General features: G+C 37.5%; 55 protein-coding genes (2 of these 55 only partly in view). 13 read left to right on the top strand and 42 right to left on the bottom strand.

Annotation, left to right across the window (positions count from 1 at the left end; translation table 11 throughout):
- On the bottom strand, positions 1–1,541 hold the 5' portion of the coding sequence (locus ACFX4G_RS05655; protein WP_377573241.1) for an N-acetylmuramoyl-L-alanine amidase. Its footprint begins 319 nt before the window's first position; 1,541 of the gene's 1,860 nt are visible here — the first part of the coding sequence; the start codon lies at positions 1,539–1,541; its stop codon lies off the left edge, out of view.
- Positions 1,542–2,013: 472 nt separating this feature from the next.
- Here ACFX4G_RS05655 and ACFX4G_RS05650 point away from each other — a divergent pair, with 472 nt between their 5' ends.
- Positions 2,014–2,394, top strand: coding sequence for a plasmid mobilization protein (locus ACFX4G_RS05650; protein ID WP_013056777.1), 381 nt, complete (start codon positions 2,014–2,016; stop codon positions 2,392–2,394).
- Between the two features lie 56 nt (positions 2,395–2,450).
- Here the strand turns inward: ACFX4G_RS05650 and ACFX4G_RS05645 are convergent, their stop codons facing one another.
- The 12 genes from ACFX4G_RS05645 to ACFX4G_RS05590 all read right to left on the bottom strand — a co-directional run bounded on the left by ACFX4G_RS05645 (position 2,451) and on the right by ACFX4G_RS05590 (position 11,239).
- Positions 2,451–2,645, bottom strand: a complete 195-nt coding sequence (locus tag ACFX4G_RS05645) for a DUF8096 family protein (RefSeq protein ID WP_043982100.1) — start codon at positions 2,643–2,645, stop codon at positions 2,451–2,453.
- 84 nt (positions 2,646–2,729) lie between these two features.
- On the bottom strand, positions 2,730–3,728 hold the full coding sequence (locus ACFX4G_RS05640) for an N-acetylmuramoyl-L-alanine amidase family protein (RefSeq protein ID WP_043982098.1): 999 nt from the start codon (positions 3,726–3,728) through the stop codon (positions 2,730–2,732).
- A 96-nt stretch (positions 3,729–3,824) separates the two neighbouring features.
- Positions 3,825–4,328, bottom strand: coding sequence for a hypothetical protein (locus ACFX4G_RS05635; RefSeq protein WP_280559529.1), 504 nt, complete (start codon positions 4,326–4,328; stop codon positions 3,825–3,827).
- 168 nt (positions 4,329–4,496) lie between these two features.
- Positions 4,497–5,819, bottom strand: a complete 1,323-nt coding sequence (locus ACFX4G_RS05630; RefSeq protein ID WP_377573237.1) for an LLM class flavin-dependent oxidoreductase — start codon at positions 5,817–5,819, stop codon at positions 4,497–4,499.
- Position 5,820: 1 nt separating this feature from the next.
- Positions 5,821–6,543, bottom strand: a complete 723-nt coding sequence (locus tag ACFX4G_RS05625) for a riboflavin kinase (RefSeq protein WP_043982631.1) — start codon at positions 6,541–6,543, stop codon at positions 5,821–5,823.
- Between the two features lie 165 nt (positions 6,544–6,708).
- Positions 6,709–7,482, bottom strand: a complete 774-nt coding sequence (locus ACFX4G_RS05620) for an amino acid ABC transporter ATP-binding protein (protein WP_340447547.1) — start codon at positions 7,480–7,482, stop codon at positions 6,709–6,711.
- Positions 7,479–8,189 carry an amino acid ABC transporter permease gene (locus ACFX4G_RS05615; RefSeq protein ID WP_025752085.1) on the bottom strand — a complete coding sequence of 237 codons (711 nt, stop codon included), beginning with the start codon at positions 8,187–8,189 and terminating at the stop codon, positions 7,479–7,481. Before ACFX4G_RS05615 ends, ACFX4G_RS05620 begins: the two co-directional genes overlap by 4 nt.
- A 27-nt stretch (positions 8,190–8,216) precedes the next feature.
- Entirely contained in the window at positions 8,217–8,915 is a 699-nt protein-coding gene (locus ACFX4G_RS05610; RefSeq protein WP_043982091.1) for an amino acid ABC transporter permease, read from the bottom strand.
- Between the two features lie 74 nt (positions 8,916–8,989).
- Positions 8,990–9,811 (bottom strand): amino acid ABC transporter substrate-binding protein, encoded by an 822-nt coding sequence (locus tag ACFX4G_RS05605; protein WP_377573231.1) that lies wholly within the window; start codon positions 9,809–9,811, stop codon positions 8,990–8,992.
- Positions 9,812–9,880: 69 nt separating this feature from the next.
- On the bottom strand, positions 9,881–10,147 hold the full coding sequence (locus tag ACFX4G_RS05600) for a glutaredoxin family protein (RefSeq protein ID WP_043982088.1): 267 nt from the start codon (positions 10,145–10,147) through the stop codon (positions 9,881–9,883).
- A 26-nt stretch (positions 10,148–10,173) separates the two neighbouring features.
- The gene (locus ACFX4G_RS05595) at positions 10,174–10,698 is read right to left on the bottom strand and encodes a GNAT family N-acetyltransferase (RefSeq protein WP_013056766.1); all 525 of its coding nucleotides are present in this window, start codon (positions 10,696–10,698) and stop codon (positions 10,174–10,176) included.
- A gap of 10 nt (positions 10,699–10,708) precedes the next feature.
- Positions 10,709–11,239 (bottom strand): hypothetical protein, encoded by a 531-nt coding sequence (locus ACFX4G_RS05590; protein WP_162214117.1) that lies wholly within the window; start codon positions 11,237–11,239, stop codon positions 10,709–10,711.
- Between the two features lie 330 nt (positions 11,240–11,569).
- Here ACFX4G_RS05590 and ACFX4G_RS05585 point away from each other — a divergent pair, with 330 nt between their 5' ends.
- Together ACFX4G_RS05585 and ACFX4G_RS05580 are read left to right on the top strand one after the other, a co-directional pair.
- Positions 11,570–12,595: an LLM class flavin-dependent oxidoreductase gene (locus tag ACFX4G_RS05585; protein WP_377573227.1), complete on the top strand. Its 1,026-nt coding sequence runs from the start codon at positions 11,570–11,572 to the stop codon at positions 12,593–12,595.
- A 226-nt stretch (positions 12,596–12,821) separates the two neighbouring features.
- Entirely contained in the window at positions 12,822–13,643 is an 822-nt protein-coding gene (locus ACFX4G_RS05580) for a Cof-type HAD-IIB family hydrolase (RefSeq protein WP_013082899.1), read from the top strand.
- Between the two features lie 47 nt (positions 13,644–13,690).
- Here the strand turns inward: ACFX4G_RS05580 and ACFX4G_RS05575 are convergent, their stop codons facing one another.
- A complete protein-coding gene (locus ACFX4G_RS05575; RefSeq protein WP_377573223.1) occupies positions 13,691–15,034 on the bottom strand; it encodes a 2-hydroxycarboxylate transporter family protein in 1,344 nt (447 codons plus the stop codon).
- 143 nt (positions 15,035–15,177) lie between these two features.
- Complete coding sequence (locus ACFX4G_RS05570; RefSeq protein ID WP_377573220.1) at positions 15,178–16,887, bottom strand: NAD-dependent malic enzyme; 1,710 nt, start codon at positions 16,885–16,887, stop codon at positions 15,178–15,180.
- A 494-nt stretch (positions 16,888–17,381) separates the two neighbouring features.
- On the opposite strand from ACFX4G_RS05570, the gene ACFX4G_RS05565 reads away from it, so the two are divergent.
- A complete protein-coding gene (locus tag ACFX4G_RS05565; RefSeq protein ID WP_013056760.1) occupies positions 17,382–17,786 on the top strand; it encodes a hypothetical protein in 405 nt (134 codons plus the stop codon).
- Between the two features lie 27 nt (positions 17,787–17,813).
- On the opposite strand, the gene ACFX4G_RS05560 is transcribed toward ACFX4G_RS05565, so the two are convergent.
- From ACFX4G_RS05560 to ACFX4G_RS05530, 7 genes are all read right to left on the bottom strand, one after another.
- Positions 17,814–19,304 carry a peptide MFS transporter gene (locus tag ACFX4G_RS05560; RefSeq protein WP_016763874.1) on the bottom strand — a complete coding sequence of 497 codons (1,491 nt, stop codon included), beginning with the start codon at positions 19,302–19,304 and terminating at the stop codon, positions 17,814–17,816.
- A gap of 528 nt (positions 19,305–19,832) precedes the next feature.
- On the bottom strand, positions 19,833–21,197 hold the full coding sequence (locus tag ACFX4G_RS05555; RefSeq protein ID WP_377573217.1) for an allantoinase: 1,365 nt from the start codon (positions 21,195–21,197) through the stop codon (positions 19,833–19,835).
- 522 nt (positions 21,198–21,719) lie between these two features.
- Positions 21,720–23,147 (bottom strand): sensor histidine kinase, encoded by a 1,428-nt coding sequence (locus ACFX4G_RS05550; protein WP_043982080.1) that lies wholly within the window; start codon positions 23,145–23,147, stop codon positions 21,720–21,722.
- Positions 23,137–23,811, bottom strand: coding sequence for a response regulator transcription factor (locus tag ACFX4G_RS05545; protein WP_013056756.1), 675 nt, complete (start codon positions 23,809–23,811; stop codon positions 23,137–23,139). The genes ACFX4G_RS05550 and ACFX4G_RS05545 overlap by 11 nt, the downstream gene beginning before the upstream one ends.
- Positions 23,812–24,175: 364 nt before the next feature.
- Complete coding sequence (locus tag ACFX4G_RS05540) at positions 24,176–25,051, bottom strand: peptidylprolyl isomerase (protein ID WP_043982079.1); 876 nt, start codon at positions 25,049–25,051, stop codon at positions 24,176–24,178.
- Positions 25,052–25,076: 25 nt separating this feature from the next.
- Positions 25,077–26,078: an acyltransferase family protein gene (locus ACFX4G_RS05535; protein ID WP_043982078.1), complete on the bottom strand. Its 1,002-nt coding sequence runs from the start codon at positions 26,076–26,078 to the stop codon at positions 25,077–25,079.
- Between the two features lie 296 nt (positions 26,079–26,374).
- Entirely contained in the window at positions 26,375–27,787 is a 1,413-nt protein-coding gene (locus ACFX4G_RS05530; protein ID WP_377573214.1) for an amino acid permease, read from the bottom strand.
- Between the two features lie 362 nt (positions 27,788–28,149).
- On the opposite strand from ACFX4G_RS05530, the gene ACFX4G_RS05525 reads away from it, so the two are divergent.
- Positions 28,150–28,803, top strand: coding sequence for a GntR family transcriptional regulator (locus ACFX4G_RS05525; RefSeq protein ID WP_034275912.1), 654 nt, complete (start codon positions 28,150–28,152; stop codon positions 28,801–28,803).
- 179 nt (positions 28,804–28,982) lie between these two features.
- Here the strand turns inward: ACFX4G_RS05525 and nhaC are convergent, their stop codons facing one another.
- The gene (gene nhaC / locus ACFX4G_RS05520; protein WP_043982077.1) at positions 28,983–30,389 is read right to left on the bottom strand and encodes a Na+/H+ antiporter NhaC; all 1,407 of its coding nucleotides are present in this window, start codon (positions 30,387–30,389) and stop codon (positions 28,983–28,985) included.
- A 277-nt stretch (positions 30,390–30,666) separates the two neighbouring features.
- Between nhaC and msrA the strand changes: the two genes are divergently transcribed.
- Positions 30,667–31,623, top strand: a complete 957-nt coding sequence (gene msrA / locus ACFX4G_RS05515; protein ID WP_377573211.1) for a peptide-methionine (S)-S-oxide reductase MsrA — start codon at positions 30,667–30,669, stop codon at positions 31,621–31,623.
- Positions 31,624–31,626: 3 nt separating this feature from the next.
- Here the strand turns inward: msrA and ACFX4G_RS05510 are convergent, their stop codons facing one another.
- Both ACFX4G_RS05510 and ACFX4G_RS05505 read right to left on the bottom strand, forming a co-directional pair.
- The gene (locus ACFX4G_RS05510; protein WP_230183961.1) at positions 31,627–32,322 is read right to left on the bottom strand and encodes a YqjF family protein; all 696 of its coding nucleotides are present in this window, start codon (positions 32,320–32,322) and stop codon (positions 31,627–31,629) included.
- A 19-nt stretch (positions 32,323–32,341) separates the two neighbouring features.
- Positions 32,342–33,295 (bottom strand): NAD(P)/FAD-dependent oxidoreductase, encoded by a 954-nt coding sequence (locus ACFX4G_RS05505; RefSeq protein WP_377573208.1) that lies wholly within the window; start codon positions 33,293–33,295, stop codon positions 32,342–32,344.
- Positions 33,296–33,494: 199 nt separating this feature from the next.
- On the opposite strand from ACFX4G_RS05505, the gene ACFX4G_RS05500 reads away from it, so the two are divergent.
- Complete coding sequence (locus tag ACFX4G_RS05500) at positions 33,495–33,827, top strand: hypothetical protein (protein ID WP_377573205.1); 333 nt, start codon at positions 33,495–33,497, stop codon at positions 33,825–33,827.
- Positions 33,828–33,862: 35 nt separating this feature from the next.
- On the opposite strand, the gene ACFX4G_RS05495 is transcribed toward ACFX4G_RS05500, so the two are convergent.
- The 3 genes from ACFX4G_RS05495 to ACFX4G_RS05485 all read right to left on the bottom strand — a co-directional run bounded on the left by ACFX4G_RS05495 (position 33,863) and on the right by ACFX4G_RS05485 (position 35,756).
- On the bottom strand, positions 33,863–34,696 hold the full coding sequence (locus tag ACFX4G_RS05495; RefSeq protein ID WP_028408764.1) for a flagellar motor protein MotB: 834 nt from the start codon (positions 34,694–34,696) through the stop codon (positions 33,863–33,865).
- Positions 34,689–35,483: a flagellar motor stator protein MotA gene (motA, locus tag ACFX4G_RS05490; protein ID WP_377573202.1), complete on the bottom strand. Its 795-nt coding sequence runs from the start codon at positions 35,481–35,483 to the stop codon at positions 34,689–34,691. The genes ACFX4G_RS05495 and motA overlap by 8 nt, the downstream gene beginning before the upstream one ends.
- A 129-nt stretch (positions 35,484–35,612) precedes the next feature.
- The gene (locus ACFX4G_RS05485; RefSeq protein ID WP_014460421.1) at positions 35,613–35,756 is read right to left on the bottom strand and encodes a hypothetical protein; all 144 of its coding nucleotides are present in this window, start codon (positions 35,754–35,756) and stop codon (positions 35,613–35,615) included.
- A 140-nt stretch (positions 35,757–35,896) separates the two neighbouring features.
- Here ACFX4G_RS05485 and ACFX4G_RS05480 point away from each other — a divergent pair, with 140 nt between their 5' ends.
- The gene (locus ACFX4G_RS05480; RefSeq protein ID WP_013082883.1) at positions 35,897–36,175 is read left to right on the top strand and encodes a hypothetical protein; all 279 of its coding nucleotides are present in this window, start codon (positions 35,897–35,899) and stop codon (positions 36,173–36,175) included.
- A gap of 13 nt (positions 36,176–36,188) precedes the next feature.
- On the opposite strand, the gene ACFX4G_RS05475 is transcribed toward ACFX4G_RS05480, so the two are convergent.
- From ACFX4G_RS05475 to ACFX4G_RS05445, 7 genes are all read right to left on the bottom strand, one after another.
- Positions 36,189–36,848 carry a serine/threonine-protein kinase gene (locus ACFX4G_RS05475; RefSeq protein ID WP_097823613.1) on the bottom strand — a complete coding sequence of 220 codons (660 nt, stop codon included), beginning with the start codon at positions 36,846–36,848 and terminating at the stop codon, positions 36,189–36,191.
- A 119-nt stretch (positions 36,849–36,967) separates the two neighbouring features.
- The gene (locus tag ACFX4G_RS05470; protein ID WP_377573806.1) at positions 36,968–38,254 is read right to left on the bottom strand and encodes a cytochrome P450; all 1,287 of its coding nucleotides are present in this window, start codon (positions 38,252–38,254) and stop codon (positions 36,968–36,970) included.
- Positions 38,255–38,361: 107 nt separating this feature from the next.
- On the bottom strand, positions 38,362–39,855 hold the full coding sequence (locus tag ACFX4G_RS05465; protein ID WP_013082880.1) for an aldehyde dehydrogenase family protein: 1,494 nt from the start codon (positions 39,853–39,855) through the stop codon (positions 38,362–38,364).
- A gap of 128 nt (positions 39,856–39,983) precedes the next feature.
- A complete protein-coding gene (gene pulA / locus ACFX4G_RS05460; RefSeq protein WP_377573197.1) occupies positions 39,984–42,965 on the bottom strand; it encodes a type I pullulanase in 2,982 nt (993 codons plus the stop codon).
- A gap of 79 nt (positions 42,966–43,044) precedes the next feature.
- Entirely contained in the window at positions 43,045–44,439 is a 1,395-nt protein-coding gene (locus ACFX4G_RS05455; protein WP_097823615.1) for an L-cystine transporter, read from the bottom strand.
- Between the two features lie 253 nt (positions 44,440–44,692).
- Complete coding sequence (locus ACFX4G_RS05450) at positions 44,693–45,061, bottom strand: hypothetical protein (RefSeq protein ID WP_013082877.1); 369 nt, start codon at positions 45,059–45,061, stop codon at positions 44,693–44,695.
- A gap of 104 nt (positions 45,062–45,165) precedes the next feature.
- On the bottom strand, positions 45,166–46,452 hold the full coding sequence (locus ACFX4G_RS05445; RefSeq protein WP_377573194.1) for an ATP-binding protein: 1,287 nt from the start codon (positions 46,450–46,452) through the stop codon (positions 45,166–45,168).
- Positions 46,453–46,774: 322 nt separating this feature from the next.
- Between ACFX4G_RS05445 and ACFX4G_RS05440 the strand changes: the two genes are divergently transcribed.
- The gene (locus ACFX4G_RS05440; RefSeq protein ID WP_097823617.1) at positions 46,775–48,151 is read left to right on the top strand and encodes a M28 family peptidase; all 1,377 of its coding nucleotides are present in this window, start codon (positions 46,775–46,777) and stop codon (positions 48,149–48,151) included.
- 165 nt (positions 48,152–48,316) lie between these two features.
- Positions 48,317–49,795 (top strand): potassium/proton antiporter, encoded by a 1,479-nt coding sequence (locus ACFX4G_RS05435; RefSeq protein WP_043982063.1) that lies wholly within the window; start codon positions 48,317–48,319, stop codon positions 49,793–49,795.
- A gap of 39 nt (positions 49,796–49,834) precedes the next feature.
- Here the strand turns inward: ACFX4G_RS05435 and ACFX4G_RS05430 are convergent, their stop codons facing one another.
- Together ACFX4G_RS05430 and ACFX4G_RS05425 are read right to left on the bottom strand one after the other, a co-directional pair.
- The gene (locus ACFX4G_RS05430) at positions 49,835–50,602 is read right to left on the bottom strand and encodes a polysaccharide deacetylase family protein (RefSeq protein ID WP_377573190.1); all 768 of its coding nucleotides are present in this window, start codon (positions 50,600–50,602) and stop codon (positions 49,835–49,837) included.
- The gene (locus tag ACFX4G_RS05425; RefSeq protein ID WP_165575249.1) at positions 50,603–50,746 is read right to left on the bottom strand and encodes a hypothetical protein; all 144 of its coding nucleotides are present in this window, start codon (positions 50,744–50,746) and stop codon (positions 50,603–50,605) included. It lies immediately after the preceding gene.
- Between the two features lie 139 nt (positions 50,747–50,885).
- On the opposite strand from ACFX4G_RS05425, the gene ACFX4G_RS05420 reads away from it, so the two are divergent.
- Both ACFX4G_RS05420 and ACFX4G_RS05415 read left to right on the top strand, forming a co-directional pair.
- Complete coding sequence (locus tag ACFX4G_RS05420) at positions 50,886–51,395, top strand: hypothetical protein (protein WP_377573187.1); 510 nt, start codon at positions 50,886–50,888, stop codon at positions 51,393–51,395.
- A gap of 21 nt (positions 51,396–51,416) precedes the next feature.
- Positions 51,417–51,992: a hypothetical protein gene (locus tag ACFX4G_RS05415; RefSeq protein ID WP_377573184.1), complete on the top strand. Its 576-nt coding sequence runs from the start codon at positions 51,417–51,419 to the stop codon at positions 51,990–51,992.
- Between the two features lie 45 nt (positions 51,993–52,037).
- Here ACFX4G_RS05415 and ACFX4G_RS05410 read toward each other — a convergent pair whose 3' ends face one another.
- From ACFX4G_RS05410 to ltaS, 3 genes are all read right to left on the bottom strand, one after another.
- Positions 52,038–53,183, bottom strand: a complete 1,146-nt coding sequence (locus ACFX4G_RS05410; RefSeq protein WP_013056731.1) for a toxic anion resistance protein — start codon at positions 53,181–53,183, stop codon at positions 52,038–52,040.
- A 24-nt stretch (positions 53,184–53,207) separates the two neighbouring features.
- On the bottom strand, positions 53,208–53,852 hold the full coding sequence (locus ACFX4G_RS05405; protein ID WP_043982059.1) for a 5-bromo-4-chloroindolyl phosphate hydrolysis family protein: 645 nt from the start codon (positions 53,850–53,852) through the stop codon (positions 53,208–53,210).
- A 166-nt stretch (positions 53,853–54,018) separates the two neighbouring features.
- A complete protein-coding gene (gene ltaS / locus ACFX4G_RS05400) occupies positions 54,019–55,956 on the bottom strand; it encodes a lipoteichoic acid synthase (RefSeq protein ID WP_377573181.1) in 1,938 nt (645 codons plus the stop codon).
- Positions 55,957–56,626: 670 nt separating this feature from the next.
- Between ltaS and ACFX4G_RS05395 the strand changes: the two genes are divergently transcribed.
- Positions 56,627–57,079: a hypothetical protein gene (locus tag ACFX4G_RS05395; protein ID WP_013082868.1), complete on the top strand. Its 453-nt coding sequence runs from the start codon at positions 56,627–56,629 to the stop codon at positions 57,077–57,079.
- Positions 57,080–57,081: 2 nt separating this feature from the next.
- Here the strand turns inward: ACFX4G_RS05395 and ACFX4G_RS05390 are convergent, their stop codons facing one another.
- Positions 57,082–57,540: a glycosyl-4,4'-diaponeurosporenoate acyltransferase CrtO family protein gene (locus ACFX4G_RS05390; RefSeq protein ID WP_026106557.1), complete on the bottom strand. Its 459-nt coding sequence runs from the start codon at positions 57,538–57,540 to the stop codon at positions 57,082–57,084.
- A protein-coding gene (locus tag ACFX4G_RS05385; protein ID WP_377573178.1) for a glycosyltransferase family 2 protein crosses the window boundary here: on the bottom strand, positions 57,537–57,671 show its final stretch. The gene runs 969 nt beyond the window's last position; the window shows 135 of its 1,104 coding nt (coding positions 970–1,104); the start codon falls outside the window, past its right edge; the stop codon is at positions 57,537–57,539. The genes ACFX4G_RS05390 and ACFX4G_RS05385 overlap by 4 nt, the downstream gene beginning before the upstream one ends.

Genomic DNA, 57,671 nt, shown 5'->3' with positions numbered 1-57,671 from the left:
CTTGTATTTTTATTATGCGGATTGTAAAACCAGGCTTTTTGCCCTCCGTACCAAATCGCTGTCCATTCTCCTTTTGTCTCAGCTACTGCATACGTTTGTCCAGTTACTGCTTTGCTTCCCCAGTCTAACGTTTGTTTCGTTCCAGGCCCTGAAGCTGCAGGCTCATTCAGCAGCGGTGAATCATTGCTGGGAGCTTGATGCAAATACACAAAGTTGGCCGGCTGCTTTGGTGCATCTGATACTTCTGGCTGATTGTTTTGAAAGACTGGATTAATCGTAACGGCTAGTTTGTTTGTATGCTGGCGCTCGACTGGGCTTCCTACTAAATCCATGTAGTGCCCCCAATCCCAAAACGGCCCGGGATCTGAATGCATACCTGATTGAGCCTTAGGAGACAAACCCGGCACCTCATCATGACCAATAATATGAGCTCGGTCTAATGGAATATTATATTCTTTGGCAAGGTGGCGTACGAGTCTTGCCGAAGAACGATACATTTCTTCCGTAAACCAAGTAGATCCTTCAAGGGCGAATCCTTCATGTTCAATTCCAATACTGTGTGTATTAAAATACCAGTTTCCTGCATGCCATGCTACGTCTTTGTTATGGATCATCTGTGCGATGTGACCATCACTTGAACGGATTACATAGTTTGCAGCGGCTCTATTAGGGTTAGCAAACAAATCAATCGTTCCATCATAACTTACTTCTGTATCATGAATAACAATATAGCGAACATCTGATTTTTGACGGTTTGCAATATCATAGTTTCCGTAATCTGAAGCACTTTCGCTGAATTTCCCGTAAAATGCAGGGATGTATTCACATTTTAAAGATACCGGACAATCCGCTTTATTCGTATTGGAATTTTCAGCACGAGGAATCGACATATCTATATTTTGAGGGGAAATTTTAAGATGCTGTCCGTCTGATGTTGTATGCTCTGCTCCTTTTTCCAACGTTTCATATACATCATCGGCAAATACTTGAGCGTTTTCCTTATCCTGAGAAGCACTGTAAGCGGCGACTGCATCGTACCATTTTTGATCAGTGGACGGTATGTTTCCATTTTTGTCTTTTGCGATAAAAGCCAGCACAGCAGCGCCACCGCGAATATTTTGCACAGGATCTTTTTTTAATCTTTCTTTATCTGAGTTAAGCAGCTTAGCAGCTAAGGAGAGAGTTTGCTGTTTATCATATGCTGGTTTTGAAGGCACAGCTCCGTTTCCTTTTCCATCTTCTAAAGAAGGGATGTCTGTTAAATGCATAAGACCGTATCCCCCGGCTGCACTAGGTTTTCCATTATGACTTTCCCAGCGCGACTTGTTGTAGGAAATTGCTTTTAAAAGCGAAGCTGGCACACCAAATTCTTTAGATGCTTGTGCAAATGCTCGCTCTAAAGAATCTGACTGATTCTCTGCCGCCAAAGCGACTACAGGCTTTTGCAGCGTATGAAGGGGCATATAAGCTGTACATATGACACCAGCCGTAAGCATGGCTACCCCTATCTTATTTAGTTTTAATCTTTTTTTTAGTTTCAAACGTATTCCTCCCCCGTAAAGTATGTAAATGAGGTCAATAAAGACATAATATGACTTTACCTCGTTCTCAACCATTTCGTCTTCTTTCTTTCTATTCCCTTGAGACAATAGTCTAGAAGATTCGACAGAGTTACTAGGAGGAAAGATGTGGTATGAGGAAAAAATCATAAAAATCATCCCTCTTCTTTAAAGCTGCGCTCTCAAAAATGGTTGAGTACAACAGCGGTCCATTCATCCCTTTTGCTGCCTTTTTAATAAAGCAGCAATATTGTAGATAATGACATTCCTTCTATAATTCAACTATTACTAAACCAAATTTCTTAATTTACCAGTTTTTTAACAGACTGTACGTTCGACATTTTAGTAACTTTTCACCATAGTTAACCATGGAAAAGGTTGCTATTATTAAAGACAAGAGAATGTTTACATATGATTGAACGCAGCAAGAACTGCTCTTGAAAGGAGATACCTTATGAGAGGACACAGCATTCCAGCAATTAAGTTGAATGAAGAAGAAAAAGAAAAATTAGAGGAACTTATTGAACACTATAATTTAAAACGAACGTCTCTCATTCGAAAATTTATTATGGATGGAAAAGTTAAGCCTCCTTTAATCGGCAAAGAAGCAGGTGTGGAACTATTGGTTAACCTGCGAAAGATTGAGTCTGAACTAAGCCGGCTAAGCAATAATATGCATCAAATTGCAAAGTACTTACATAAACCAAAAGATAAGCAAAACCATTCACAGAATCTTGAAGAAATCCTACTAGAAATGATGAAAAAACAAAAACATGTACAAGAAGATGTAGAGACTATTTCAGAGCAGCTTAGCGATCATTTATACGTTAAATAGAGAAAAAACGCTCTTTTCATTTCAGAAAAGAGCGTTTTTTATAAAGAAGTAGGGATTTAAATGCTTTTTTTCATGCCGCACTTTGCGCATGTACGGATAAAAATAAAGTCTTTTACTAAGCTTTTAAATTTCACATGTCCACAGTTATCGCATCTGCCTGCAACTTTATCCGGAAACTCCTCATATACATATATTTTTGTTAAATCAATCGCTTCTTGTTGCTCTTCCATTTCCATCACACCTTTATGCATCTTTACGATTCAGCTCTTTATATTCTATCAAAAATAAGTAAAATTACTAGGGTGAAAGCTTCAAAAAACAAGCAGGTTTTTTCACTATTTTTTTATCCGTTCAGCTTTGTACCACCAATTTTCTCTATCTAAAAATGCTTTTACATTCAGTATTTTTTTATCGCGAAGGGTAATGATGGCTGCCGCGGCTCCTTCTTTGGAAAAGGTTACGGCTGTTTCTAATTTCTCTTTTGTCACAAACACTTTTAATGTTTCCATATTCTCTTTTGTTAATTCCGCAGTTGTGATGGTTTCTCCTTCAATGATTGTATCTTTTTTTTCAATAAAATGTTGTCCATCCATCACCCAAGCTGCACGTGTTTCACCATAAACTTGAAAGAAGGTATTCTTTTTTAAATAACCTGTTCTCTCTGACATATTTGCATCCTTATACGTCTCCGTATCCTCGGTTGTTTTTATCCATAAAGGTTTATATAAAAAAGTAGGCTTTAGAAAACCTTCCTCGTCAGAATCTCCCACAGAATTTGTAGATTTAGACTCCAAGTTTAAAAACTGCGCAATCCCTTGTGCATATGCCACCCCCATATCTTTTAGAAATTGAGGATTTTTTAAGAGCTTTGCATCGTGTTCTGTATCAATAAACCCGATTTCAGTTAGTACAGACGGCATATAGGAACGTCTTAACACACTATGATTAGCCAATTTCCTGCCTCGGTTAAAGTGATTGTATTTAGTGAGAACAAATTTCACATGATCGTGAATATCGTTTCGTAACACAATGGTTTGGTTATTTATATTTTTGCTATAAATAAAATCTTCATATCCCGTTTCGCCGCCTAAATTTATATGAATAGATAAGTATACATCAGCACCCCACGCATTGGCTTTGTTGACCCGTTCATTTAATGACAAAAACACATCGGTTGTACGCGTTGTACAAAGAGAAAATCCTTCATAGTGAGTAGAAAGAAAAGAGATGATGTACTGTTGAACAGCTAACACTAAGTCTTTTTCATATAACCCGCTGGCGACAGCCCCTAGATCTGCCCCTCCGTGACCTGCATCTAAATAAATTTTTTTCATATAACCTGTCTCCTCCTTATCCGTAGCATATGCATGAATAAGCGAAGACGTTTGTTATATAAAACTACTTTTATGTATAAAGCTTTTTACTATGACTCATTTAGAAGTCTTTACAACTGATTTACCATAGCTGGTAACATCAAAATATGTATTTGATCCATCGTCTTCATTGATCACAACATCTAAGTCATGAAAATAACGATGAAGCTTTTTTAACAGTGCTTGATCTTTCGTCTGCTCTAGCTGTCCAGCGAGCTTCTCCATATGCTGAAAGTCTTTCTTTAAAACAGAATCTTTTACTTCAATCGTGCCAATTGTATTATTAATGGCTGTGGCTTCTTCTTGTACGGCAGGCCAGTCTGGATGCTCAATGGCACTCCACCCCGTCAAATCATTTAGTACGTCATGATGTTCAGCAATAAAGTCTTTTGCCTGCTGATCGCTGCTTTCCAGCTTATCAACTTTTTGTTGATCCACTTTAATGGCACTTGCCTTTATACTTTGCTGTGATAAAAAAGGAATTTTTCCGTTTTGGTACAATATCCATCCTGTCGCTCCTCCCCCGACTAAAAAAACGGATAAAGATACCGAAATGATCATACGCTTCTTCTTACTTTTATGTCTTTTTTCCATTTGACTCCTTTCCGGGTATTCAAAACCCTTTAGGCCTTATGAACTGAAACGAATAACCTACAAAAAGAATTTTACCATATTTTTAATATTAAAAATATTAAAAAAGAGACTCCTTCGAGTCTCTTTGAATCCACTTCAGTTAACTTTTACCTGTGTGTAGCGATTTTTAGGAACATTCAACTGCAAGTTACTTCTTAACGTACTCCCTTCGTATTCTGTACGATACAGGCCTCTTTCTTGCAGTATCGGTACAACATGTTCAACAAAGTCATCTAAGCCATGCGGAACGCTTGAATGGATAATAAAGCCGTCAGCTCCTTTTTCTTCGAACCACTGTTCCATCAAATTAGCGATATGCTCTGGCGTCCCAATAAATTGTGTTTTAGGTGTAGCAATTCGCAGCGCTGCTTCTCGCAGTGTCCACTTATATTTTTTGGCGTTTTCTTTAATTTTGTCGGTTGTACTGCGGAAACTATTATTCCCTATATCCCCCAAGTCAGGAAATGCATCATCTAATGGAAACTGTGAAAAATCAAAATGATCGAAAAAGCGTCCTAAGTAGTTTAGCGCATGTTCAATCGTCACCAATTGAGAAAGTTCTTCATATTTTCTTTCGGCTTCTTCGTTTGTACTACCAATTATAGGACCAATTCCCGGAAAAATTAAAAGTTCGTTTTCATTGCGTCCTTGCGCTGCAGCTCTCAATTTTACATCTTGGTAAAAAGCTTTTGCTTCTTCTAAATTGTCTTGTCCCGTAAACACTGCGTCAGCCGTTTTTGCTGCTAAATCTTTTCCGCTTTCAGAAGATCCTGCTTGAAACACTACGGGCTGCCCCTGAGCTGAGCGCCCAATGTTTAACGGACCTTCTACAGAGAAAAATTCGCCTTTATGATGCAATCGGTGCAGCTTTTTCTCCTCAAAAAATTGTCCGGTTTCTTTATTTCGAATAAATGCATCATCTTCCCAAGAATCCCATAATCCCTTTGTTACTTCTAGAAACTCTTCAGCTATTCTATAGCGTTTGTCATGAGTGGGGTGCTCTTTTCCATAGTTAAGCGCAGATCCTTCTAATGGAGATGTTACAACATTCCATCCCGCTCGGCCGCTGCTAATATGATCAAGTGAAGCGAATTGTCTAGCCACCGTAAACGGCTCGCTATACGAAGTCGATAGAGTGCCGACTAAACCAATATGAGAAGTGACAGAAGCAAGTGCTGATAGAATAGTAAGAGGTTCAAAACGATTCAAAAAATGCGGAAGCGATTTTTCATTGATATATAACCCATCGGCAATGAACACTAAATCAAATTTTCCTTCCTCCGCTTTTTGAGCCTGCTGCTTGTAAAAACCGAAATTAACGCTGGCATCTGACAAAATTTCAGAATGTCTCCACGCCCCCATATTACCTCCGACTCCATGAATAATAGCCCCTAGCTTTAATTGTCCTTGATGTGTCATATTACCATTCTCCTTTTTCATACCCATTCATAAATTCTCGTAATTGATTGGTTAAACCGCCTGCTCCAAAGCGAAGGACTCCTTCTTTTTCTGTCTTTCTTCCATTTCCTTCTTGTGCAAATTGCAAAAAAGCGATAACGTGAACTCTTCTAGGATGAATATTTTCAATTCCTTCGTCATAAAACCATTGATCAATTGTATTGTAAATCCCTTTATTGACTCTGAATTGACTGTGGCACCAATTAAAAAACTGGAGATCAGGCAGATTTAAATATCTCGCTTGCCCTAGCTTGGAAGCTGTAGCTTCACTAGATACATAGCCCATATGTTGAAATCTTTCCTTTGCTTGTAGCGTATCAGCTTTAATTTGATGCTTTAAAAATTCAATAGAAGGGAATTTTTTCTCTCCTCTCACCCGAAAGATCACGTCGCATTGAACTGTCTCTCCATAAATAACGTCGTTAAAATCCAGAATATGAACCTCAAATGTTTTAGATAGTTCCGATCCAAATGTCGGCTTAACCCCTACATTCATAACTCCTATATGTTCAAGTCCCCGCAGATGAACGAGGACACCATACACGCCATTTTTTAATTCCTCATGCTGAGTATCTATATTAGCTGTTGGAAACCCTAAGTGTCTTCCTTGCTGCCTTCCAGGTACAACCTGCCCTTTTATAATAAGTTTTTTACTTGTTTTAGCTTTTAATGCTCCTCTATTCACTACGTTCACCCTTCTTCCCTTAAGTCTAGTAAAAAATAAAAGGTTCTTTGCACAATGTCACACATTGTGCAAAGAACCTCTAGTGATCTAGTCGGTTTGTTTAATTTGATGATTTCATCATATACTTATTATTCCTATGAGTCAAGTTGGTTTTCGATTAAAATATTAGATTGTTTTTTCATAAATATAAGAGTAAGGAGAATGCGTTGGGTTAATACGCTTGAAAAATTGCTTTGTTCGATCTTCTTTTGGATTTAAAAATATGTCTTCAGGATGACCTTGTTCGACAATCTTTCCTCCATCCATAAATACCACGTGATTAGAAACTTCACGGGCAAAACTCATTTCGTGCGTAACAATGATCATTGTAATTCCTTCTTCAGCAATTTTACGAATAACAGACAGTACTTCACCCACCAGTTCAGGGTCCAAAGCAGACGTCGGCTCATCAAATAAAATGACTTCAGGATTTAAAGCAAGCGCTCTAGCAATGCCCACTCGCTGCTGTTGACCTCCTGATAACTGACTTGGATAAGCATTTGCTTTTTCAGCAAGCCCCACTTTTTCAAGGACGTCTAAACTGCGTTGTTTCGCTTCTTCCTTTGGCAGCTTTTGAACAATAACTAGCCCCTCCATAATATTTTCAATAACGGTTTTATGTTTGAACAAATTGTATTGCTGAAAAACCATCGTTGTTTTTTGTCGAAGAGTTAAAATGTCTTTGCGGTTTGGCTTTTGGCACTGAACCGTAAATTGATCAATCGAAACTTCTCCTTCATCTGCTTTTTCTAAGAAATTAATGCAGCGTAAAAACGTAGTCTTTCCAGAACCACTCGGTCCTAAAATGGTCACAACGTCGCCTTTTTTAACAATTAAATCAATACCGTCCAATACTGTATTATCACCAAATGTTTTTCTTATATTTGTTAGTACAATCATACAACCCCTCCTCGATTATACACAGTTAATTTTCGTTCAAGCAGCGCTGTTATCCCCTCTATTAACATCGTCAGCATCCAATAAATAAGAGCAGCAGCAATATAGGCTTCTAAAAACTTGAGATTATTCGAAGCTACGATATTAGCAGCACCGTTTAGCTCTTTTTGCGATACGATGAATGCGATAGAAGACGTATGCAAAAAGCCGATGAAAATATTACATAAATTCGGTAAAGACAAAGCAAACGCCTGTGGAAAAACAATTCGTTTCATTGATTGAAAACGATTCATCCCAATGGCATACGCGGCCTCAATTTGTCCTTTTTCTACAGCTAACAAACCAGAGCGAATAATCTCTGACATATAAGCTCCCGCTGTAAAAGACAAAGCGATTAATACAAATACGACAATAGGAATGCTGTTTGCATTGAAGCCCCATCCATAGTAACTCGATAGTTTATTAATAAATAGCGGGAAGCCTAGGTAAATAACCATAATATGAAGAATAGCAGGCGTTCCTCGGAAAAATGATACGTATACGTTGGCAATTGGCGTTATTATTTTTACTGAATTGATTCTCACAGCCGCAACAGCAATACCAATAAGCAACCCGCCTAGTAACGGACCGGTGGTAATAAGGAGTGTTAAAGGTAATGCCTTTAAAATTTCTACAAATGCTGTCCATATAAACGGTACATCAATAATCATGTTTACACCTCTTTTAGTAAGCTCGTTTTATACATGAACAGGCTGATCATGTTTTTGCAGCTTCTGTTCTGATTTCACAAAAAATTTCTCTAATATAATCGCCACCAAATAATAAATAATGGCAAGTGCGATATATACCTCCACTGCATGAGCCGTTGCAGCGATAATGGTATCTCCTCTTCCCATCATATCCATCACACCAATGGTAAAGGCTAAAGACGTATCTTTTAAGGACCCAATCACAAGATTTCCAAAGTTAGGAAAGGCTACAACGAGAGCTTGCGGCAGCACAATTCGAGTGAACGTTTGTTTTCCGCTCATTCCTATACTATAAGCTGCTTCGGTTTGCCCTTTATCTACACTATTAATGGCACCGCGCATCATTTCAGAAAAAGACGCCGCCGTGCTCAGTGAATACGTGATAATAACAAATACAAGCGGAGCCATTCTTGAAACGTCAATATGAATCAATTGTAAAAGGGCAGGTATCCCGTAAAAAACTAAAAATAATTGAATTAAAATAGGGGTTCCCCTCATAAAAGAAATATAAACTGCTGCTATTTGACTTAACACCGGTACTTTATAAATACGAGGCAGGGCAATAAACAACCCCAAGGTACTGCCAATCACAAGTGAAGCAATCAAAATCCAAATTGTAATATGCAAATAAGATAATACTTGAGGAATAGAGGTGAAAATCAGCTCTATATCAAATGCTTTTCCCATCTTTTTCTCTCCTTTGTTTCCCTCTACAGGTAGCGAAAGGACCCAAGTTCAAGGCTTGGGTCACAGTAAGTGCTTTAGTTATTTCCAGCTGCTTTTGTATAATCTTCTCCCAGCCTTTTTTTACTTAATTTTGTCAATGTTCCGTCTTCTTTTATTTCTTTTAGCGCTTTATCCACATCTTTTTGTAAACCTGTTTCATCTTTGCGAAGCATAAAATATACTTTTGAATTTGAAATAGCAGGCCCTACAACTTTTTGCTCTGCGTCCGCTTGTTTATTGACAAAGTCAACTGCAAACGGCGTACTAATCGTGGCATCCGCACGCCCTGTTTTCAGCTGCGTTTTTGTATCATCAGATCCTTGGCCTGAATAGACGATATTAATTTTATTTCCATGTTCTTTGTTATACTTATCGATTAAGTTAGCAGAATTACTCGTTGCTCCTACAATTACCTTTTTACCGCTCAAATCTTTAATTGATTTAATAGACGTATTTTTTTCGTTTACAACTACATGTAGCGGAAAGATATTATAAGGTTCTTTGTTAAAAAGGAACTTTTGTTTTCTCTCTTCATTTACTTCCATCTGATGGGCTACTAAATCAATTTTGTTCGATTCTAAGCTCAAAAGTAAATTAGAAAAATCCATTGTCTTAAATTCGAACTTATAGTTTGGAAGACGTTTGTCTATTTCTTTAACAAGTTCTACGTCATACCCTGTTAGATTTCCTTTATCGTCAAGAAAGCAAATGTTCGGAAATTGCGTACCTGTTCCTACAATAATTTTTTGTACTTTGTCTTTGCTTGCGTTAGCCGCTGTTTCTTTATTTGGTGTTCCGCAAGCGGCTAGTAATAAAAGAAGTGATAAAAAGATAGCTGTCAGCTGTAGTTTTTTCATGTGTTTTGTCCCTCACTATGTCTCAAAATAATTTATTGTTTTAATGAATGAATAAAATAGATGTTCCAGCTATTTAACAATTGGTGAATAGTCTTCAATCAATTTTTCTATTTGTTCATAATCTTTTTCAATTACTCCTTTAAACTGCCCCTCGTCTCCAATTTCAACGACCGGTACATGGCGAATACCGTATTTAATTTCAAGTAAATCCCGCAAATAATCTTTTCCTTCTACATCGATACTTTCATATTGATATCCTTTCTCATGAAAATATGCTTTTAGTTCCTCGCAATGATGACAACCTTTTCGATTCCATAATAAAATCTTTGCTGACATGGTTTTTCCTCTTTTCTTTTAAATGATTAATTAGCTTTTTGTAACTCCTTGTGCTTTTCTAACTCGTATCTTTCAGGATGTAAGATTTTTCTTAAGAATACACCTTTTCCTTCTTCTCCTTGATCGACTTCAAAAAAACGTTCATACCCTTTCCTTTCATACATAGGAATCAACCACGGATGTCGATCAGAAGTAGCCAATGTAACGGCAGGTTCCCCCAATTGATCCCGAATAATTGTTTCTTCAACCCATGTTAAGAGTTTAGAACCTACTCCTTTCTTTTTAACCAAAGGATCTACGGCAAACCACCATAAGAAAGGCCAGTTCGTTATTTCTTTATACGTTCTTGCTGTAATCGTAGCTACGATTTTTTTATCACTTTCCAGCACGTAGCAACGGCTGTTTTGAATGTTTTCTTTTACAAGTTCAATCGTTGCCGTTGCGGCTGGAAACTTAATTCCTAGCTCTCGAATCGGCTCGTATGCTCGAAGTGTTAAATTCAACAGTTCTTCAGCATCTTCTACGGTTGCTAATCGAAATAATTCACTCATTTTCTTCACCTCATTTTATAAATGTTTGAAGAGATAGATCGGCTTTATAAATCAGCTCATCCACAGCTTCCTTTAAACGACTTTTGGCATTCGCATTGTTGATGCCTGTAAAAGAGACGTATTCATGCAGCAGAAAAAGAGTGCTGAGCCAATAAGGCCTACCTAAAAAAGACGCTAAAAGTTTTAAATCATACTTAGCTTTTAGTAAAGAATTCACATTTTCACCAATAAGAATTGGCAGAAGTATTTTTTCATGCAATAAATCTTTTGGCAATATTTTTGTTAGCCGGTCAAAAGACTGTACGTATATTTCATTTACTCCAGATAACAGAACGATAATACTTTTAGCTTGGTTCAATTTTGAAATAAATCCCTTTACTTCCTTCTGCGCTTCCTGCTTCAAAGCGTGTACATCATGATACAAAATAGTTTCTGCATGCACTCCTTTTGAGGTTAAGCAAGCTTCTAGCTCATCTTTCACTAAGGCTATTTGTTGATAATTATGAGAGCTTCCGTTATATAAAATACATACATCGCTCACTTTCTTCCCCTCCTTTTTATAGCAAAAAGGCTCCTGGAGTTTCCTCAGGAGCCTTTGGTAGACCAATCAGCTTTAATTGTTGTTTCTTTGATAAAACCGGAGAATGAAGTGAAGTGTCTTTGAAACATACTCACTTAATTCTTATTTATCCAAGTTGTTTTATCGGCTTTTCTGTTTGATGATTCAACTATATAGCCTCAAAATGGCAAAGTCAACTTATTTTTCAAAAAATATTTTTCTTTAAAAAAACTCTTTTCATCTGGAAAATCCTTTGCTAAAATTAATCCCAATTATTCTTACCTTTTTTATCAACTTTAAGGAGTGTTTTCAGTGAAATTAAGTATTTTAGATCAAAGCCCACGTTGTGAAGGTGAGCGTGCTGAAGATGCATTTCAGCATACTATACAATTAGCTCAGCTAGCAGAAGAACTTGGCTACCACCGCTTTTGGGTAGCGGAGCATCATGATTCTGCACATGTTGTAGGATCATCACCTGAAGTGTTAATTTCTCACCTGCTCGCTAAAACGCATCATATCCGTATCGGCTCAGGTGGTGTTATGCTTCAGCACTACAGCCCTTATAAAGTAGCAGAAAATTTTAATGTTTTAGCCTCATTATCTCCAAATCGCATCGATCTTGGAATCGGTAGAGCACCAGGAGGACTACCTCATTCTACTCAAGCCTTGCAACAAAACTCTCAGCCCACTAAGTCCTTAACAGACAAACTGATAGAACTTAAACAATACCTAAACGATACGCTGCCGGAAGATCACCCTCTTTACGGTTTAAAAGCCTATCCAAGGCCCGAAAAATCGGCAGATATATTTTTACTGGGAGCAAGTGCTTCAAGCGCAGAGCTTGCGGGTTCATTAAACCTTCCTTATGTATTTGCTCAATTTATTAATGGCGATCAAAAAGTGCTGGAAGAAGCGATTTCTGTCTATAATCAGCACGTTTCATCTCGCGCACGCTCGCTTGTCGTTGCCCTTTCCGTCATCGTAGCGGATACCTTAGAAGAAGCAAAAGCATTAGCATCCAGCACAAAAATATTTAAAGTATACTTACAAAATGGGAAGTCCGCTACATTAGGGTCCAAAGAAAAAGCTGAAGAATTTGGTCAGCAGTCCAAAGAAAGCTATCGAATTGAAGAAAAAGAAGCAAACGTTATATACGGTACAAAAGAAACCATTCGTCAAAAGCTTCAAGCTTTGAAACAGGAATTTTCTATTGATGAATTTATCATACTTACCGCTATTCAGAATTTCGAACAAAAAAAGCAATCTTATACGCTCTTAAAAGAAGCATTCAATGAAGGAGATGTGCAGAAAATTAATCAAACTCTAGCTGCTTACTAATCCAGAAGCTGAGATAAAAGTATTTTAGCAGAAATAAAACACGAACCAATAATCAAAATTATCGATTATTAGTTCGTGTTTTTCATTGTTTTATCTACTTCCGAGGAGTTCAAACAAAGTATACGCATACCTCTCATTTTTTCAAAAAATCATTAAATTGAATCAAACGTTTTTTTATAGTACCATATGAAGATATGAGTCTAGTAGAAGAAGGGAATTTAAAAATATGCCTTACAAAATGATTGTTTTAGATTTGGATGATACACTATTATGCGATGATCACACTATTTCTCCGCGCACAAAAGAAGCATTAATGAAGGCGCAAGAATCGGGAGTGAAAGTTGTACTTGCTTCTGGACGACCAACTTACGGAATGGTTCACATTGCGAAAGAGCTCGAATTAGAAAAGTACGGAAGCTTTATTTTATCGTTTAATGGGGCAAAAATCATTAATTGCCTAACAAATGAAGAGCTATTTAGCAGTACATTGTCTCCGAGAACTGTTGCACGTCTCGACGATATTAGCCGCGAAGAAGGCGTTTTAATTCATACATACGTGGGAGATGAAATTATAACCGAAGTAGAAAATAAATTTACGGATATTGAAAGTGACATTACAGGTCTGCCGATCCGTGTTGTTTCATCTTTTACTGATGCCGTTACAGAACCTGTTGTAAAAGTACTCATGCTTGCAGAACCGGAAATGCTGGTTCACGTTGAAAAGAAACTTCAAAAGCAGCTTCAAGGAGAGCTAAGCGTAATGCGCTCTAAACCATACTTCCTTGAATTTACAGAAGAAGGCGTCACAAAAGGGACAAGTCTCCACTTATTAATTCAACAGCTTGGCATTACACGCGATGAAGTGATTGCCATTGGCGACAGTTATAATGATCTTGCCATGATTGAATTTGCAGGACTTGGCGTAGCAATGGGAAATGCTCCTGAAGATATTAAAGAAAAAGCCAACCATGTAACAGATACAAACATGAACGACGGTGTGGCAAAAGTTGTGGAAGAATTTATCTTAAAACCTGTTAGCGTTTCATAAGACAAAAAAGCAGCTCATACGAACCGAGCTGCTTTTTTGTTTTGATTTTATACTCCTAAAAGTTTCATAAGAAGCGTAGCTAAAATAACAGTGGAAGCGCCTCCAAGTCTTGTTGCTACTTGAGCAAATGGCATAAGTGACATACGGTTGGAAGCTGATAAAATCGCTACGTCTCCCGTACCTCCTAAACCACTGTGACAACCTGTTACAATTGCAGCATCCACTGGATGCATTTTCATCATTTTACCTACAAAATAACCCGTTGCTACCATAGCAATAACAACTGCTGCACATACGACCACATAACCTGGTGTAACAATTTTCACTACATCTTCAAGAGGAATATACAAAATCCCTAGCCCCACCATTAACGGCCATGTTAAGCTCGTAGAAATGAATTTGTACATATGGTAAGCACCTTGCTCCATCTTAGCAGGCATTACTTGTAAACATTTGACTAGCGTTGCCGCTACGATCATTAAAACTGGACCTGGAATTCCTAAAAACTTATGTGCTAAGCCCCCGAAAATAAAGAAACTACATGCAATTAAAAGACCTGCGCCCATTAACGAAAAATCTACTGGTTTCTTGATATTTGTATCTTCTGAGATGCCATCTCCGCCTTTTGTCTTCACAAGAACTCCATTACCTGTTAATTCTGGCTTTTTCTCTCCTAGACGCTTCATTAAGCCAGCACATACGATAGCAACGATGTTTCCGATAACAGCAGCTGGAATCATTTGCGACACAAAAGATTCTGCTGAACTACCTAAAATTTGAGAATAAGCAAGTGAAAGTGGTAAAATACCTTCACCAATCCCTCCTCCAATAATTGGTACAACAATATAGAAAAATGTATGTTTTGCTCCGTAACCAAATAACATCCCAACAGCTACGCCTGCAGCTACAGCGGCTAACGTACCTAATACAAGCGGTACGAACATACGTGTAAAGCCTTGAATTAAAACTTTACGGTTCATACCAAGAATACTTCCGGCTACTAAACAAGAAATATAAAGGTATAAAAAGTTTGATGTTTTCATCAAAGTTGTTACCGCTTCCATAGATGCGGGATTTAAAACATTATAAAAAACTAATACGGAAGGTACAAGCAGTGATAAAATAGCTGGTCCGCCAATATCTTTTAAAATCGGAATTTTTAATCCTAAATCACCAAGCAGCATTCCCATTACCATAATAATCGCAAATCCGCCAATCATATCTGGAGGAAGCTCGTTGTAAACGGCCGCGCCATATACAATTAATGCAAGTAAAAGGTATAGCGGCAGAGGAATAACTCCTACTTTAATATTGTTGATTCGGTTCCAAAAACCCTTATTTTCAGGCTGTGAATCTTTAGTAAACGTTTCCAATTTACGTGCTGTATTCATCTCATAACCCCCTGTGGTTCTAATATAGAGAATCATACACAAATTCCAAAAAACTATATACGTTATGTAACTTAAGAATTCTTTTTGTAACTAAAAAAAGCACAGCTTCTTTTTTCAGAAGCTGTGCTTTTTCTATCTAAAAATTAAGCATTTACTGTTTCTAAAGCTTTAATTTCTTTGTATGTTGGTTCCCACATTGCTGCTTTTACTGCCGCTTTAACATCTGTTGGAATTTCTTTTGCAACGCCATCTTTAATTGCTGCGTTAGCAACCGCTAAAGCAACGTTATAGGATACTTCACGTAATTCTTCTACGCGTGGTAGTAATGAAGCACCCGGCTTGCTGCTGTCTACCATTTGAGCTACAGCGTGTGCACATGCTGCAAACATGCTGTCTGTAATAACTTCTGCTTTTACCACGATTGATCCAAGACCAAGACCAGGGAAAACAAAAGCATTATTAGATTGACCAATTTCATATTCCACACCATCGTAGTTAACTGGTTCAAACGGACTTCCAGTCGCTACAAGCGCTTTTCCTTCTGTCCAATTTAATAGGTTTTCAGGAGTAGCTTCCGCAAGCGGAGTTGGATTTGACATTGGTAAAATAGCTGGGCGTTCCACATGCTTCGCCATTTCTTTTACGATTTCTTCTGAGAACGCGCCTGCTACACCAGACGTACCAATTAAGATTGTTGGCTTCACTTGTCTGACAACTTCTAGAAGAGAAATTTTGTCTTCTTCACGGTTCCAGTCCTTCACTTCTTCTGCTTTTCGTGCATAAGGCGTTTGGAAACCTAATAAGTCGTCCATGTCATCTGTTAAAAGGCCTCGGAAATCAACTGCCCAGAAGTTTTTGTATGCTTCTTCTTCTGTAATACCGTCTAATACCATTGCGTCACGAACTTGATCTGCAATACCGATACCTGCTGTACCCGGTCCAAAGATTAAAACGCGGTGGTCACGAAGTGGCATTTTAGACACTTGAACTGCTGAGAAAATAGCGGCAAGCGTTACAGCACCTGTTCCTTGGATATCATCATTAAACGTTAGAATTTCTTTTCCGTACTTGTTAATAATGTTACGAGCATTTACATTACCGAAATCTTCCCAGTGTAACAGTGCATTAGGGAATATTTCAAGAGATTTTGAAATGAATTGATCTACGAAATGATCATAGCGCTCACCGCGGATACGTTCATGACGGTTTCCGATATATAAAGGATCATTTAATAATTTTTCGTTGTTTGTTCCTACGTCAAGAACAACTGGAAGTACTCTGCTTGGATCGATTCCTGCTGCAGCTGTGTATACGGCTAATTTACCGATAGCAATATTAATACCGCCAACGCCCCAGTCACCAATTCCTAAAATACTTTCTGAATCTGTAATAACCATTAAATCAATGTCTTTACTATTTGCATCGATATTTTTAAGAGCTTCTTCAATGCCTTCTACATTATCGATTGACAAGTATACGCCACCCGGACGGCGATATTCGTGGCTGTATTCTTGGATTGCTTGTCCAACTGTTGGTGTATAAACAACTGGAAGCATTTCTTTTAAGTGATCTTGCAATAAACGATAGAATAATACAGCATTACGGTTCTGTAAATCGTTTAAATACACATTCTTACCAAGATTATCTGCCTGAGCTAAAAATTGCTCATATGCACGTTTTGCCTGCTCATCTAAAGTTAAAGTCATTGGAGGAAGTAAACCTTCTAATCCTAACGTTTTACGCTCTTCTTTTGTAAAAGCTACTCCTTTGTTTAGCATTGGAGCTCCTAAAATTTCTTTCCCACGTAAAGTCGTTTCAATTGTTTCATTATCTGCAAAAAATACGTTGCGCATACGACTATCTTCCTTTCTGTAGACTTGTATGACAAGCATACAAGTTGGTTAGATTTAAGTAAATACCTTATATGAATATTACTCATATTATTCAAATGTCCGTTAACTTTTTATGAATAGCTTGCTAATTCATTTGACAATAGTATATTTTATGCCTATCTATTTCTGCTGTCAACTATTTTAGTAGAGCAATTTTTTAGTTATAAAGCGGTAGAAATTTCTGAATTTAATATCTTTTATCAATTTTCTTTTTATATAGGTACTAAGAACCCTCTTTATTCTATTCATCTCTTCTTGAAAGTCAAAATAATCCTTTAATATGGAAAAAATGTTTAATTATAAAAAATTTATTTTGAAATAATTTTAGTTTACCTATAAAGAATATTTTTTATTTTTTTGTCTATGCTGATTAATGAATTACTATGAATATTTCTTCCTTTCTATCTATACATATTAACTACATAGTTCTTTTTTATAATAATGGAGGTTATTGTATGTTAAAACCAGATACGGCTATTATTTTTGGATTTCTTATCGAAGAAGCGGCCAGTCGATTAGACGATCAAGAGATTAAAGAAATTGCGGCTAAAGAGCTAGAAAATGGAGAATTGGTGTTTGAAGAAGCGAGTTATTTTTATAAACGCTTTTTTATCCCTGCTTCCTCTGAATTAAGACAAGCTCTTCGCCGAGAGGTCTTATCGCTTCATTTAACATTAAATCAAATCAAAAATGCTCATGGCAACGGATCTATGTCTAAAATTGCTCATATGCATCAAATTATTGCAGAAACTGAAAAATCAACAAACGAACTTAACAGACTTTTAAATCTTGCGTTCTATGAGGGTGAGGACGATCAGACCTACGCCTCCTTCATGAATATTTTTTCAAATAAATCATAAAAAAACCGTCCTTAAGGACGGTTTTTCTTATTGAACACCTTTCATTAAACGCTGAATTTTTGGCGAAATCATTAGCACAATTACACCTAAAATGACCGACACTCCGCCCAATGCAGCAAAATAAACAACTTGCGAAATGTTTTCATAGTATTGAACAAGCTGAGCATTGATTGCCTGCGCCGCTGCGCTTGTTAGGAACCATAAACTCATCGTCTGAGCAGAAAACGCTGCAGGTGCTAGTTTTGTTGTAGTTGATAGCCCTACTGGTGATAAACAAAGCTCTCCAACTACAACTAAGAAGAAGCTTAGCACTAGCCATAGCGGGCTCGCTAACGTTTCATTTCCATGAATGCTAGCCGGGATAACCATGACAAGGAAAGAAAGCCCTGCAAATAAAAGTCCTAACGAAAACTTCTTTGGTGTAGAAGGCTGTCTGTTTCCTAATTTTACCCAAACCGCTGCAAAAACTGGCGCAAATATAATAATGAATAGCGGATTTAACGATTGGAACCAGCCAACTGGAATTTTAAAACCACCATACGTTAGCTGCGTATGATCTTTTGCATATGTTGCTAAAATTGTTGATCCCTGCTCTTGAATCGCCCAGAACATTACTCCAGAGATAAAAAGAGGAATGTACGCTAATACGCGTGAACGCTCATCAGCTGTTGTCTTGGGGCTCTTATACATAACAACAAAGTAAATAATAGGAATAACAATCGCTAAAATACTTACAAATAAAATAACGCCTTCAACAGTTAAAATGCCCGCTAAAGAAGTCAGTACAATAAAGATTGCCAGTACAACTACAGCAAGTGCAATGGTACCAAAAACTTTTTTACGTTCTTCTGGTTTTAAAGGGTTTGGAACTTGTCTGCCTGCACGACCTAGGTTTTTGCCTCGTGTAGCCATAAATACGATTAGACCTAAAAGCATTCCTACTGCCGCGATTCCAAAACCTAAGTGGTAGTTATACTTTTCACCTACTGTTGAAACAACTAGCGGCGCGATAAATGCTCCAGCATTTACACCCATATAGAAGATACTAAATCCAGCATCTCGACGGTTATCAGTAGGGCTATACATATCGCCCACAACGCTTGAAACGTTTGGTTTTAATAAACCTGTTCCGATAATAATTAAGAACATTGAAATAAACAGCGCGGTTACACCTGCTGGCAACGCAAGCACTAGATGGCCGAGCATAATAAATATACCACCGTAAAACACCGTATTAGACGTACCTAAAATGCGGTCTGCAATCCAACCGCCAATAATTCCAGACATATAAACAAGGGAACCATAAATAGAAAAGATCGCTAAAGCGGTTCCTTGTTCCATTCCTAATCCACCGTTTGCAATTGTATCGTACATGTACAATACAAGTAGCGCACGCATTCCATAGTATGAAAAACGCTCCCAGAATTCTGTAAAGAACAAGGTAAATAACCCTTTAGGATGTCCGAAGAATCCTTTTTGAGGAACTGTTTCATACACTTTTTCTCTCTCTACCGACATATTCCTTAACCTCTCTTTCAACCGTAAACCACCATAGACAAAACTGTCAAAAAATTATGATGATATAAAAAAATAGAAACAAGAAAATTTTATTCTTATAAAATGATTCTGTCAATATCAGAATTTTACAATGAGTGCATAAAATACGGTTTTTCATTATAAAATTGCACCTATAAAAAGCTTCAAATCAAGATTTCTTTTCTTGAAATATCTTTTTGAAATTTTTTTTATACAAAACCCTTGATTACAAAGCATCTGATTATCTACTTTTCATACAACCAGATAATATTTTTCTTTTCGGGAATTTTTTCTCTATATTAAAAAAGAAGCTTTATTATTTTTTCGTTATGCTTCCCTCAATCAAAAATATACTTTTTCAGAATAATAAAAACCTCTTTAAAAATATCTGTTTTGTTATAGTAGATACTCATTTTCCCCCTATGTATTACCTTTAATATAAGTCATCCTCATTTTTTTATGTAAAAAAAGAGATAAAAGGTTTATTTTTCATCTCTTTTTTCACTGTACCTACAATTTTACGTATTCACCGTTTACCATTTGTCCTTTGTGAAGAGGAAACACACCTTCTTCTTTATTGTATACAATCGTTCCTCTATTAATGGTAGTTAAAATAACGCTATTAAATACCGTTCCTTCATATATACTGTGCTTATGTTTGAAAATCATTCCTTCTTTTGTCACTTTTTCAGTTTGATCCAGATCAACGATAACCAAATCCGCATCGGATCCCAGCAAGATGCTTCCTTTTTTAGGGTATAAACCGAATCGTTTAGCTGGATTCGTTGATACAAGCTTTGAAATGCGAGAAAGAGAAATCCCTCTATTGATGGCTCCCTCACTAATCATTGCTTGCAAAGAGTACTGACCGCCTGATATTCCGCCCCAAACTTTAAATAAATCATTCTGATGAGCTGTTTTTAACTCAATCGGACAAGGAGAATGATCCGAAGAAATCATATCTACTTCCTCTGATTGAATACAAGCCCATAATTTTTCTTTTTGACTCCTGCTGCGAAGAGGAGGTGCACACTTAGCCGTTACGCCAATTTCTTCAAAGTCTTCCTCTGTAAAAAGTAAATAATGCGGACAAGTTTCAAGCGTAACGTTCATTCCATTCTTCTTTGCTTCCGTAATAAGCTGCACTGCTTCAGAGCTGCTAATGTGTACAAAGTGAAGCGGACATCCCGTTTCTTCACCGTACTCAAGCGCTTGCTTTACTGCGTTTACTTCTGCTACAACCGGTCGCGTTTCTAAATAATCTTTAATAGCAGTTTGCTTTTGCTTCTGTTTAGCCTGTTCAAGCTTTTGTATTAAGTCATTTCTTTCAGCATGCAGGGCAAGCACTTTATTTAGTTTTGCAATCTCTTTCATTCCTTCATATAATGTGAGGTCATCTGAGAAATCAAATTCAGAACCGGCTTCTGACATAAATGCTTTAAAACCTATTACACCCGAATGAGCCATTTTGGCTAATTCTTCTTTATTACCAGGAACCAACCCTCCCCATAGACCATAATCTACTACTGACTTTTGATCAGCCAGCTTTTTCTTTTCCCACAGCGCTGCTTCTGTTACGGTAGGAGGAACGCCGTTTAAAGGCATATCAAAATATGTAGTGCAGCCTCCTGCGGCCATAGATGCTGAACCGTAGTCAAACCCTTCCCAATGGTCTCGGCTCGGTTCATCAAAATGCACGTGAATATCAATCATTCCAGGCAGAACATATTTGCCTTTAGCATCTACGTATTTTTTTGCTGGTATGCTAACACCTTGCGCTATTTCTGCAATCTTTCCTTTTTTAATCCCTATATCCGCTTTTACTATTTCGTCTTCTAATACGACCGAACCATCCCGAATAATTAAATCGTACATGTTATCAAACTCCCCTTTATTTAACTACTCCATTTTCTTATTAAACGAAGCAGTCTGCTATTGTTCTATCATGCATTGTTTCCTTCAAAAAGTCTTTATCCTTGTAAAGAAACCTGACACATAGACTGGTTATTACGCTAGTAAATCTAACTGAATTATCTGATTTTTACACTCGCTATTTTGTCTAAACTTTTCTTTTTTATTTGGTCACTTTCACTAACTAAAAAGAGATTGAGACATAAATAAATGAATGGACGAACAAATTGGATAAAGGGACAAGTATAGATCGCTTGTGACACTGCTGTTGATTTCCGTGCAAGCCTTTCGTTTCTGCGGGCTCTCACCTCCTATTTCGCTTTTCCCGCAGGAGTCTTCGCCTTGCCTACCAATCAACAGCTAGAAGCAACTATATACATGAAATCTACGTTCACCCTAAACATAAAAAAACCGAACAAGTTTGATTCCTCATCAAGAATCAAACTCGTTCGGATCTTCCTTCAACTAATTTTGTCACAGCCTCTTTTAACTCTTTTTCACTTTTTGTGACATTGGCAACCTTACTGTAAATGTACTTCCTTTTTCTTGTTCACTTTCTACGTCAATTTTCCCTTTATGTGTTTCTACGATCCATTTAGCGATTGCTAAGCCTAGCCCATGACCTCCCATTTGACGAGATCGCGATTTGTCAGCACGATAAAAGCGGTCAAAGATTCGATCCTTTTCATCTGGATGAATCCCAACGCCAGTATCACGTACTTTTAATATACATTCACTTCCATGCTGAACTACTTGAATGTTGACATTCCCATGAGGAGTCGTATATTTAATCGCATTATCTAACAAAATGTAAATCAGCTGAGTTAGACGCTCTTGATCTCCAGTTACCACTAATTTTTCCGGTGTATCCAGCTGCAAATCAATATGTTTAGAAACCGCTAGAGTTTCAACGGATTCCATTACCTTTTGCACCGCATCTGTAATATCAAAGGGCATCATTGCTTTTTCTACTTTATTAGAGTCTGAACGTGCAAGCGTAAGCAAATCACTGACGAGACTCGTCATGCGCTTCACTTCAGCTTTCATATTATTGATTAATTTTTTAGAAAAAGGATCTTCTGTTACTTCCTCCTGCATTTCTAAAGCATTGATAGAAGAAAGCATAACGCTAAGCGGCGTTCTTAACTCATGGGATGCATCCGCCACAAACTCTTTTTGCTTTTGAAAAGCTGTTTCAATTGGGACCATGGCCCGTTTTGACATTAAGCGGCTGATATAAATGGCTACTCCTACAAACAGTACGGTAAGGCTCAGCATAATAATAAGGAGCCACTTTAACAGCTGATAAAGAAATGAAACGTCTTTTCCAATATAAAGCATCCCTAAAAATTGACCCTTATAAAAAATAGGTTCACCCGCCATCATCAAATCAATATCTATTTTGCCTTCCCCGTTTTGCCCTTTTACTCCTTCAATATGTTCGAAACTAGGGCGCGGGGCTTTTATTCGTTCTTTCCTCACTTCATTTTCAATAGGGATCCAGCCATCAATTAAATTTAATAAGTTAGAGCGAAGCCGCTCGCTCGCTTCGTTTCCCATAATAAGGTCCCCTTCAGGACTGATTACGTAATAAAAAAATTGATCTTCACCGGCTACGACAATGTTTTTGTACTCTTCTTTTGACTGTTGATTCGAGCTGTTTATCGCTTGTTTAATTAAGATGCTTTGGACAATTCGGGACTCTTGCTTTAGCATGCTATTTAAGTTTTGTTGCTGACTGTTGGATACAACCACATATACCAATGCATAAACAATAAACACGAATAATAGCAAAAACAGCATTAGTAATGCGCTATATCGGAATGTTAAACGATTTTGCGTCTGGCTGAATAAATCTTGCTTTACTTTTTGTTTTACTTTCTGTTTTGCTCTTGTAAGGAGTTTAGCTTTCAATTTTGTAGCCTACTCCGCGAATGCTTTGAATAAGATCCTGTTTGTTAAATTTCTCTAGTTTTTTTCGCAAAAGTTTAACCGTCGCATCAATCGTTTTAATTGAAACATCTGATTCATATCCCCATACCCGGTCTAAAATAATATCTCGAGAAAGAACTTGTCCTTTGTTTTTCACTAAAAAATCTAGAAGTTGAAATTCACGAGGACTTAATTGAATAAACTCCTCGTCAAACTGTACGGTTTGACTTGCTCTTTTTAATATCATGCTGGCAATCTCTACTTCTTCTTCTAAAATCGGTGCATAATTACGACGAGACAAAGCACGAAGCCTTGCAAGCAGCTCGTCAATTTCAAATGGCTTAATAACGTAATCATCCGCTCCCGCATCTAAACCTTGTATACGATCTTGAACCGCATCTTTTGCTGTTAACATAAGAATAGCTCCGGCGTATCCTTCTTTTCTTAGACGTTTACATACATCGATTCCGTCTCCATTGGGCATCATCCAGTCAAGAATTAACACATCATAATGCGCTTCAGATGCATAATCATATGCATCATTCCCTTCCGTCACCCATTCGACGTTATAGCCTCCTTTTTTCTTTAGCATATAACTAACTAATTCACCTAGCTGCAAATCATCTTCTGCTAGCAGTACATTCATTCCGCGTAACTCCTTCCTTCGATACATGTCGCTGCATCCTTTTGTTTACTTTATTATACAAAAAGAATCAGCAGAAACAAGCTGCCTCTACTGATCTCTTTTCATTTTAAATTCCCTTAGCTATACTCAGCACGGGCGCAAACCGCTGTCCAGCAGTTTGCGTCTTTTGTACTCTTTATGAATGCCTAACGATTTGATTTGAATATGAAGGATTTGATCCATTAACAGTTTCTGTGACCTTTACAACACGCCGGCATATCTCAGCTCGTACACCTCTGTGCTTCAATTGCTCGACGATTTTTTCTAACTTACTATAAGACGCTGTTTGTTTCATATCCATCCCCTCATTTCGTTAAGGTATTATTTATGAATCAAGTTTGTTTGTAATATCATACTTTTTCTTTAGCTTTTGTAACCATGTTGGATACTCTGTTTGGTATTTTTGATCAAGCAGCGTTTGCTTGATTTTTGCTTTGCTATTTTCATATGTTGCTTTTTGCGCTTCTTTTTTGCCTGTTACTTTAATAATGTGATAACCGTATTCTGTTTTAACAGGATCACTTACTTCATTTACCTTCATTGAAAATGCTTTGTTGGCAAAAGCTTCGACCATATCACCTTTTTTGAAGTATCCAAGGTTTCCGCCATCTGATTTAGAAGCTGTATCTGTTGAATATTCTTTTGCTAGCTTCGCAAAATCTTCTCCTTTATCAAGCTTTGCCTTTACTTCTTTCGCTGTCTTTTCGTCTGCTACTAAGATGTGGCTAGCTTTCACCTGTGCTTCTGTAGCTAGTGAATCTTTATTTTGATCAAAGTACGATTTCATTTCACTATCTTTAATATTAATAGTCGACTCGACCATTTTTTTTGCCTCAATATTCGTCTTTAAATCTTTTTTCAGCTCTGACAATTTTACACCGCTAGATGCTAATGCTTGATTTAATGCATCTTCTCCCCCGTACTGACTTTTAAGCTTTTCTAATTCAGCATTAATTTCTTTATCGGTTACTTTAATATTTTGTTTAGCTGCTTCTTTTGAAATGACTTTTTGTTCAATCAGTGAGTCAAGGACACTTGATCCTCCTTGAGCAAGAAGAGCATCGTACAGCTGATCTTTTGTGATTTTTTCATCACCAACGGTAGCAACCACCTTTGATTTATTCATTGCTACGGCACCGATAGCTACTGCAGCAATAACCACAACGGCTGCAATAATCATAATTATTTTGTTTTTAGACATCGTTAAACTCCTTTTCCATTTCTCATTACTTACCTAAACTTAAACTTTTGCGCGTTGGTAACGGTTTAAGCTCAATTAAAGGTCTTGCAATAGTAGATACGTATTTACTCGACAACAACCACGCCACTCCACAAGCTCCAATTAGAAGAATACTGTATCCTTGTACACTTTCTATCCAGTCTCCAAAAGAAGATAGGCGTATATATTTAATCAGAAACCCATGTAGCACATATACATAAAAGGTTTGAGCACCTCGAGATGTAAAGGACATTGTTTGTGTAGGGATCAAAGCTAGAAAGGAAATCGTCATTGCTAAGCTGATGCTATAAAATAGCATACGAATGGTCATTCCCTCTAATTGATTTACACCTAAAGAGGCATAAGATTTTGAACCAAATAACCACTCTTTCTCAAAGTCCGGTGCTATATACTGGATCCATAGAGCAATAATCAGCAAAGTGCCTCCAGCTACTTTTTTGCAAGAAACCGACGTCAACTTTTTAAAATGTTCTTTTTTCATATAAAATCCTGCTAAGAAGAAGGGAAAGAACACAAAGGTTCTAGAAAGGCTTAACGTTGTTTCCAGCGGTTCGTATAAGCCAATCATAATCCCTAAAACTGCCGCAACGGCTAAAGGATATTTGATTTTTGTAAAAATGAACAACATGGCGTTCCAACAAAATAAACTCAATAAAAACCATAGCGACCAAGCTGGCTGAAACACTGAAACTTTGAATGTGGATTCATCATACAGTTTATAGTCGTATACCGCATAGATAAGTTGAAAAATAATATAAGGAAGTAATACTTTCTTCGCCATCTTCCACATATATCCTTTTTTTCGATATCCCTTTGCAAAATAGCCGCTTATTAAAATGAACGCTGGCATATGAAAGGTGTAAATAAATATGTAGAGCGTCCGTAGCCACTGTTCATCATTAATGAAGGGAGTTAACAAATGGCCAAATACTACTAATACAATTAAGATAAATTTTACGTTATCAAAATACGCATCCCGCTTAGCCATTTGATCTCCTCCTTTCTTTCGCCTTCTACGAATTTGTACGACGTGCTGCTGCGAATATCTTTTCTTTACATTCCTTACTATACATAGTGAAAATGAAAAAACAGTGAAAACCTTGCTTAGTTCTATTTTTAAATAAGGCGCGGCTAAATAAGTTTGACAAACGGCGCCTCTTTCTCTACTATATAGATACGCACCCTATCCAATTCAATTTCGCTTGTTGCGGGACACTTAACCAGTACGGATGGATAGGGTGTTTTTGTATGCAAAAAAAGCAGAAGACCTAGGTCTTCTGCTTTTTATTTTGCTATAGGCTGACTTTCGTTTTTTCTGTTTCCTTTTTTATTTTTCAAATAATAAAACAAGTAACAAAAAAGGACAAAGGGGATACCGCAGTATAATGCGATACGCTGACTCTCATCAAAAGCCAGTCCTACACAAGCAGCAAAGCATAAAACAAACGCTAAAATAGGTACAATAGGATATAAAGGAGCTTTGTAAACAAGCTTCGATACATCATTCCCTTCTTTAATACAGCGTCTTCTGAACATAAAGTGAGAAGCCGCAATAGCCATCCATACAGCTACAACCGCAAATCCAGAAATAGAAACTAATACTAAGTAAACAGTTGTTGGTGCAACTACGCTTGACAGCAAGGACAGACATGCCACTCCCATGCTGATAAGCAACGAATTAAATGGAACTCCTTTAGACGTTACTTTTCCTAACCAAGTGCTGACCATTTTTTGATCAGATAATGACCATAGCATTCTCGAACATGCATATAATCCTGCATTAGCGTTTGATAATAAAGCTGTTAAAATAACCAAGTTCATGATATCTGCTGCGTAAGGAATACCTATTTGATCGAATACCGTTACAAAAGGACTTTCTAACACTCCTGCTTGTTTCCATGAAATCAATCCAGATAGTACAAACATGGCGCCAATAAAAAAGAAGAACGTACGCCAAATGATATTTTTAATTGCGCGAGGTATGTTCTTTTCCGGATCCTCTGTTTCCCCAGCCGTAATACCAATTAATTCTGTTCCCGAAAAAGCAAAGCTAACAGAAACCATCGTAATTAATACAGGCATAAGTCCATTTGGAAATAAACCGCCCTCTCCTGTAAAGTGAGAAAGCATCGGCGCTTTTTCATGACCGCTAAGGGGAATGAATCCAAACATCGCTGCTGCGCCTAAAATAATAAATACAATAATGGTTAATACTTTAATACTTGAAAACCAAAATTCTGTTTCACCGAAAAAACGTACAGATGTTGCATTTAAACCAAATAATAAAAGGGCAAACAGCGCGCTCCATATCCAAACCGAAACGTCAGGAAACCATCTTTGCATAAGCAATCCAGACGCTGTAAACTCCGAACCGACAGACACCACCCAAGTCAGCCAGTAAAGCCAGCCAACCGCAAAACCAGTTCCCGGCCCGATAAACTTCGTAGCGTATACTTGAAATGATCCTGACACAGGCATTGCTACGCTTAGTTCTCCTAGACATATCATGACTAAATACATAATTAATCCACCGATTAAATAAGCAAGGAGTGTTCCCCCAGGACCTGCTGCATTAATTGTGTAGCCTGAATTAAGAAACAGCCCCGTACCGATAACACCGCCAAGAGAAATCATAAATAAATGACGGCTTTTCATTTTTCTTTGTAACTGATTCATAGATGTTGTATTCTCTCCCATTATGTACCTCCTTTTTATAGTAAACCCATCTAAAAACTTGGTTTATTTACATATTCTCTATAGTCTCTTCTCTGAAAAAGTAGGCTCTATTTCTTCGATATGTACAAATTTTGTATATTGTATACAATATACACTTCTTAAATCTTTTTTCGATTATATCATTTTTCAGATTTTTTACAACAATCAATAGTAAAAAATATTTCAATAATTCTATTTTTTATATTCTAACTAAGATTAGACGAAGTGATATGATATGATTATTTTTACACATGTACGTTCTTTCACGCTATTTTTATACTCTCTCATCACCATGACATGATGAGAAAGAACGGCTGATGCGATATTTATTTTAGGGGGAAACAATGAACAAGGGGCCTATGATTTATCATTCATTAAAAGATCATGTATATAACTACATAGCAAGTCAAATTCAAGACGGTACACTGCTGCCTAACGACAAAATAAATGAAGCCAGCATTTGTTCTCAGCTGAATGTCAGCCGAACGCCTGTGAGAGAAGCGCTTATTAAACTGGCATCAGACAACCTATTAGAATACAGACCGCGCAGAGGATTTACCGTAAAGGAAATTGATACACCAAAAAAACTAGAAGTATTTGAAATCGTCGGTGCTTTAGATGGTCTTGCAGCTTCCCTGTCGATTGATCACTTAACGGAAGACGATTTTACGAAGATGGATGAGCTTATTAAAAAAATTGATGTTTCGATTGAATTAGAAAATTATCAGGATTATCAAAAATACCAAACGTATTTTCATCGAGTATATTTGAACCGATGCGGTAATGTGACCTTAAAAGAACAGCTTATATCTTTACAAGACGGATTCATCAGACAAACGTACTTTAGCGATGACAATAAAGAGCTATACGCCATTTTACATGTGATGAATGAACATCACCGCCATATTCTAAAACTTCTGAAGCAGAAAAAAAAGGCGGATGTTCAGCTTTACCTTCAAAATGTCCACTGGAAAATCGAATATCCAGAAATGATTTGATCAAAAAGAGGTTAAGGCATAACTAAATCAATCCAGTCAACAGCTAGAAGCAACAAAATACATGAAACCTACGTTTATCATACCAATAAAAAAATCCGAACGAAGTTGATTCTCCATCAAGAATCTTAATTCATCGTTCGGATCTTCTTTTAACTAACATACTGTTGTCGCAGCCTCTTTTATTTTGCTATAGCAGAACGCTGTTTTTCCTCTTTTACGTACCAAATGAATTTCCCAGTATATCCGTAAATAATCGCCAAAATAATAGAGACAAAGCTGAGCCACATAAACGGCAGATAAGCGAATGTAGAAATCCCAAGCGTTGTAGCTAAAAATACACCGTTGTCCGTCCACGGAACCATCCCTGAAGTTAAGGTTCCCCCTACTTCTGAGTTACGGGCAAGCACTAGACGCTGTATTCTTAACTTGTCATAACTTTTCTCCATAATTTTCGGTGTTAAAATTAATGAAACATACATTGCACAACCAAATATATTCCCTAATAATCCAACGAAAATAGTAGAAGCCGTAACGTTTCCTGAATTGACAAGAATTTTTTCGAATTTAGATAGCAGGACTTCTAAGACACCGAGCTCATCTAATAACCCGCCAAAGCCTAGTCCAAAAATAATGACAATAATGGAACCGACCATGCTTAAAATTCCGCCACGATTTAACAGCTCACTTAAAAATGTGTTGTCGGTATTAATTTTAAATCCTTCATAAGCCGTATTAAATGCGCTCGCCACATCCATATGTTGAAAGACAACTGCCCATATAATTCCTAATAACGAGCCAATCGCAATTGATGGAAGAGAAGGTTTCTTTAATGCTAAAAGGACAATAACAGCCAAAGCCGGAATCAGCATCCACCCGCTGATATGGAATGTATCCAACAGCGAAGATTTTAATCCGTCTACCCGTCCGGCATCAAAATCTTTTCCTCCATACATAAATCCTGTTACCGTAAATAATACTGCCGTAATGACGTAAGCAGGAATATCCAACACTAACATTGCTTTTACATGATCAATAACGTTCACTCGAGCCATTGACGCAGATAAAATGGTACTGTCAGAAAGAGGAGAAAGCTTGTCTCCAAAATAAGCTCCTGAAATCACAGCTCCAGCTACTAAAGGAAGCGGCATGCCTAAGCCTTGTCCGATTCCCATCATCGCGATTCCGGCTGTACCAACCGTTCCCCAAGATGTTCCTGTTGAAATCGAGGTAATAGAGCAAATGATAAGTGTAGCAAGTAAAAAGAATGTTGGATTAATAAACTCTAGTCCAAAATAAATAAGAGAAGGAACAACTCCTCCGGCAATCCATGTTCCAATTAACGTACCGACGGCTAATAAAATTAAAATAGCTTCTAAGCCGTTTGATATTCCTCTTGTAATGGCTCCTTGCAGCTGATTATACGTATACCCAAGTCGTACTCCTAGCGCCATAACAATAAACCATGAAATAAATAAAGCGAGCTGAATAGGTAAATCCAAAACAGTTGCAAATGAAATAACAACTGCTAAAAATAAAGCAAGCACAATCATTATCTCCCACATAGATGGTAAACGGGTTGTGTTCAAACTAGCTCCTCCTAAACTGGTATGTAGATTCTGGAATGTGGTATCGTTTAAGAGTAAAACGTCCTTATTCTATTCTTTAATTGTTCCTCTTACTGCTTGAACCTATGTACTTCTTTGAATGCTTAAACAATAAACTGCATCTTTTTAAGAACATAAAATAAGGATACTCGTATAAACAATAAGCCATTTTTCTTTCATCCAGTGGTCATAATACCACAAGAGCGTGCTTTCTTACAAGACTAGTTATAAAGCGCTTTCTGATTTTTTATACATTTTAATGCATAAATATATTTTTATTTATTTCATTCAACGAAAAGAGGTAAGTAACGTGAAAGAATATGCAACATTTGCGGGAGGATGCTTTTGGTGCATGGTCGCTCCTTTTGATCAGCTTCCAGGAATCAGCAGTATCCGCTCAGGCTACGCTAAAGATAAACAAATCACTTCTGAAGCTAAACAGGAAAGCGAATACGTAGAAGCAGTACAAATTTTATGGGATCCTTCTTATATTACGTTTGAAGAACTGCTTAACCTGTATTGGCAGCAAATTGACCCTACGGATTCCGGAGGACAGTTTTCAGACCGCGGACCGTCATACCGAGCCATTATTTTTTATCACGACGAAAAACAAAAAGAAGCGGCTTTCGATTCTAAAAAAAATTTAGCCCAAAGCGGACGCTTTAAGCGTCCTATCGTCACACCTATTTTACCTTTTTCTTCTTTTTATGAAGCAGAAGAGCAGCAGCAGGATTATTATCGAAAAAACACATTTCACTATAAATTATACAAAGAAGGCTCGGGGCGAACTGATTTTTTGACACAGCATTGGCCAACGGACCGCTCCTATCTAAAAAAGGTTCTAACGCCCATGCAATATTTTGTTACGCAGGAAAACGGAACCGAACCTCCTTTTACAAATTTATATTGGAATAACAAAAAACAAGGAATTTACGTTGATCTTCTAACGGGAGAAGCACTGTTTAAAACGTCAGATCAACTCCCTTCCCATACAGGGTGGCCGGTTTTCAAACGCCCTATTTTATACGGAAATATAAAAAAAGTTCCGATGCAGCATGAAACAACACTAAAAAGCAAAGAAGGAAATAACTATTTGGGTTTACTATTAACCGAAGAAAACAGCGAATACTATCAAGTAAATTCCGCGGCTTTGCGCTTCATTCCAAAAGAGAAGCTTAAAGAAGAAGGGTATGAAGACTTTTTAATTTTGTTTTGATATTTATACTTTTTTAAAAGGATAAAAATAAGCCGTGACTTGATTGGCATAGTGCACAATTAAATCGCGATTGTCCGCCGGACGCAAAAAAGGCTGAGTAATAGAATCATCTCTTATTTCACACTCCCCTTTTTGCAGCTCCCAAGGATCATGATAAAGATCTCCTCTGTAGACATTTCCTTGATGAGTGGTAAATAAGCAGTAGCGCTCTGTAAGCCAATGAGCTAATTCTCCTTCTCTACTGCGATAGGACGGAGAAATACCTCTATATGTAAGCTTTACTCGCTCTTTTTGTGAGTCTCTGTGCGTTCGAACTGACTGAAAAGAAATATGGTTCTGAGTTTTGTTGAATGTCATAGCAGCGTGGTAATAAGGCAAATGAAAAAACTGACGAGCAATCCATACCCCTAGTGGATTGCTTGCGTCTAAACTAAAAAAATAAACGCCTTTTTCCCCTTTATATGTAACATATGTACGCACATTCAGCTCATATAGCCGTGAAAAGATAGGAACTGCGGGCGTTCCTTTAAATCGAATGTCTGTCATCGTAAAAGGCACAAGTGCAATCCATCCTTGACCATCATAGGTGTCAGGCTCTAACTGACTAGGCAATAAAGAAGCCAAAAATGCCGGATCTACAGGCCAATGAATAAACAGTAAATCTTTCCACGTTTGTTTCATTATCCAATTATTTTTCACTTCTTGGTCCCTCCTTTTTCTAGATGTTCTTTCCCATTAATTCAGCGGCTGCCGATTTCCCTGACAAATATGCGCTCTCTAACCGTGAGTGATTTGTTTCGTCTTCCCTTCTTAAAAAAGCATCTCCTGCCACCAGTAGCGACGGCATAATTTTAGCAAAGGGCTGATGAAGAACTTGTTCAGCCTCTGCATAGCGCCATTTCTTTAACTGAATGCTTTTAATATGATTTGCACCTATCCATTCTTTTATTTCATTTTTTATCGCCCGCAGCAGCTCATGTTCATGTTCATCAAAATGTTTTTCTGACCAGTCTTTATTCATATATATGCTAAGAACGGGCGTCTTTGATATTCCTTTTTGCTCATGATTAACGATTCTTTGGATTGTGCCAGAAGGATTCGTGATTTGACCATGATCACCATACAGCATCTCTGTGTAAAGCTCCACGATAGCAACCAAGCAAGGACTAAATTTCAGTGTATTAAGAATTGATTGGTCCGCTTGCAGCTTACTATTATTAAGTACCTCAACAACCTGAGGAGACGGAGCTGTAAGAATGATATCAGTCGCTTCAAAAATCTCATTTTCTTCTGTATACAGCTGATACCTTCCGTTTCGAAAATCAATAGCTTGAACTTTTCGATTCACGTATACGCGTAAATCTTCAGCTAAATATTTAGCTAGCGCATTCATCCCATTCATACTTTGATACCGAGGGTGATGGTCACCAAACCACTTCTTAACCTTTCTATCAGCTATCCATTTATTTACGTCTTGTTGAAATTCATCGGATCTCACTGTAAAAAATTGAGCTCCGTGATCTGCTTTTCCCTCTCCTACTCTTCGGGTAGCCATTCGTCCCCCTACACTTTTACCCTTATCAAGAAGAAAGACCTCTATTCCTTCTTTTTGTAATTCAGCCGCTGCTGTAAGGCCCGCCATTCCAGCACCTACTATTCCTACTCGTCTCATTTTTTCCTCCTTATTTAACGCATTTACTTACAGTATAAAAAAAGCGGAATGATTGAGCTAATTTAAACTGTCTTTTTCATTTAACTGCATTTCTGCTTGTCTCAAAAAAGTAGTCTACGATTCCTTTCAGCTGAGTATACTTGTTGTATGCAAATATATCTTTACCTGCTAGCACGTCTATAGATAGGAGGACTGTCATATGATGCTCTATGATATTAAGCACCAAGTATATTACGAAGTATTTAATACAGCTCGCCCTAAAATGAAGGACTCTCACCAAGGCCGAAGCTGGGGATATGTTTATAAAAATCTCAATGGACAACCTACAAAGTTTTGGATTGACTTTACGCATGGACGTTTTATGTATTTTCAAGTTGAAGACAAGTGGTATCGCGTGCAATATTTGCAGTCCAATGATAAGAAAAAAACAGCGGATGTCTTTAAAGGAGCTCTCATTGACTTGATTTTAGATGGAATGGATCTCAAGTTAGTACGAGGAAACTTTGAAAAGAGAAGACTCTTAGCTTTATAACACATAGAAAAACAGCCGTAAAAGCAGTCCTGCTTTTACGGCTGTTTAATTGTACGAGGAGTAATCAATATTTCAACCCTCCTATTTTTCGCTTGTCCCTCTGCTGTATTATTAGATGTCACCGGTTTGAACTCTCCAAATCCTTTTGCACTGAACATGCTTGGATTAAGCTTATCGTTTTTCAAGATAACTTTCATAAAGTTAACTGCTCTCATCACGCTTAACTCCCAGTTGGATTCAAAACCAGCGTTGCGAATAGGTACGTTATCAGTGTGACCGCTAATAATGATATTACGAGGAGGGTCAATCACCAAAAGCTCTGAAATATCATTGGCGATTTTTGTATCTTCACTTCGAACTTGTGCTCTTCCTGAATCAAACAATACATTGTCTCGAATGGAAATTAAGAGACCTTCATCAGTTAGCGAAGTCTGTAATTGATTTGTTAGGTTTTTCTTTTGAATATACGCATTAATTTTAGATTGAATTTGCTGAAGCTCTTCTTGATCAGCTTCTCGAATGGTTTGCTCCTTTTGTTCGCTCGTTAACGATTGTGAAGAAGCAGGAGACTGATTAGGAGCTGTCTCCACTTCATTTGTTTTTTCCGTACTTTTAGCTGCAGGGGTATTTGAAGGCTGAACCGCTTCTTCAGATTCCTCCAGAGATTGAAATTCCATCACACCCGTTCCTCCAACGAACGCTTCATTAAATGCGCGAGAAAGGTTCTTAAATTTCTGCGCATCCACTGAACTCATTGCAAACAATACAATGAATAAAGCAAGTAAAAGTGTAAGCAAATCTGAGTAAGGAAGCAGCCAGCTTTCGTCAACATGGTCCTCTTCATGCTTTCGTTTTCTGCGTCTACTCATTTATGCCCACTTCACTTTCTTGAAGAAGCTTTTTACGTTCCGCTGTTGGCAAATAAGAAGCCAGCTTTTGCTCTATTACTTTGGATGTTTCTCCTTCTAAAAGTGAAAGCACTCCTTCGATCATCATATACTTTACCTTTACTTCATGTTTCGATTTACGCTTTAGTTTATTTGCAAACGGATGCCATAGTACATACCCAGTAAAAATACCAAGAAGCGTAGCAACAAACGCCGCGCTGATCGCATGTCCTAGCGTATCTGTATCTTCCATGTTCCCAAGCGCAGCAATTAACCCTATAACAGCTCCAAGTACACCCAGAGTTGGAGCATATGTACCTGCTAAAGCGAAAATACTTGCACCCGTTTGATGTCTTTCTTCCATAGCATCAATTTCTTCAGACAACACGTCTCGTATATAATCCGCACTTTGACCATCAATAGCTAAATTCAAACCATTTTTTAAGAAAGGGTCATCTACATCAATAATTTGGGCTTCAAGTGATAGTAACCCTTCTTTTCGAACAACTTGTCCCCATTCAGAAAACATGGATACTAAATCAACGGGCTGCAGCATTTTTTGTTCTTTAAACAGGACACCAAACAGTTTTGGGACTCTTTTGATTTCATTTGAAGGAAATGCAATCACTACTGCTCCGACGGTTCCGACAATAATAATTAAAATAGCAGCGGGATTTCCTAACACAGATGGATTAACCCCTTTGAAAAACATACCTACAATAAGAGAGGCTATTCCTAAAATCAGTCCAATAAAAGATGTTTTATCCATATGTAATTCTCCTATCCTTAACTTCCTGTTCTTTCTTTTTGTGTATTTTATCCTCACCTTTTATTTCGACTATTTCATAGAATTTTTAAGCCTTTTATGAATCATATTTATAATTACAGCTTTTCTCTATTATAAAAACACTTTTTTCAACTTTTCATACAGAATATCTGAAGGTCCAGCTATAATCGCTACAATTTGATTTTCCACATAAATAGCAGCCGTCATCTTATTATCAATATCAGCTAAAATGGCAAATCCGACGTTAATGTTCAAGTTTATTCACCTCTGTCACGTTCTTGTTTATTCAACATATAAAAAGAACAGTCTTACCATTTATTTTTCCGTGTCTTATTGACATTTGTAAATTTTATATTAAGATTATGTAAATGAGTTGACAAAATGGAGGTGATATCATGCTACTAGAAAAATACTGTAAAGACACTGATTTATTGATTATCCAGTTTACAATCGAACTAACAAAAGACATTCACGCTAAAATCTCCGCACGTACTTTATTTTATGAAGAACAGGTGATACGTTATGCTGAAAAAAGAATACGTTCTTTCTTACATCCTCTTTCCCTTAAACATACGCTAAAATTTGTCTATCAATCTGAAATACTACAAACCATTCTATTCAAATTAAAACCAACTTTTGAGCAGCAGCATGTATTGCGCTGTATTTCATCTTAAAAAGGAGTTCCCTTTAGCGGAAACTCCTTTTTGATTTGATTCTACGATATAGACGATATGCTTTTCTGATAACGTTTAAAAGCGGGTACGGCAAGCGGATATGGTACTTATCAATAAACGGATAAAAGGTGTAATAAGCTTTTACAAGGTCTGTCCATTTTTTATCAATACCTTCTTTATAAAAGTCAGAGATATCCACCACATACCCTCTTCCATCTTTCATCATGACATTTTTACCATGCACATCATACGGGTTTAAACCCTGGCTTCTTGCATAGTCCAAAGCTGCGTTCACATCTTTTATGACTTGTTCTGGAATCTTTATTCCCCGCTGGACGGCATCATACAAGGTAACGCCTGTAAGTCTTTTTAAAATCAAATACGTCTTTCCCTCATGAAAAAGTTGAGAATAAGCTGGGTGAACGCCCAGCTGTCTATACACTTGCGCTTCTTTCTTTACACCATAAATTTCTCTTCCGTATACTTTCACGACAAATTCAGGATAATTTTCGTGCGTAAACACACCGGCATAGTTTCCTTTACCAATAAGTACCCACTCTTTTGTTTTGTTCGTAACTTCAACTGGATCATAGTCACTTTCACTTTGAATCGTAACTTGCGTTAGTAATGATGTTTCAACTAGCGACACTAACTGTTTAATTGTTTTATCCATAGTCCCCTCTAAAAATCCTTCAGTAATCTCTATCAAATATTACCCTATGATAAATCTCAATGCAGGATGTGTCAATAAATTGACAACCTGATATAAAGAGGGAAAGTATTCCCGTTCATTCAAGACTGCGCGTGAACTTTGTGAACATTCACCCTCAGTTCTTCTTTCATATTCAGCATTACGCCCGCCATCGGAGCAATAGATTCGGGCTCAGTCAGCTGAAATAAAAAGCGCTTTGTCATTTCTGACAGAAAAATGGTTACTATTTCAGTGATATAGTCCATGCCCCTTTCCGCTTGATGCTCAATCCCAAGCGGCATATACATATAGCTTGGGACATCAATGGACCCTCCTTTTTCAAAACGGTCAGGTAAAAATTCACTTGGCTCTAAAAAATAATCTTCATGGCGATGCATCATATAAGGGCTGATTAACATAATCTCCCCTTTTTTGATACTGTAGCCATCTATTTGTATATCTTCACGTGCTTGACGCCCAAATAGCCAAAGAGGCGGATACAACCTCATGCTTTCAGCAATTATTTTGCGCATATAGGTCAGATTTTTGGTTGAAAGTGATTCGCCGCTAGCATAGGCTTGAATTTCTTTATGCAGCTGAAGGTGCTCCCTAGTATTTTGAGACAGTAAATGAATAGACCAGCTGCATACGTGCGTAATCATTTCATACATCGAAAGGAATATAGAATTTAGCTGTTCATATATTTCTCTTTCATCGCTGTCTTCTCCGTAAGAATTCAATATATAATGCAGTAAATCATTTCCTTCGGTTTTGTTTTGAACACGCATTTGAACGCGTTCAAAAAGGAGTTGTTCTAGCTGCTCATCTGAGTCAAGCTGGTGCAAAGGTAGACGAATATAAATTTTGCCTAACTTTTCTTTTTTTCTCATAAGCGCTTGAACATAGTGAATTTTATCTTTCTCCTCAATCGAAATGCCAAATACAAGTTGAAGGAGTACAGCTACGACTATCTGTCTTATGTCTTTTACTATCGTTCGAAGCTGCCCTTCTTCCCACGTTTCCGTATGCTTTTCAATTATTTTTGCGATTGCTTCCTTATTATAAGTTAGATGTTGTTTTAGTTGTGAGGGTTGAATGGGGCTCATATATAATGCTTCATCTGTCCATAACATTTCTTCGCCTAGCAGCGTTTTAAACATATGCGTTAGTTTAATTTTTTGAAACGCCTTGCTGTTTGTAATGACTACATCTTTAATAAGTTGAGGGTCTCTCGTTACATAAAAGCGTTTGTGCGCAACTCTAAATGTTGCAATTTCTCCATACTGAGTCAAGTTTTCCAAAAAACCCAGTGGGTTCTCTCTAAACTTTTGCAGGTGACCGGTAAGCTTATACGACGAGGGGCCCTGTATAACCGGCAATGTTATCACTCCTTTTCTAAAAATGCGGGACTTAAACAAATAAAAGAGTAGTCCACTAAAGACTACTCTTTTTCACACAAAGATATGCTATTGATTTTCACAAAAATTCTCACTTATTATTCCATATTGATCCATACGCTTTTCACTTCAGTGTAGTTATCAAGCGCATAGCTTCCCATTTCACGACCAATTCCCGACTGTTTATAGCCTCCAAACGGGCTTGCTGCATCAAATACGTTGTAACAGTTCACCCAAACTGTACCTGCTTTAATACCATGAGCAATATAGTGTGCTTTCTTTAAATCCTGTGTCCAGACGCCCGCTGCTAGACCATATGCTGTATCATTTGCTTTGGCAATTAAATCATCGAGATCGTCAAACGGCATAGCAGCTACAACCGGACCAAAGATTTCTTCACGAGCAATCGTCATTGAATGATCGACATCTGCAAAGATAGTCGGTTCTACGAAATAGCCTTGATCAAATGGAATGTTTCCTCCTGCGAGTACTTCCGCTCCTTCTTCAATTCCTTTATCAATATAGGTTTTCACTCGTTTTTGCTGCTGCGCAGATACAAGCGGACCCATTGTCGTCTCATCTGCTAATCCATTTCCTTGTTTAATAGATTTCGTTTGAGAAACTAAATCAGCTACGACATTATCATATAAGCTTTTTTGGACATACAGACGACTTCCAGCACAACATACTTGTCCTTGATTAAACATAATACCTGAAAGCGCACCAGGAACTGCTTTTGTTAAGTCTGCATCCGGGAGGATAATGTTTGGTGATTTACCTCCAAGCTCTAACGTCACACGTTTTAAGGAGTCGCTAGCTTGCTTCATAATTGCTTTTCCGACAGCAGTAGATCCTGTAAAAGCAATTTTATCGACAAGATCATGATGAACGAGCGGTTCACCTGCTGTTTTCCCGTAGCCTGGCACAATGTTTAGCACGCCTTTTGGGAACCCTGCTTCATCGGCTAGTCGAGCCAAGTAAAGTGCAGAAAGCGGCGTTTGCTCTGCTGGTTTAAGCACAATTGTACATCCAGTTGCCAAAGCAGCTCCGAGCTTCCAAGCGGCCATTAAAAGCGGGAAGTTCCACGGAATAATTTGGCCAACAACTCCTACTGGTTCATATCTTGTATAGTTAAAATACGCTCCTTGCACAGGAATAGTTTGTCCAACCATTTTAGTTGACCATCCAGCAAAGTAGCGGAAATGTTCAATTGCTAATGGAATGTCTGCATTTGATGTTTCACGAATTGGTTTTCCGTTATCAAGCGTTTCAAGCTGCGCAAGCTCCAATTGATGTGTTTCCATTAAATCAGCTAATTTATAAATAAGCCGACTTCTTTCAGCTGCTGACATCTTTGTCCAAGGTCCATGATCAAAGGCTTCTCTAGCCGCTCTGACGGCACGATCAATATCCTCTGGATTTGCTTCAGCTACATCTGCCAACTTTTCACCCGTTGCTGGGTTTACTGTTTCAAACGTTTTTCCTGAAACAGAGTCTACCCATTCGCCGTTAATGTATAGCTGTTTAACTCCTTTTAAAAACTCCACTACTTTCGGACTCATTTCAACTTTTTTCGCTCCAAGATTTTGCATCAAATACATACCTCCCCACGAATTTTGAAAACGCTAACAATGAATATTTTACCATGTTATCTAGTAAAATCAACAATTTCGCATACAATATTCTGAATTTTTCTACATGTATTCTAGTTATCTAAAATTTATCTTACTAGCACAAATGTCGAAAGAGGCGAAACGTTTACTGTATTTCCTTTCACCGTACGGAGCGTTTTTGTTCCTGCCTGCTCGCCGTCAACAAGTAATCTCCACGTTCTGTTAGAAGGCAGATGAACCGTTTGAGCTTGTTTATTTGCATTATGAATCACCATTATTTCGTTTGCTTTATCTTTATTGGCTTTAGCATTTAACGTATAACCTACTACGTTTGCTGGTGCATCAACAAAGCGTAAATTTTGATGAATAGCCTGTGCACTCGTCATTCTAAATGAGGAATATTGCTTTCGAAGCGCAATAAGTCCCTTCATATAATCTACTTCTTGGCTGAAAGCTGCTCGGCGCTTCCAATCTAGCTGATTGACAGAATCGGGTGACTGATAGCTATTATGATCTCCGCCTTTTGTTCTCATAAACTCTTGACCTGCATGTATAAAGTTCATTCCTTGAGATGTTAAAATAATAGAAGAAGCAAGCTTATGCATTTGCTTTTTCGTTTGCTCGGTGTCAGCAGGGTTCGTCAGCTGAAGCTTATCCCATAACGTATGGTTATCGTGAGCTTCTACATACGTCACAACTTGATCCGGGTCTTCATACGTGGCAGTGGAATGATCATAATCTATTCCAGCTGCTATACTTTGCTGTATGAGCTTTTCTTGCCCCTGTTTTCCATTAACAAATCCGTTGTCATGATCAAAAAACACGCTGCCTTTAAGACCATCTCGCATACCGTCATTAAAATGAGCGATGCGCTTCATATCCTGAGCGTTTTTCTGATTAGCTTTTAGCTTAGCATCAAGCTCGGTTCCTAGATCCCAGCCCTCTCCTAAGACGATAATGGAAGGGTCAATTTCATCTAACTTCTTTCTCACTTCATTCATTGTCTTTGTATCGTGAATCCCCATTAAATCAAATCGAAACCCATCAATGTGGTACTCTTTTGCCCAATACGCAATAGACTCTACAATAAACTTCCGAACCATCTTCCGTTCAGACGCCGTGTCGTTTCCAACACCTGTTCCGTTGGATAAAGTTCCATCTTCTTTATAACGGAAGTAGTAGCCTGGAACTAATTTATCAAAGCTATGCTCACTCACTGCATACACATGATTATAAACCACGTCCATTACCATACGAAGCTGCTTATCATGAAGCGTTTGAATCATTTGTTTAAGCTCAATGATTCTCGTCTTAGGGTTATATGGGTTTGTTGAATAGGAACCTTCTGGGACGTTGTAATTTTTCGGATCATATCCCCAGTTAAACTGCGGCTCGTTTAATTTCGTTTCATCCACCGTACGATAATCGTAAATAGGCAGGAACTGAACGTGCGTCACACCTAAATCTTTAATATGACTGAGTCCTGTTTTTACTCCATTTGGTCCTTTCGTATTCCACTCCGCTACGCCTAAATATTTTCCTTTATTTTTGATACCACTCTCTTTTTGAGACGATAAATCTCGTACGTGCAGTTCATAGATAATCGCATCTTCTGGATTTTTAAATTTCGGCTTATTTGCACTCCACTTTCTCGGATTTGTCTTAGCCAAATCTACGACAACTCCGCGATCTCCATTCACCGTTGTTGCTCGTACATATGGATCAACCGCTTCGCTCCAGCTGTTCCCAATTTTCACTTTGTACGTATAAATTAGTTCATCATGATTTCCTTTTAACTCCGCTTTCCACGTTCCTTTTTCACTTTTGATCATAGAAATTTCTTTTACAGCTTTGGAGTTCCATGATGAATAAGTCACTAGCTTTGCTTCGCTTGCGGTTGGAGCCCATACGCGAAAATTTGTTTGTTTCTTAGAATACGTGTTTCCTAAATCGTTTCCGCTATATGCATACTTTTCGTCAAATTCTTTCGTGCGAACGACATTTCCATTGACTACATCAGCTGAGCCGTAGCCTTTTTGCTTCACTTTATACGTTTTTGTAACGTCCAAAGGCTGTTTTGTTATGATTTTAACTTTAGTAGTAGCAGCGTCTTCTCCCTCTTTATAAGGTATCACTTTCTCAATTTGAGCTCCGTCAATTTCAATGTCTCCTAAACTCTTAGAAAAGTCAAACGGCACGTTTGTTTCTAAGGTGATTTGATTAAATGTATCCATAGTCGCTTTCGTGATTTTCCGAGTGATATCTACTCCAGCTCTATCATAATAAATTCGATTTTGTCCTTGAACAATCCATACTTCTACATTCCCATCTTTACCAACCTTGGTAATAAAGCGCTCTCCTCCGTCTTTATTTTCCCAATCGCTGTCACTAGTAGAATGGCGTACAATAAAACCAATTTTGTCAAATAAATTACCACTTCCACTGTTAATGACGTAGGTCGCCCTCTTCCCAAAATTCGTGTCTTCCGTAAATTCGATTTGCTTCCCTTCTTTTTCATCACCTGGCCATGTCCAAATGTTCCACCCGCTGTAATCTCCGTCGTACCGATGATAATTTAAGGTAACGTTTACTTTATCAAACTTCGGTAAATCTCGGTATTCACCGTCAGGAGGAGACGTATATGTATGTTCATCTCCACTTTTCACCCATACTTCTCCTTCACCGTTCTCCACCGAAACGAAGCGGTCTCCTCCATCTTTTTCCCACGATTCTGTTCGAACAATAAAACCTACTTTGTCATAAATACCGGGTAATTCAACTTCCGCTACTTTTCCAAATTGATCTTCCTCTGTAAATACGTAAGGCTTCCCTTCTCCTCCTTCAGGAAAAACCCATAATCCCCATTCCTTTGTATCATTTGGAGCAGGCTGATAGTGAATCGTGATTTTAGTTGAGTCTGCTGCAGATGCAAACGATTGCATAAATGGGCTAAAAAAAGAGCTTACTAGTAAGATTAAAGCCATCAGTACCATTGCATATTTAGTCCAACTACATTTCAATGAAAACCCTCCCGTAAAATAAAGTACGTACACATTTTTCACTATAACCTTTTTTGAAAGCGTTATCATAAGTATTTTTTCCTATTTTATGTCGATAAAGAAAAAAAATCCATAGTTAACAATGTTAACTATGGATGACGTATCTCTTTTACACTTCTGCTGTTTCAGGTGAGATAGTTTGATCGTTATATACGTTTGTATCTAGCTCTTTTGTTAATTTACTAGTGACGACTCCGGCTGTCATGCTTCCACTTACATTAAGCGCCGTACGCCCCATATCAATCAATGGCTCTACTGAAATTAATAAGCCTGCTAGCGCTACGGGCAAATTCATAGAAGATAATACAAGTAAAGCCGCAAATGTCGCTCCTCCGCCAACGCCTGCTACGCCAAACGAACTAATTGCTACAATGGCAATCAACGTGAAAATAAATGAAGGCGTTAAGGGATCAATACCTACCGTTGGTGCAATCATAACGGCTAACATAGCTGGATATATTCCAGCGCATCCGTTTTGACCAATTGTAAGACCAAATGAACCTGCGAAATTCGCAATTCCTTCTGGAACCCCTAACTGTCTTGTTTGTGTATTAACATTCAAAGGTAATGCTCCAGCACTTGTACGGGAGGTAAAAGCAAAAGCCAATACAGGAAATACTTTCTTAACATATGTGATCGGATTTACACCGATGATTGTTAGAATAACTAAATGAACAATAAACATAGCTGCCAATGCGACATAGGATGCTACAACAAATTTTCCAAGTTTAACAATTGCATCAATATCACTCGTTGCTACTGTTTTGGTCATAATTGCGAGTACTCCATAAGGAGTTAACCGAAGAATTAGCGTCACTACACGCATTACAATTGCATAAAGCGTATCAATAATTTTTGAAAATAACGCCGCTTCCTCAGCCTTTTTACGCTTCACGCCTAAATACGCAATTCCAACAAATGCCGCAAAGATGACAACTCCAATCGTGGAAGTTGAACGTGCGCCTGTTAAATCAAGAAACGGGTTAGCAGGTAATAATTCTACTACTTGCTGCGGGATTGTTTTTGCTTCTAAACTAGATAAATTATTTTCTAAGTCCTCTCCGCGCTGAAGTTCCGCTTCCCCTTTTGTAATTTGGACAGATTCTAAATTAAAGCTCGTTGTTGTAAAAATACCAATTGCAGCTGCTATCGCTGTTGTGACAAGCAAAATTCCAATAATTAAACTACTAATCTTTCCAATATTGCTCGTCAGTTTTAAGCGAGTGAATGCCGCTACAATCGATACAAATACAAGCGGCATAACAATCATTTGCAGAAACTTAACATATCCGCTTCCTACAATGCTAAACCAATCGGCGGTCGTCATCGTTACTTCATGAGTCGGACCATACACCCACTGAAGAGCAAAGCCAAAAATAATCCCTAGTCCAAGCGCTGTAAACACACGCTTTGAAAATGATACATGCTTTTTCTGCATCATAAACAGCCCCGCAAGCAATGCGAGCATAATGAGGATGTTTATGATGACTAATAAGTTATTCATAGATGTTCCCCCTGTAATTTTTTCCATAAATCATGTCTCTATTACTTATAATATAACAATACCAATAAGTCAACTAGGTTTTATGTTTTTTCCTGAAGACAGTTTTTTTGAATAATTTTGACAAAACAAAAAAGCTAAGGATTTTCCTTAGCTTTCTATTTTACGCTTGTATGTACTTCAGTGGTCTTTTGCCCAGTTACCAGAGATGGTCTTTCTTTCATTACACCGGATGTACTACAATTCATATATAGGATTACATTTCATATAATTCATTTAGCCATTTTACAAACAAATGTCTGGGTAATTCTAGTTCGTGAAGCTCGACATATTGAATATCAGATAGCGTCGTCCCTCTAGCCATATAAAAGTACCACTGCCAGCCAATATCTTTAGCAATGGCATAGGATTTAGCTAGATCTTGTCTATTATCTGTCTGCTGCATATCATTCATCCACTGCGTTTCATCCGCTTCATACTCATAATAATGGAGAGTATATTTATCACACCAATACGTAAGGTCCTGATGGGAAAACGGATTTTCTCCGTCACATACTTGAAGCAATAGCATTCTTAAATTTTCCGGTGTATACGGTAATATAATTTTTTGATCTGCACGTCTCATTTTGCTACCTTCCTGACATGTTCGTTTCTTTTATTACATCATGTACGGCTGCGTTTAGCAATAAGAAATGGATGACGTTTTCATTACTTTTCGTTTACAACATTTCATTTGCTTGCAAAAACCGCCGTATCTTCGACATACAGAGGCAGTCGGATTTTAACAATCGTCCCTTTGTTCTGTTCACTCTCAATCTGCAGGGTACCGTGATGATCATGAATAATTTTGGAGCTGATTGTTAATCCAAGCCCCATTCCTTTTTCTTTTAAAGTAAAAAACGGTTCTCCTATATGTTCTAGACGGTCTTTAGAAATTCCTACTCCTTCATCTCTAACTTCTATAAAAATATGGTTACCCTGCGCTGTTTTGATTGTAATGTAAATATTTCCAGGCCTATCCATGGCTTCAATTGCGTTTTTAAAAACATTAAGTAATACTTGAATAAGGTGATTTTTATTTCCATACACACTAGCGTTATTTGTTTGTTCATCGTATAAGAAGTCAATGTTTTTCAATAAAGCTTCATGGGAAGTTAAACTCATTACATACTTAACCGCTTCTGTAAGAGAAAACACGCGAAAATGTTCACTTTCAGGTTTTGACAAAAGGAGCATTTCACTGACAATACCATTAATTCGTTCCAGCTCATCAAGCATGATGTTAGCATACCCTATTGCGGATCGGTCTGTTTCTTTCATGAGCTGAACAAACCCTTTAATACTCGTAAGCGGATTTCTAATTTCATGAGCAATTCCAGCAGCTAATTCGCCTACTACAGAAAGCTTTTCCTTTTTTATCAGAAGCGCTTCTGCAAGCTTTTGCTGAGTGATATCTCGTCCAATTGTGATAAGAGCTTTTCTTGAGCCATCATCAAAAAACACAGGTACTTTAATAACATCAAATGTTTTGACCTCGCCGTTTGGTATTTCAAACGCTTCTTCCGTACGTACCTTTTCCTTTTTCCTCCAAGCTTCTTCATCCGATGAAATACAGTGTAAGAAAGCAGCTTGAAAGAAAGGGACAAGCTCCCCAAGTTCTGCATCGGTTTTACCCCTGTAATCAATACCCTTTAAATGATAAAGTTCTCTTCCAAAATCATTCACCGCCACCCATTTGCCAGCCCCATCTTTGAAACAAATAAAATCTGGCATTGAATTTATTAATGTAGCAAGCTGATACTGTTCATCAGACACCTGGGTATGAACCGAACGCTTATGAAGTAAATAAAACGTTCCAGCCGTTACGCCCACTAGTAAACTATCTTTTATCAAACTGCTAAGAGCATATGCTCCTTTAAAAAATGCCATTGTTTGAAAGACGATGTACACCCCTACAAGCAGAAGACCCGCTACCGCCGCTGCTTTTCGTACACCCTCCCTATTTTTTATCAACATTTCCCACCAGCCTTTGTTTTTTAAGTGAATACTCTCTATGTCTCATCAATTAAGTTCTGAATATTCTTCTTACTTTTAAACTAGTTTACCTTATTTTTTTATTCTTATCTAATACCTTTTTTTATTACTTTTGACACAGTTTCTTTTATCCTCTTTAGTTGTTTCCACATTTTCATTTTATTTGAATTATTTTCTCTATCAAAATAGGAATTTAGATACGGAGTATCCTGGAACATTTAGGTAATAATACTCTTTTTTGTATTTTCTTAATATTGTAAATTCTATTAGTACCAACTACATCGATAAATTTAGGGGGATTTTAATGAAAAAAACCGTGATTTCTTTGGCTGTAGCAACAAGTTTGACTTTATCTTTTACAAGTGTACAAGCTTCTACTTCTGCAAATGCTTCTCACCATCAAAGTTCTGAACAAAAAGTATTAAAAAAAATCAATGCTGAGAAAATTTATCAAGACATTGCGTATCTCTCAAAAAAACCTCGTGTGGCAGGAACTGAAGCTGAACGCGAAGCTGCTACATTTGTTCAAAAGCGTTTGTCTAAACTAGGCTATGAGAGCGCAGTAGAGCCTTTTACCTTTACCGGTTACACACCGGCAGCTAGTTTTTCACTAAGCGTAAACGGTACCAGCTACTCTCCAACAACTTTTACTTATAGCACCAATGGAAATGTCACTGCTGAAATTGTAGATGGAGGGCTGGGTACAAAAGATAATTTAGCAAACAAAGATGTAACAGGTAAAATTGTATTAGTTCAGCGAGGCACTATTACTTTTGGTGAAAAAGTATTAAATGCTGCTGAAAAAGGGGCTGCAGCCGTCATTATTTTTAATAATACAGACGGTGAGCTAAGCGGAACGCTTGGCGGCGCTAATGATAACTACATTCCGTCTCTTGCTGTTACCAAAGAAGAAGGTGAAAAGATTCTTACTTCTATTCAAAAAGGCGAAAAGCCTTCAGGTACAGTAAAAATTGAAGGAGCTGTCGTAAGTGAGCGAACATCTTATAATGTAACCGCTACTAAACCTTCTACTTTTAAGAAAAAAGGAACAAATGATATTATTGTAGTAGGTGCTCATCATGATTCTGTGGCCGGAGCGCCTGGGGCAAATGACGATGCTTCTGGAACAGCAATGGTGCTTGAATTAGCTCGCGTATTTAAAACTCTTCCTACTGATACAGAACTGCGATTTGTTACATTCGGAGCTGAAGAAGTAGGCTTACTAGGATCCGAGCATTATGTTAGTGAGCTATCTGAAGATGAGAAAAATCGTATTGTTGGAATGTTTAATTTAGACATGGTGGGAAGTCGAGATGCGGGAGATTTGGTGATGAATACAGCTGATGGAACACCAAATCTTGTCACAGAATTAGCTCAAGCTTCAAGTACAAGATTAAATGGATCACCTACGCCATTCCAAGCTGGCGGCCGCAGTGATCACGTTCCTTTTGCAGAGGCAGGAATACCGGCTGCTCTATTTATTCACAGTCCGTCTGAACCTTGGTATCATACGCCTGAAGATACCCTTGATAAAATAAGCAAAGAAAAACTTCAAGATGTGGCTGAGATTGTTGGAACAGCTATTTACGATCGTTCCCGTCCCGATCAACAAGGTTCTTCAGTTAAAAAGAAAGCAACATTTAAAGCTCCTCATCTTTATCACGAGCAAGATGTTAAATAAGAATCTGTCCCTGTTATTCATACATGATCAAAAAAAGAGATGTTTATGCATCTCTTTTTTTGACAAGCAGATTTCTCAAGGTTTTAAATCCATTATGCTACAATTATTATAGAGGAACCTCATTTATTGCTTACATAAAAATTTTGAACAAAAGAGGTGTATTTTTTGGATTTTACGGTAGACCATTCAATTCTTTTACTATCTATTCTCCTTGTCATAGGGGTACTTACTGCAAAGTTCTCTACTCGCCTTGGAGTCCCTTCGCTTGTACTCTTTATTATTGTAGGAATGGTTGTTAGCCACTACATCTACTTTGACAATGCTCTTTTAACACAAGGATTCGGAATATTAGCGCTTATCATTATTCTTTTTGATGGAGGCGTGCAGACCAAATGGAAAGATGTTAAACGCGTTGTTCGCCCTTCCGTTTCATTAGCTACTTTCGGAGTCCTCATTACGACAGTTTTAACGGGTGTACTTGCCAAATATATTTTAGGTGTTACTTGGCTTGAAGGCTTTTTATTTGGGGCAATCGTTGGCTCTACAGATGCTGCAGCCGTGTTCTCTGTACTAGGGACACAGAATATCCGCCAAAAATTAAACTCCACGCTAGAAGCAGAATCTGGTTCCAATGATCCGATGGCCATCTTCTTAACCGTTTCTATTATTGAATTAATTCAACATCCGGACTCTCCTATCCTCTCATTAATCCTTAATTTCTTTTGGCAAATGGGAATCGGGCTGGTACTTGGTTTAGTACTCGGAAAAGCATCCGTTTGGATTATTAATCGAATTAATTTGGATTCTTCAGGTCTTTACCCTGTGCTTACATTGTCATTGGCCGCCTTAACCTATGGAATTTCCACATTTGTAGAAGCAAGCGGTCTACTTGCTGTATATGTAATGGCAGTGGTAGTAGGGAATGCAGATCTAACTTATCGTCACACAATTGTCCGCTTTAACGAAGGTTTTGCATGGATGATGCAAATTTTAATGTTTATTTTACTCGGCCTTCTTGTCTTTCCTAATCAACTGCTAGATATCATTTGGCAGGGTATACTGTTATCTCTTTTACTTATGTTTGTCGCTCGTCCACTCGGCGTATTTCTTTCGATGATGTTTGCTAAATATTCTTCCAAAGAAAAACTGTTTATTTCTTGGGCCGGTTTAAAAGGAGCTGTTCCAATTGTATTGGCTACTTATCCTATGATGGCAGGTTTGGAGAACAGCACGCTCATTTTTAACGTCGTTTTCTTTGTTGTCTTAACTTCCGCTCTTCTTCAAGGAGCAACAATCGCTCCTTTAGCCAAATTTCTAAACCTTTCTCAAGGTGAAAAAGAGACGGTTCCTCACAGTCTCGAGCTTGTTTCGATGGGCAAAACCAAAAATGAAATGATTGAGTTGAAGCTCGTGGAACATGCAGATATATCAGGAAAATCGCTTGAAGAACTTCACCTCCCTGAAGACATTTTAGTGACTGCTGTTATTCGAGATGATAAACTACTTACCCCTAGAGGAAATACACAAATTTTTGCAGGTGATACATTATATATTCTTATTTCGAAGAAAAAACGGGATAAAGTAAAAGCATTTTTCCAAAAAAATACGTCTGATGGGGACGAAAGAGAAGGAAAAACTAGTTAAAAAATTGGTTAAAGTCTTTACGAGAAAAACAGCACCCGATTATTGAACGGAGTGCTGTTTTTGCTGTTGCATCAAATAAAGAGATTTATAATTGGGGTGATGTTTTAAAAGTTCTGAGACCGTTACAAATTTATACCCCTCTTCCTTTAACTTCGGTAAAATTTGTTTTAATGCTTCAATGGTTTGGGTTCGATCTCCTCCCGTATCATGAAACAATACAATATCTCCTGACCTGGCATGGTCAAGCACTTGACTTACAATTTTACCTACGCCTGGATTTCTCCAATCAAATGTATCTTGATGCCAAGACCAAAGAATAATGGTATACTGCTGATTTTTAGCAGCTTTTACTACCCGATCGTCATAATAGCCAGTAGGTGGACGAAACAGGTAAGGTTTTATTCCTGTAATAGCTTGTATACGTTCATCCGCTTTTTCAATTTCTTGTTCAATTCTCTCTACTTCCTGGCCCCTTACTTTCAAATGGCTATATGTATGATTAGCAAGTTCATGCCCTTCACGAACTTCTCTTTGAGCAAGCTTGGGAAACGACGTGACTCGATCTCCGACTACAAAAAAAGTTGCTTTGGCACCGTACTCTTGCAATAAATTCAAAATGGTCGGCGTATATCTAGGATCTGGTCCATCATCAAATGTAAGCGCAATTAACTTCTCGTCTTTCATGGGAACTTCCCACACGATATCTCCTTTTTTTTCATAATAAAATCTGCTCTTCTTTGCAGCATCCGCCTGAATACCATAGAAATTAATGGAAACAATAATGATAATTGACAAGTACCATTTCACTCAATGACCTCCTTTTTTGTCTAGGTGTGCTTCATGCGTATTGTCAATAAACGCTTTAATACCAACTGCAAATAATCGTTCATCACCTAAACACACGCGCTGTTGACGGCGATTAGCTGCAGAAGTTGATTTACGGTTTTTCATAGTCTTCTCTCCATTACTAATTGATTGTGTTTTTAGCTTTACCAAAAAGTCAAAAATAAACCTACGGGTTCTAATATGGCGAAAACATTTTTTTATAATAACTACACGCTGTCTAGCGTTTTGAATAGGAGATATATAAATGCGAAAATTTCATTTAGCTTTTCTGTTAATGATAAGCACAACCATGGTTATACTGCCTTCTGTTAAAGCAGTCAGTGAAAGCAATACGAAACATCAGCAGCTGACCGTAAGCGAACAAGGATATTCTCTTTCATTGCCCAATGAATATACGCTTCAAAAAGAAGAGGATGGAAAAGATATTCTTTTTTCAACCAAGACTCCCTATACGTGGATGCGAATTGAAGTCCTTTCCAGGAAAGAAAGTACAAGCAAATCATATCTAGATCGCTCAAAAGAATTATTTGATGACCAGTTTGGAAAATCGTTAAAAATTTCTTCTACATCCCTATTTATTCAGCCTGTTGTGTTTGCATCTACATCCGGGAGTAAAAAAGAAACGGCAAAGCTATATGTACTAAGAGAAACAAAGGGGCACCCTGCTTTAAAAATCACGATGATTACAGCTAAAAATTCTGATGATGAAAAAAAGTTAATTTCAATTGTTAACTCAGTAAAAACGCATGAATGAAAATAGATAAGGACGCCAGCTATGAAAAAAAAGATATTTCTTGTTTGCTTTATATGTTTGATGAGTGGCTGCTCAACTGCTTTTCGTGAAGAGCTTATTAACACACAAGAAGAAATTCCAAAAGAACGCTTGCCACAGCAAAAGTTCACCTATCCTTACAAAGGAAGCAGCAGAACAGAGGTAGGTTATCTTAAAAGAAGCACCAATCAAAACTATACGCTTTACGTACTAGAAGGATACAAGTTTACAGAAGAAGAGCCACGAAAAGATGTCATTTACAACAAAAAAAATGATGCTTTGTGGATGCGGATTGAAGTGTTTCCACCAAATAAAAGTGTAGATGAGCTCAATAAAGAAACAAAAAAAATTTTAAGAGCTGGCTTTTCAGAAGTGGCTTCCCTTGATACGCACCTCATTCACCATAACTTAGAGATAGCAGCTGCGTACAAAGCATCAGATGATAAAAGTAACGCATACGGTTTTCTCGTTCGAAAGCAAAATCAACACCCTCCTTTCCGATTAACGATCTTTGCTCCTAAATCTGAAAGAGATTTAACTCCGTTTTTAGAAATGGCGAGAACGCTTCAAAATGCATAAAACAGAGAAAAAGTCGGTTTACAAAGTGTGTAAACCGACTTTTTTTTATTTCATATCTAATAGTTTAGTTTTTAAATCTTTTTCCATTTGATACAGCTCTGATTCTGCCTCGGTACGCTTCGTACGTCCTTCTTCTTGTATCTTTAGCACTTCTTCTAACGTGGTAATCAAATCGGACTGCGTTTTTTTCAATGTTTCGATATCGACAATCCCCGCCTCGTTTTCACGAGCTACTTCAATCGTGTTCTGCTTGAGCAGCTCTGAATTTTTAGTAAGCAAGTCGTTTGTTGTCTTAGATACTTGCTTTTGGGCTTCCATTGCTTTCTTTTGGCGTAATAAAGTGGTTGCGATTACTACTTGATTTTTCCAAAGTGGAATAGCTGTTAAAATAGAGCTTTGAATTTTTTCCACAAGGGTCTGATTGACTTCTTGAATTAATCGAATCTGCGGTGCACTTTGAATGGCAATTTGACGGCTCAGTTTTAAATCATGCACTCGTTTTTCTAGCCTATTGATAAATTGATTTAAATCATTGACCTCCTGAGCCATCAAATAGTCATTTTTTTGAGATGCTGTTTGCTGAAGCTGGGGCAGCGTTTCATTCTGCAGCGCCACTAACTTGTATTCGGCCGCTGCAATGTAGACGTTAAGCGCCTCGTAAAACTGTTTATTTTTATCATATAAGCTATCTAGCATCGTAATGTCTCGATACAGCATTTGTTTTGAGCGCTCTAACTTATCTGCAATTTTATCAATTTCAACATTAATGCTTTGATATTTTGTTAATAAATTTTGAATAGGCCTAGAGACTCCTGAAAATAATCGACCGATGACTCCTTTTTTCTTTGCAGAAAAATCATCGGGATTCACTTGGCGAATCTTACTCATTAAATCTCCTATAACATCTCCTACTGGTCCCGTATCTTTCGTTTGCACATGCTGTAGTACAGATTGAGAAAACTGAGATAGTTCTGACTGAGCTGCTACCCCATACTGTAAGATAGCCTGCTGATTTTTATAATCAATTTGATTTGCGATTTTCTGTGCTTTTTCCTGATATTCCGGTGTCAAATCATCGTATGTGTTTCTTTTTGCAGCGCGAGAGTCCGATTGTACCTGCGGGGTAGGCGACGCAAAAGGATCATCAAGCAGCGCATCTAACGATTGATTTTGATTATATTCTTTCATCATAAAATCCCATCCTTTGCATTTACGTTACTTCGTGCGATTAGTAGCTGTCGGTATATACGGCTGCTCTTCTTCAAATGCTTGTTTTAGCACTTTAAGCTCTACATCTAACGTCAGCTTATCTTGTGAAAGAGCATTTGTTAATAAATGCTCATACTTCCCCGATAACCCGCGCAGCATGTCTTCCGCTTCATGAAGACTTTCTTTTACTTCTATGCTTTTCGTTGGTTTTGATAATAAAAACATATACCTTTCAATGACGGTAACCGTTGATTGTAAGTAGTTCGTAAAAAAAGGCTGAACATCTTTATATCGTGCGGGCTCTTTTTCTACCATTTCAATGATGCTTTTACCTACTTTGTGTAGTTTAGAAAGTTCTGTCCACATATGAACAGACCGAATTTTAAAACGATAGCTTCCAATGGTTCTTAATTGCTTTCTTGCCTCTTTTACTTGATGACGAACGTATGCAATTTCTTCTCTATACGGATTTTGATAATGACGTCGAGCACTGCTCATAATAAAAAACAGGCTCATCACGACCATTACTCCTATACTAATGCCAAAGGATTGAGTCATCGTGGTACTAAATCCAAAATAGCTGACCGGAACGGCTACTGCTCCTGTTGCCCAAATGGCAAGAATCTTTTTTATGATTCGAACGACTTTCATCGCTTTCACTCCTATCTCAAATGTGACCGAACTTTTAAACGTATACATATTATACCATTGTCTTCCCGTCTCTTAAAACGATTACTGTTATAATTTATATACGGATAAAACCTTTAAAGGTTTCACAAAACAAAAAAACAGGCAGCTATTAAAAGCTGCCTGTTTTTTATTGATCTTCGCGCTTGTTGTAATCATACTTCGAGCGTTCAATTGGTTTGAACCCTTCTGGTGTATGAAAGCGGAGTAAATCTCCGTAAACAAGTTTATCTGATAGTTCTAGCTTTTTCTTAACTAGTTCATCATACTTATCATACTGTTTCGCTTCCTTATCTGAAAGCTGCTTGCCCGTTGCGTTGTCATACACTTTCTGATCAACTTTTGTTACCTTAGGTGTAACAAAGTCACCGTTACGGAAAGGTACAACTTGCTGATGTTCTTTTGATAATAAGTCTGTACCAAAGTCAATATAGTCTTTTGTATCAAGACCTAATAAATGCATCACTGTTGGACGAACATCTACGTCTCCGCCATACGTATGATTTACGCCGCCTTTAAGGCCTGGTGAAGTAATAAATAATGGTACGCGCTGCAGTTGAGCTTGTTCAAAATCATTGATGTTTTTACCCATTACTTTGCCCATTGCACGCTTATGGTTTTCAGAAATACCGTAGTGGTCACCGTACATCACGACCATCGTATTGTCTGCTAAGCTAGAGGCCTGTAAATCCTCAAAGAATTGCTTAATTGATTCATCTAAATAACGAGCCGTTTGGAAGTATTGGTCAACTGACTTATCTCCCGTATTGTGAGGTCCAATCGTTTGGTCTTCCTTATCTAGCGGATAAGGGAAGTGGTTTGATAACGTAATGAACTTCGCGCTAAATGGCTGCTTTAAGCCTTTTAGGTACGGCATTGATTCTTTAAAGAATGGTTTATCTTTTAAACCATAGTTCAGCGTATCTTCGTCTGACATATTGTAATAAGCTGAATCAAAGAATTTTTCTACACCCATTGATTTATACATTTCATCACGGTTCCAGAACGATTTTCCATTTCCGTGGAACACAGATGTTGTATAGCCTTGCTGATCTAGAATACCAGATAGCGACTGATAGGTGTTATTTGCTTTTGTTGTAAATACAGAACCTTGAGGTAAGCCGAATAATGAGTTCTCCATCATGAATTCAGCATCTGACGTTTTACCTTGCCCTGTTTGATGGAAGAAGTTATCGAAATACATTGTGTTCTGATCTTTTAGTAGTGAATTTAAGAACGGCGTTACTTCTTCACCATTTAACTTATAACCAATCATAAATGACTGAAGTGACTCTAATGAAATATAGATGACGTTTTTGCCTTTTGCTTGACCGAAATATTCTTTGTTCGGCTCAGCATATGTTGCTTTTGCATAGTTCTCTACCTCAGCCACATCACTGCTATCTGCTAGCGCGCGCTGTGCTGAAGATTTCGAGCTCTGGATGATGTCATAGATCGTATAGTTATACGTTCCTAAATATTTTACTAAATAGTTGCGGTCAAATGTTCTTGTTAATAGTTGAGGACGATCCATTTCCGCTAGTGCGATGTTGGCACTTAAGAATAAAATCCCTGATAAAAATACACCTGTCACAGTACGTCGACTAATTGTTGCTGGTAAGTCAACTTTTTTCCATAGTACTAAAACTAAAAGAATAAAGAAATCTGTGAAGTATAAAATATCAGTTGGGCTAATTAAAGCCATGGCACTGCCGCCTAATTGACCAAAGTTGTTTGACTGAGTCAATACAGGAACAGTAATAAAATCATTAAAGAAGCGATAGTATACTACATTTGCGTACAGGATGAATGAAAGTAAAAAATTCATTCCAAGCAGTGCTCGTACTTTTCCCCGCCCTTTAAATAGTAGTGCAATGGCAAAAAAGAAAATTGCCGAACCAATTGGGTTTATGAAAAGTAAAAACTTTTGCATAAAATTATCTAGCCCTAAGTTAAATTCGATACGATAAACGGTATACGTTTTAATCCAAAACAACAAAACTGCAATTAGAAATAACGGCAGCTGTTTCGAAAAAATATTTTTACCGTTTGTCATGAGCTGTTTCATATTCCCACCTCTGTCTCTATTGAAATTTAAGCTCACTTTTATTTTTATAGTAAATGTAAAAAGAAATCTCCCTTACAAAAAATGTAAGAGAGCTAATCTGTTCTTTCACATTTTAACTCTTTAAAAAAAATTGTCAACACCGCTACGTATAATTTTCACCAAACGTGAGAAAATAACTACTTTCTTATTCCCAGCTATATCGGCTTTCAAACACAAATGTTTCCTATGCTTTTTTTCTTCTCACTATTTAATACGGACAGCTTCTCTTTAAGTTTCACTATTTTATATTTATTTTTTATTTTGTCCACTATACATATAAATTTAACACTTGCCTTAGTTTTCCTTCTCCTTTACAAGAGAATGCATAAAAGTGCTTGTGAATATTTGTTATACTAATACCTCTTATTTTCTTTTCTTTCTACAGTAAACCACATATTTTGAGTTATTTCTTTCTTTAAATTTGAAAAAAATGTGTCAGTTTGCATCGAAAATTTTTATTTTTTTACCTTTTTGTTTATAATATAAATTATAAATATTATTTGAAATTTCAGATCTCTTTAACGTCTGATCTAGAAAGTGCATTTTTTATATAAAATTGGAATGAGTATGGGCTATGCATGCTTGTATACCTAGAAGTTTAAACGTCTTACATTTTTATAAAGGAGAAAAAATGAAAGAATGTATTGTTTTCATTACAAATATTATTAATGTATTGCACGACGGATTAATTTATATTTTTTATTTACTAGGATTTTCTCTTTCAGATAAAGAACTTCACTTCTGGATTATTGGTATTATTGGACTGCTCACGTTTTTAAGCGTTTATATGATCTTTAAATTATTGTCAAAGTGGAAATTTAGTATTACAGCTATTTCTTTTATCTATACCCTTACCGTTATGCTTGTCTTAGTTTTTGCCATTGAAATTCAGCAAGGAATTACCACCCGAGGCAATATGGAATTTGATGATGCCATAGCAGGTTTATGGGGATTTTTAGTCTTTTTTAGTATTTATATCGCCTTTGCTTCTTTTTTTCTTTTATCCAAGAGGTTGTTGTCTTCGAATAAGGAGAAAAAAATAAAAACCGAGGCCCCTACTCGGAGCCAAAGGCACGTGAATTAATTTCATTTGAGTTTCAAAACGACTTGATGAATTCGTATTCGATTATATCGTTGAACCAAAATAAACGGTACGTTTGCGACAATCGCATAAATAACCATCCAAACACCTATAGAAGGAGAGTTCCATATAAAAAAAAGAATAGAAGGAAGTATGCTGATCCAGTGAGTTAACTCTGCTCGATTTGTTTCAATTAAAAAAAGCTGTGCATATTCCTTCGTTCTACTCTCCCATTTCTTTTTATAAAATCCTCGTTTAAATAGCTTTCCTGCATCAGGAAGCCACGTTTTCCATCGGTGCACCCCGAATTTTTTATATATCCCAACTGTTTCCCAGCTTTGAACCTTAAACAGCGCAAGGTCCTTCTTTAAATAAAAGGCAGAAATTTTTGTGCATCTGTAGGCGATCAACATGTGAATCACAAACCATGCCATGATATTAATTAAGAGCTGAGCACCTGTCATTTTATCACTTTCTTCTTTTTTTCTTCTTCTATAGATATGCTGCGTTCTTTCCATTTAACTTGCTTTCTCACCGCCGTTTGGACGAAAGACCATACGAATAGACCCAGAAAAAACAGTACATGAATAGGAAA

The organism is Priestia sp. YIM B13486 (genome assembly GCF_042787865.1).
In the GTDB taxonomy this organism is placed as follows: Bacteria; Bacillota; Bacilli; order Bacillales; family Bacillaceae_H; genus Priestia; species Priestia megaterium.
The sequence above is the reverse complement of the archived record's forward strand: the minus strand, read 5'-3'. Positions and strand labels throughout refer to the sequence as shown.

Coding starts and splice junctions, on each gene's coding strand:
- ACFX4G_RS05540 (WP_043982079.1), bottom strand. CDS start 25,051: ATGTCTAAAAACAAAATAATTATGATTATTGCAGCCGTTGTGGTTATT.
- motA (WP_377573202.1), bottom strand. CDS start 35,483: ATGGATAAAACATCTTTTATTGGACTGATTTTAGGAATAGCCTCTCTT.
- ACFX4G_RS05575 (WP_377573223.1), bottom strand. CDS start 15,034: ATGAATACAGCACGTAAATTGGAAACGTTTACTAAAGATTCACAGCCT.
- ACFX4G_RS05530 (WP_377573214.1), bottom strand. CDS start 27,787: ATGGGAGAGAATACAACATCTATGAATCAGTTACAAAGAAAAATGAAA.
- ACFX4G_RS05545 (WP_013056756.1), bottom strand. CDS start 23,811: ATGAATGTACTGCTAGCAGAAGATGATTTGCAGCTAGGTGAATTAGTT.
- ACFX4G_RS05395 (WP_013082868.1), top strand. CDS start 56,627: ATGAAAGAATGTATTGTTTTCATTACAAATATTATTAATGTATTGCAC.
- ACFX4G_RS05650 (WP_013056777.1), top strand. CDS start 2,014: ATGAGAGGACACAGCATTCCAGCAATTAAGTTGAATGAAGAAGAAAAA.
- ACFX4G_RS05500 (WP_377573205.1), top strand. CDS start 33,495: ATGATGCTCTATGATATTAAGCACCAAGTATATTACGAAGTATTTAAT.
- ACFX4G_RS05600 (WP_043982088.1), bottom strand. CDS start 10,147: ATGTCAGCAAAGATTTTATTATGGAATCGAAAAGGTTGTCATCATTGC.
- ACFX4G_RS05480 (WP_013082883.1), top strand. CDS start 35,897: ATGCTACTAGAAAAATACTGTAAAGACACTGATTTATTGATTATCCAG.
- ACFX4G_RS05560 (WP_016763874.1), bottom strand. CDS start 19,304: ATGTCGGTAGAGAGAGAAAAAGTGTATGAAACAGTTCCTCAAAAAGGA.
- ACFX4G_RS05615 (WP_025752085.1), bottom strand. CDS start 8,189: ATGATTATTGATGTACCGTTTATATGGACAGCATTTGTAGAAATTTTA.
- ACFX4G_RS05425 (WP_165575249.1), bottom strand. CDS start 50,746: ATGAAAAACCGTAAATCAACTTCTGCAGCTAATCGCCGTCAACAGCGC.
- ACFX4G_RS05390 (WP_026106557.1), bottom strand. CDS start 57,540: ATGACAGGTGCTCAGCTCTTAATTAATATCATGGCATGGTTTGTGATT.
- ACFX4G_RS05640 (WP_043982098.1), bottom strand. CDS start 3,728: ATGAAAAAAATTTATTTAGATGCAGGTCACGGAGGGGCAGATCTAGGG.
- ACFX4G_RS05450 (WP_013082877.1), bottom strand. CDS start 45,061: ATGAGACGTGCAGATCAAAAAATTATATTACCGTATACACCGGAAAAT.
- pulA (WP_377573197.1), bottom strand. CDS start 42,965: ATGATAACGCTTTCAAAAAAGGTTATAGTGAAAAATGTGTACGTACTT.
- ACFX4G_RS05580 (WP_013082899.1), top strand. CDS start 12,822: ATGCCTTACAAAATGATTGTTTTAGATTTGGATGATACACTATTATGC.
- ACFX4G_RS05405 (WP_043982059.1), bottom strand. CDS start 53,852: ATGAAAGTCGTTCGAATCATAAAAAAGATTCTTGCCATTTGGGCAACA.
- ACFX4G_RS05445 (WP_377573194.1), bottom strand. CDS start 46,452: ATGTTGATAAAAAATAGGGAGGGTGTACGAAAAGCAGCGGCGGTAGCG.
- ACFX4G_RS05440 (WP_097823617.1), top strand. CDS start 46,775: ATGAAAAAAACCGTGATTTCTTTGGCTGTAGCAACAAGTTTGACTTTA.
- ACFX4G_RS05495 (WP_028408764.1), bottom strand. CDS start 34,696: ATGAGTAGACGCAGAAAACGAAAGCATGAAGAGGACCATGTTGACGAA.
- ACFX4G_RS05610 (WP_043982091.1), bottom strand. CDS start 8,915: ATGGGAAAAGCATTTGATATAGAGCTGATTTTCACCTCTATTCCTCAA.
- ACFX4G_RS05595 (WP_013056766.1), bottom strand. CDS start 10,698: ATGAGTGAATTATTTCGATTAGCAACCGTAGAAGATGCTGAAGAACTG.
- ACFX4G_RS05605 (WP_377573231.1), bottom strand. CDS start 9,811: ATGAAAAAACTACAGCTGACAGCTATCTTTTTATCACTTCTTTTATTA.
- ltaS (WP_377573181.1), bottom strand. CDS start 55,956: ATGAAACAGCTCATGACAAACGGTAAAAATATTTTTTCGAAACAGCTG.
- ACFX4G_RS05645 (WP_043982100.1), bottom strand. CDS start 2,645: ATGCATAAAGGTGTGATGGAAATGGAAGAGCAACAAGAAGCGATTGAT.
- ACFX4G_RS05570 (WP_377573220.1), bottom strand. CDS start 16,887: ATGCGCAACGTATTTTTTGCAGATAATGAAACAATTGAAACGACTTTA.
- ACFX4G_RS05410 (WP_013056731.1), bottom strand. CDS start 53,183: ATGATGAAAGAATATAATCAAAATCAATCGTTAGATGCGCTGCTTGAT.
- ACFX4G_RS05455 (WP_097823615.1), bottom strand. CDS start 44,439: ATGAATAACTTATTAGTCATCATAAACATCCTCATTATGCTCGCATTG.
- ACFX4G_RS05420 (WP_377573187.1), top strand. CDS start 50,886: ATGCGAAAATTTCATTTAGCTTTTCTGTTAATGATAAGCACAACCATG.
- ACFX4G_RS05535 (WP_043982078.1), bottom strand. CDS start 26,078: ATGGCTAAGCGGGATGCGTATTTTGATAACGTAAAATTTATCTTAATT.
- ACFX4G_RS05630 (WP_377573237.1), bottom strand. CDS start 5,819: ATGACACATCAAGGACAATTAAAGCTAGGGGCTATTATTCATGGAGTC.
- ACFX4G_RS05415 (WP_377573184.1), top strand. CDS start 51,417: ATGAAAAAAAAGATATTTCTTGTTTGCTTTATATGTTTGATGAGTGGC.
- ACFX4G_RS05555 (WP_377573217.1), bottom strand. CDS start 21,197: ATGTACGATTTAATTATTCGGGATGGTTCGGTCGTATTAGAAGACGAA.
- ACFX4G_RS05525 (WP_034275912.1), top strand. CDS start 28,150: ATGAACAAGGGGCCTATGATTTATCATTCATTAAAAGATCATGTATAT.
- ACFX4G_RS05635 (WP_280559529.1), bottom strand. CDS start 4,328: ATGATCATTTCGGTATCTTTATCCGTTTTTTTAGTCGGGGGAGGAGCG.
- ACFX4G_RS05505 (WP_377573208.1), bottom strand. CDS start 33,295: ATGAGACGAGTAGGAATAGTAGGTGCTGGAATGGCGGGCCTTACAGCA.
- ACFX4G_RS05620 (WP_340447547.1), bottom strand. CDS start 7,482: ATGATTGTACTAACAAATATAAGAAAAACATTTGGTGATAATACAGTA.
- ACFX4G_RS05465 (WP_013082880.1), bottom strand. CDS start 39,855: ATGCAAAATCTTGGAGCGAAAAAAGTTGAAATGAGTCCGAAAGTAGTG.
- ACFX4G_RS05565 (WP_013056760.1), top strand. CDS start 17,382: ATGTTAAAACCAGATACGGCTATTATTTTTGGATTTCTTATCGAAGAA.
- msrA (WP_377573211.1), top strand. CDS start 30,667: ATGCATAAATATATTTTTATTTATTTCATTCAACGAAAAGAGGTAAGT.
- ACFX4G_RS05475 (WP_097823613.1), bottom strand. CDS start 36,848: ATGGATAAAACAATTAAACAGTTAGTGTCGCTAGTTGAAACATCATTA.